General features: G+C 69.2%; 59 protein-coding genes, 1 tRNA gene and 1 riboswitch (2 of these 61 running past the window's edge). Of the genes, 18 read left to right on the top strand and 42 right to left on the bottom strand.

The genetic code is table 11. From position 1 onward, the window contains the following. Positions 1-197 carry the 5' portion of a hypothetical protein gene (locus tag CFI00_RS08465; RefSeq protein ID WP_207084751.1) on the bottom strand. 1,066 nt of this gene lie to the left of the window's left edge, so only the first 197 of its 1,263 coding nucleotides appear in the window; the start codon lies at positions 195-197; the stop codon falls past the left edge of the window. Between the two features lie 110 nt (positions 198-307). Here CFI00_RS08465 and CFI00_RS08460 point away from each other — a divergent pair, with 110 nt between their 5' ends. The 3 genes from CFI00_RS08460 to CFI00_RS08450 all read left to right on the top strand — a co-directional run bounded on the left by CFI00_RS08460 (position 308) and on the right by CFI00_RS08450 (position 2,792). After that, positions 308-1,624: a hypothetical protein gene (locus tag CFI00_RS08460; RefSeq protein WP_207084750.1), complete on the top strand. Its 1,317-nt coding sequence runs from the start codon at positions 308-310 to the stop codon at positions 1,622-1,624. A 94-nt stretch (positions 1,625-1,718) separates the two neighbouring features. Next, the gene (locus tag CFI00_RS08455; protein WP_207084749.1) at positions 1,719-2,105 is read left to right on the top strand and encodes a hypothetical protein; all 387 of its coding nucleotides are present in this window, start codon (positions 1,719-1,721) and stop codon (positions 2,103-2,105) included. 177 nt (positions 2,106-2,282) lie between these two features. Then, positions 2,283-2,792: a hypothetical protein gene (locus CFI00_RS08450; protein ID WP_207084748.1), complete on the top strand. Its 510-nt coding sequence runs from the start codon at positions 2,283-2,285 to the stop codon at positions 2,790-2,792. A gap of 45 nt (positions 2,793-2,837) precedes the next feature. On the opposite strand, the gene CFI00_RS08445 is transcribed toward CFI00_RS08450, so the two are convergent. After that, positions 2,838-3,518: a MarR family transcriptional regulator gene (locus tag CFI00_RS08445; protein WP_207084747.1), complete on the bottom strand. Its 681-nt coding sequence runs from the start codon at positions 3,516-3,518 to the stop codon at positions 2,838-2,840. A 287-nt stretch (positions 3,519-3,805) separates the two neighbouring features. On the opposite strand from CFI00_RS08445, the gene CFI00_RS08440 reads away from it, so the two are divergent. Beyond that, positions 3,806-3,878 (top strand) — tRNA-Ala (locus tag CFI00_RS08440). A gap of 587 nt (positions 3,879-4,465) precedes the next feature. Here CFI00_RS08440 and CFI00_RS08435 read toward each other — a convergent pair. Genes CFI00_RS08435 through istA (CFI00_RS08425) form a run of 3 tightly spaced genes read right to left on the bottom strand, consistent with a single transcriptional unit; the run spans position 4,466 to position 8,875 of the window. Continuing rightward, positions 4,466-6,484: a P-loop NTPase fold protein gene (locus CFI00_RS08435; RefSeq protein ID WP_277988361.1), complete on the bottom strand. Its 2,019-nt coding sequence runs from the start codon at positions 6,482-6,484 to the stop codon at positions 4,466-4,468. 37 nt (positions 6,485-6,521) lie between these two features. After that, entirely contained in the window at positions 6,522-7,301 is a 780-nt protein-coding gene (gene istB, locus CFI00_RS08430) for an IS21-like element helper ATPase IstB (protein WP_242532459.1), read from the bottom strand. Continuing rightward, positions 7,298-8,875, bottom strand: coding sequence for an IS21 family transposase (gene istA / locus CFI00_RS08425; RefSeq protein WP_242532858.1), 1,578 nt, complete (start codon positions 8,873-8,875; stop codon positions 7,298-7,300). Before istA (CFI00_RS08425) ends, istB (CFI00_RS08430) begins: the two co-directional genes overlap by 4 nt. 492 nt (positions 8,876-9,367) lie before the next feature. Here istA (CFI00_RS08425) and CFI00_RS08420 point away from each other — a divergent pair, with 492 nt between their 5' ends. Then, positions 9,368-10,519 (top strand): hypothetical protein, encoded by a 1,152-nt coding sequence (locus CFI00_RS08420; RefSeq protein ID WP_207084745.1) that lies wholly within the window; start codon positions 9,368-9,370, stop codon positions 10,517-10,519. A gap of 399 nt (positions 10,520-10,918) precedes the next feature. Here the strand turns inward: CFI00_RS08420 and CFI00_RS08415 are convergent, their stop codons facing one another. The 3 genes from CFI00_RS08415 to CFI00_RS08405 are packed head-to-tail and all read right to left on the bottom strand — an operon-like array spanning position 10,919 to position 12,852. Next, positions 10,919-11,299: a hypothetical protein gene (locus CFI00_RS08415; RefSeq protein ID WP_207084744.1), complete on the bottom strand. Its 381-nt coding sequence runs from the start codon at positions 11,297-11,299 to the stop codon at positions 10,919-10,921. After that, entirely contained in the window at positions 11,268-11,552 is a 285-nt protein-coding gene (locus CFI00_RS08410; RefSeq protein ID WP_207084743.1) for a hypothetical protein, read from the bottom strand. Before CFI00_RS08410 ends, CFI00_RS08415 begins: the two co-directional genes overlap by 32 nt. A 46-nt stretch (positions 11,553-11,598) precedes the next feature. Further along, entirely contained in the window at positions 11,599-12,852 is a 1,254-nt protein-coding gene (locus tag CFI00_RS08405; protein WP_207084742.1) for an IS256 family transposase, read from the bottom strand. A 437-nt stretch (positions 12,853-13,289) separates the two neighbouring features. On the opposite strand from CFI00_RS08405, the gene CFI00_RS08400 reads away from it, so the two are divergent. Further along, positions 13,290-13,781, top strand: coding sequence for an NAD(P)H-dependent oxidoreductase (locus tag CFI00_RS08400; RefSeq protein ID WP_207084741.1), 492 nt, complete (start codon positions 13,290-13,292; stop codon positions 13,779-13,781). A 35-nt stretch (positions 13,782-13,816) separates the two neighbouring features. On the opposite strand, the gene CFI00_RS08395 is transcribed toward CFI00_RS08400, so the two are convergent. The 5 genes from CFI00_RS08395 to CFI00_RS08375 all read right to left on the bottom strand — a co-directional run bounded on the left by CFI00_RS08395 (position 13,817) and on the right by CFI00_RS08375 (position 16,205). Further along, positions 13,817-14,137, bottom strand: coding sequence for a hypothetical protein (locus CFI00_RS08395; protein WP_207084740.1), 321 nt, complete (start codon positions 14,135-14,137; stop codon positions 13,817-13,819). A gap of 57 nt (positions 14,138-14,194) precedes the next feature. Then, on the bottom strand, positions 14,195-14,686 hold the full coding sequence (locus tag CFI00_RS08390; RefSeq protein ID WP_207084739.1) for a hypothetical protein: 492 nt from the start codon (positions 14,684-14,686) through the stop codon (positions 14,195-14,197). Next, positions 14,683-15,264 carry a tyrosine-type recombinase/integrase gene (locus CFI00_RS08385; RefSeq protein WP_207084738.1) on the bottom strand — a complete coding sequence of 194 codons (582 nt, stop codon included), beginning with the start codon at positions 15,262-15,264 and terminating at the stop codon, positions 14,683-14,685. The genes CFI00_RS08390 and CFI00_RS08385 overlap by 4 nt, the downstream gene beginning before the upstream one ends. After that, a complete protein-coding gene (locus tag CFI00_RS08380; protein ID WP_207084737.1) occupies positions 15,251-15,643 on the bottom strand; it encodes a hypothetical protein in 393 nt (130 codons plus the stop codon). Before CFI00_RS08380 ends, CFI00_RS08385 begins: the two co-directional genes overlap by 14 nt. 121 nt (positions 15,644-15,764) lie before the next feature. Continuing rightward, entirely contained in the window at positions 15,765-16,205 is a 441-nt protein-coding gene (locus tag CFI00_RS08375) for a hypothetical protein (RefSeq protein ID WP_207084736.1), read from the bottom strand. A 50-nt stretch (positions 16,206-16,255) separates the two neighbouring features. Further along, positions 16,256-16,370, bottom strand: a riboswitch (SAM riboswitch). A gap of 205 nt (positions 16,371-16,575) precedes the next feature. On the opposite strand from CFI00_RS08375, the gene CFI00_RS08370 reads away from it, so the two are divergent. After that, the gene (locus tag CFI00_RS08370) at positions 16,576-17,103 is read left to right on the top strand and encodes a hypothetical protein (RefSeq protein WP_207084735.1); all 528 of its coding nucleotides are present in this window, start codon (positions 16,576-16,578) and stop codon (positions 17,101-17,103) included. A gap of 992 nt (positions 17,104-18,095) precedes the next feature. Here CFI00_RS08370 and istB (CFI00_RS08365) read toward each other — a convergent pair. The 3 genes from istB (CFI00_RS08365) to CFI00_RS08355 all read right to left on the bottom strand — a co-directional run bounded on the left by istB (CFI00_RS08365) (position 18,096) and on the right by CFI00_RS08355 (position 22,071). Next, positions 18,096-18,902, bottom strand: a complete 807-nt coding sequence (istB, locus tag CFI00_RS08365) for an IS21-like element helper ATPase IstB (protein WP_207081535.1) — start codon at positions 18,900-18,902, stop codon at positions 18,096-18,098. After that, positions 18,902-20,179 (bottom strand): IS21 family transposase, encoded by a 1,278-nt coding sequence (gene istA / locus CFI00_RS08360; protein ID WP_207081534.1) that lies wholly within the window; start codon positions 20,177-20,179, stop codon positions 18,902-18,904. The genes istB (CFI00_RS08365) and istA (CFI00_RS08360) overlap by 1 nt, the downstream gene beginning before the upstream one ends. A 518-nt stretch (positions 20,180-20,697) precedes the next feature. After that, a complete protein-coding gene (locus CFI00_RS08355) occupies positions 20,698-22,071 on the bottom strand; it encodes a recombinase family protein (RefSeq protein WP_207084734.1) in 1,374 nt (457 codons plus the stop codon). Between CFI00_RS08355 and CFI00_RS08350 the strand changes: the two genes are divergently transcribed. Together CFI00_RS08350 and CFI00_RS08345 are read left to right on the top strand one after the other, a co-directional pair. Continuing rightward, positions 22,058-22,381 carry a hypothetical protein gene (locus CFI00_RS08350; RefSeq protein WP_207084733.1) on the top strand — a complete coding sequence of 108 codons (324 nt, stop codon included), beginning with the start codon at positions 22,058-22,060 and terminating at the stop codon, positions 22,379-22,381. The two genes, CFI00_RS08355 and CFI00_RS08350, sit on opposite strands and share 14 nt — an antisense overlap. After that, a complete protein-coding gene (locus tag CFI00_RS08345) occupies positions 22,378-23,202 on the top strand; it encodes a septum formation family protein (RefSeq protein ID WP_207084732.1) in 825 nt (274 codons plus the stop codon). Before CFI00_RS08350 ends, CFI00_RS08345 begins: the two co-directional genes overlap by 4 nt. On the opposite strand, the gene CFI00_RS08340 is transcribed toward CFI00_RS08345, so the two are convergent. The 11 genes from CFI00_RS08340 to CFI00_RS08290 all read right to left on the bottom strand — a co-directional run bounded on the left by CFI00_RS08340 (position 23,192) and on the right by CFI00_RS08290 (position 33,689). Continuing rightward, positions 23,192-24,088, bottom strand: coding sequence for a hypothetical protein (locus CFI00_RS08340; protein ID WP_207084731.1), 897 nt, complete (start codon positions 24,086-24,088; stop codon positions 23,192-23,194). The two genes, CFI00_RS08345 and CFI00_RS08340, sit on opposite strands and share 11 nt — an antisense overlap. A 92-nt stretch (positions 24,089-24,180) precedes the next feature. Then, positions 24,181-25,242 carry a GTPase Era gene (gene era / locus CFI00_RS08335; protein WP_207084730.1) on the bottom strand — a complete coding sequence of 354 codons (1,062 nt, stop codon included), beginning with the start codon at positions 25,240-25,242 and terminating at the stop codon, positions 24,181-24,183. Then, complete coding sequence (locus tag CFI00_RS08330; protein ID WP_207084729.1) at positions 25,235-26,026, bottom strand: siderophore-interacting protein; 792 nt, start codon at positions 26,024-26,026, stop codon at positions 25,235-25,237. The genes era and CFI00_RS08330 overlap by 8 nt, the downstream gene beginning before the upstream one ends. Positions 26,027-26,046: 20 nt before the next feature. Beyond that, the gene (locus tag CFI00_RS08325) at positions 26,047-27,354 is read right to left on the bottom strand and encodes a class I SAM-dependent methyltransferase (protein ID WP_207084728.1); all 1,308 of its coding nucleotides are present in this window, start codon (positions 27,352-27,354) and stop codon (positions 26,047-26,049) included. Next, entirely contained in the window at positions 27,351-28,718 is a 1,368-nt protein-coding gene (locus CFI00_RS08320; RefSeq protein WP_207084727.1) for an FAD-binding oxidoreductase, read from the bottom strand. Before CFI00_RS08320 ends, CFI00_RS08325 begins: the two co-directional genes overlap by 4 nt. A gap of 39 nt (positions 28,719-28,757) precedes the next feature. After that, positions 28,758-29,123: a cytidine deaminase gene (locus CFI00_RS08315; protein ID WP_207084726.1), complete on the bottom strand. Its 366-nt coding sequence runs from the start codon at positions 29,121-29,123 to the stop codon at positions 28,758-28,760. Positions 29,124-29,144: 21 nt separating this feature from the next. Then, a complete protein-coding gene (locus tag CFI00_RS08310; RefSeq protein WP_207084725.1) occupies positions 29,145-30,464 on the bottom strand; it encodes a hemolysin family protein in 1,320 nt (439 codons plus the stop codon). A 1-nt stretch (position 30,465) separates the two neighbouring features. Continuing rightward, positions 30,466-30,927, bottom strand: coding sequence for an rRNA maturation RNase YbeY (gene ybeY / locus CFI00_RS08305; RefSeq protein ID WP_207084724.1), 462 nt, complete (start codon positions 30,925-30,927; stop codon positions 30,466-30,468). Beyond that, entirely contained in the window at positions 30,924-31,994 is a 1,071-nt protein-coding gene (locus CFI00_RS08300) for a PhoH family protein (protein WP_207084723.1), read from the bottom strand. Before CFI00_RS08300 ends, ybeY begins: the two co-directional genes overlap by 4 nt. Positions 31,995-32,101: 107 nt before the next feature. Further along, positions 32,102-33,328, bottom strand: coding sequence for a hypothetical protein (locus CFI00_RS08295; protein ID WP_207084722.1), 1,227 nt, complete (start codon positions 33,326-33,328; stop codon positions 32,102-32,104). A 7-nt stretch (positions 33,329-33,335) separates the two neighbouring features. Further along, positions 33,336-33,689, bottom strand: coding sequence for an HIT domain-containing protein (locus CFI00_RS08290; RefSeq protein ID WP_207084721.1), 354 nt, complete (start codon positions 33,687-33,689; stop codon positions 33,336-33,338). A gap of 216 nt (positions 33,690-33,905) precedes the next feature. Here CFI00_RS08290 and CFI00_RS08285 point away from each other — a divergent pair, with 216 nt between their 5' ends. From CFI00_RS08285 to CFI00_RS08275, 3 genes are all read left to right on the top strand, one after another. Then, the gene (locus CFI00_RS08285) at positions 33,906-34,853 is read left to right on the top strand and encodes a Gmad2 immunoglobulin-like domain-containing protein (protein ID WP_207084720.1); all 948 of its coding nucleotides are present in this window, start codon (positions 33,906-33,908) and stop codon (positions 34,851-34,853) included. Positions 34,854-34,954: 101 nt separating this feature from the next. After that, positions 34,955-35,485: a SigE family RNA polymerase sigma factor gene (locus tag CFI00_RS08280; protein WP_207084719.1), complete on the top strand. Its 531-nt coding sequence runs from the start codon at positions 34,955-34,957 to the stop codon at positions 35,483-35,485. Then, a complete protein-coding gene (locus CFI00_RS08275) occupies positions 35,482-36,531 on the top strand; it encodes a Gmad2 immunoglobulin-like domain-containing protein (RefSeq protein WP_207084718.1) in 1,050 nt (349 codons plus the stop codon). Before CFI00_RS08280 ends, CFI00_RS08275 begins: the two co-directional genes overlap by 4 nt. A 284-nt stretch (positions 36,532-36,815) precedes the next feature. Here CFI00_RS08275 and CFI00_RS08270 read toward each other — a convergent pair whose 3' ends face one another. The 4 genes from CFI00_RS08270 to hrcA all read right to left on the bottom strand — a co-directional run bounded on the left by CFI00_RS08270 (position 36,816) and on the right by hrcA (position 41,051). Next, positions 36,816-37,862 carry an IS110 family transposase gene (locus CFI00_RS08270; RefSeq protein ID WP_207085375.1) on the bottom strand — a complete coding sequence of 349 codons (1,047 nt, stop codon included), beginning with the start codon at positions 37,860-37,862 and terminating at the stop codon, positions 36,816-36,818. A gap of 264 nt (positions 37,863-38,126) precedes the next feature. Further along, positions 38,127-38,867, bottom strand: a complete 741-nt coding sequence (locus tag CFI00_RS08265; protein ID WP_207084717.1) for a 16S rRNA (uracil(1498)-N(3))-methyltransferase — start codon at positions 38,865-38,867, stop codon at positions 38,127-38,129. Between the two features lie 4 nt (positions 38,868-38,871). Continuing rightward, complete coding sequence (dnaJ, locus tag CFI00_RS08260) at positions 38,872-40,032, bottom strand: molecular chaperone DnaJ (RefSeq protein WP_207084716.1); 1,161 nt, start codon at positions 40,030-40,032, stop codon at positions 38,872-38,874. Continuing rightward, a complete protein-coding gene (hrcA, locus tag CFI00_RS08255; protein ID WP_207084715.1) occupies positions 40,029-41,051 on the bottom strand; it encodes a heat-inducible transcriptional repressor HrcA in 1,023 nt (340 codons plus the stop codon). The genes dnaJ and hrcA overlap by 4 nt, the downstream gene beginning before the upstream one ends. A gap of 70 nt (positions 41,052-41,121) precedes the next feature. On the opposite strand from hrcA, the gene CFI00_RS08250 reads away from it, so the two are divergent. After that, the gene (locus CFI00_RS08250) at positions 41,122-41,985 is read left to right on the top strand and encodes an MBL fold metallo-hydrolase (protein ID WP_207084714.1); all 864 of its coding nucleotides are present in this window, start codon (positions 41,122-41,124) and stop codon (positions 41,983-41,985) included. Between the two features lie 54 nt (positions 41,986-42,039). Beyond that, positions 42,040-42,348, top strand: coding sequence for a hypothetical protein (locus CFI00_RS08245; RefSeq protein WP_207084713.1), 309 nt, complete (start codon positions 42,040-42,042; stop codon positions 42,346-42,348). 11 nt (positions 42,349-42,359) lie between these two features. On the opposite strand, the gene CFI00_RS08240 is transcribed toward CFI00_RS08245, so the two are convergent. Together CFI00_RS08240 and CFI00_RS08235 are read right to left on the bottom strand one after the other, a co-directional pair. Next, a complete protein-coding gene (locus tag CFI00_RS08240) occupies positions 42,360-42,668 on the bottom strand; it encodes a hypothetical protein (RefSeq protein ID WP_207084712.1) in 309 nt (102 codons plus the stop codon). Positions 42,669-42,681: 13 nt separating this feature from the next. Continuing rightward, positions 42,682-42,891: a hypothetical protein gene (locus tag CFI00_RS08235; RefSeq protein WP_207084711.1), complete on the bottom strand. Its 210-nt coding sequence runs from the start codon at positions 42,889-42,891 to the stop codon at positions 42,682-42,684. Positions 42,892-42,938: 47 nt separating this feature from the next. Here CFI00_RS08235 and CFI00_RS08230 point away from each other — a divergent pair, with 47 nt between their 5' ends. Next, positions 42,939-43,787, top strand: coding sequence for a DUF3097 domain-containing protein (locus CFI00_RS08230; RefSeq protein WP_207084710.1), 849 nt, complete (start codon positions 42,939-42,941; stop codon positions 43,785-43,787). 131 nt (positions 43,788-43,918) lie between these two features. Here CFI00_RS08230 and hemW read toward each other — a convergent pair whose 3' ends face one another. The 5 genes from hemW to CFI00_RS08205 form a co-directional block, all read right to left on the bottom strand. After that, positions 43,919-45,136 (bottom strand): radical SAM family heme chaperone HemW, encoded by a 1,218-nt coding sequence (gene hemW, locus CFI00_RS08225; protein WP_207084709.1) that lies wholly within the window; start codon positions 45,134-45,136, stop codon positions 43,919-43,921. 76 nt (positions 45,137-45,212) lie between these two features. Next, positions 45,213-47,033, bottom strand: coding sequence for a long-chain fatty acid--CoA ligase (locus CFI00_RS08220; RefSeq protein WP_207084708.1), 1,821 nt, complete (start codon positions 47,031-47,033; stop codon positions 45,213-45,215). Between the two features lie 175 nt (positions 47,034-47,208). Then, positions 47,209-48,141, bottom strand: a complete 933-nt coding sequence (locus CFI00_RS08215; RefSeq protein WP_207084707.1) for an aminoglycoside phosphotransferase family protein — start codon at positions 48,139-48,141, stop codon at positions 47,209-47,211. Between the two features lie 25 nt (positions 48,142-48,166). Further along, entirely contained in the window at positions 48,167-49,594 is a 1,428-nt protein-coding gene (locus CFI00_RS08210; protein WP_207085426.1) for an alanine/glycine:cation symporter family protein, read from the bottom strand. Continuing rightward, positions 49,594-50,028 (bottom strand): universal stress protein, encoded by a 435-nt coding sequence (locus CFI00_RS08205; RefSeq protein WP_207084706.1) that lies wholly within the window; start codon positions 50,026-50,028, stop codon positions 49,594-49,596. The genes CFI00_RS08210 and CFI00_RS08205 overlap by 1 nt, the downstream gene beginning before the upstream one ends. Before the next feature lie 107 nt (positions 50,029-50,135). On the opposite strand from CFI00_RS08205, the gene CFI00_RS08200 reads away from it, so the two are divergent. After that, entirely contained in the window at positions 50,136-50,588 is a 453-nt protein-coding gene (locus CFI00_RS08200) for an XdhC family protein (RefSeq protein WP_207084705.1), read from the top strand. 2 nt (positions 50,589-50,590) lie between these two features. Continuing rightward, positions 50,591-51,694, top strand: a complete 1,104-nt coding sequence (locus CFI00_RS08195) for a crosslink repair DNA glycosylase YcaQ family protein (RefSeq protein WP_207084704.1) — start codon at positions 50,591-50,593, stop codon at positions 51,692-51,694. Here CFI00_RS08195 and CFI00_RS08190 read toward each other — a convergent pair. Beyond that, positions 51,675-52,526: an AraC family transcriptional regulator gene (locus tag CFI00_RS08190; RefSeq protein WP_207084703.1), complete on the bottom strand. Its 852-nt coding sequence runs from the start codon at positions 52,524-52,526 to the stop codon at positions 51,675-51,677. The genes CFI00_RS08195 and CFI00_RS08190 overlap by 20 nt on opposite strands. Before the next feature lie 51 nt (positions 52,527-52,577). Here CFI00_RS08190 and CFI00_RS08185 point away from each other — a divergent pair, with 51 nt between their 5' ends. After that, complete coding sequence (locus CFI00_RS08185; RefSeq protein ID WP_207084702.1) at positions 52,578-53,132, top strand: TIGR03086 family metal-binding protein; 555 nt, start codon at positions 52,578-52,580, stop codon at positions 53,130-53,132. Here the strand turns inward: CFI00_RS08185 and CFI00_RS08180 are convergent. The 3 genes in view from CFI00_RS08180 to lepA are tightly spaced (at most 52 nt apart) and all read right to left on the bottom strand, a layout consistent with a single transcriptional unit that may run on beyond the window. Beyond that, complete coding sequence (locus CFI00_RS08180; RefSeq protein ID WP_207084701.1) at positions 53,129-53,977, bottom strand: alpha/beta hydrolase; 849 nt, start codon at positions 53,975-53,977, stop codon at positions 53,129-53,131. The genes CFI00_RS08185 and CFI00_RS08180 overlap by 4 nt on opposite strands. A 52-nt stretch (positions 53,978-54,029) precedes the next feature. Then, entirely contained in the window at positions 54,030-54,491 is a 462-nt protein-coding gene (locus CFI00_RS08175) for a HutD family protein (RefSeq protein WP_207084700.1), read from the bottom strand. A gap of 5 nt (positions 54,492-54,496) precedes the next feature. Further along, positions 54,497-54,909, bottom strand: the end of a protein-coding gene (gene lepA, locus CFI00_RS08170) for a translation elongation factor 4 (RefSeq protein ID WP_207084699.1). It continues 1,462 nt past the right edge of the window; only the last 413 of its 1,875 coding nucleotides appear in the window; its start codon lies beyond the right edge, outside the window; the stop codon is at positions 54,497-54,499.

The following is a 54,909-nucleotide window of genomic DNA, read 5'->3' as shown; positions in this document are numbered from 1 at the left end:
ACGAGCGTGAGCGAGTCCTTGTTTTGGTAACGAACGAAACGGGGCAATTTGGCGCGATTGACGGGCACCCGAGCGGAGATGTCGACCCCTGCTTGTGCAGCAAGAAGGTCAGCCAGTGTGTCTGCGAAGATCCGACGTTGAGCAGCAGCTGTAGTCCCTTGTTGAGCCGTCTCTCGTGTGGTCACAAGGTCGAACATAGATCGACTCGACGGCTTGTGGCGGAGGTTCGACCGGAGTCGTCGCACCGGTTGCCATGCCCGCGGCGCTCGGAATGCACTGTCGGTGCCGTGGTCTAGCTTCGGGACTGATGAGGACTGACGAGTACACCAAGGACCAACGAGACCTGTCTGTTGCATGGAAGCTCCGCACGCCAACGTTGTGGCCAGCGGCTCGACAGCCTGCGCCGTGGGTGAACCACCGGGGTGACCCGGTCGGCATGTACGACCACTGCTTGCCGGAGGAGTACGCAGCAGCGAACCTGCTACCTGAAGGCCAGAATGCGGTCGACTTGTTCGAGACGCTGGGCATCCCGTGGCACTGCGGCGTAGACGGCGGACCAGGCAATAACCTGCTTTCAAGTCAGGTGCAGTGTGTCAACGCGCTGATGCCGATGGTGGGTGGCCCGGACCGGATTGTGCGAGCGTTCGGCAACGTGCTGGACATTGCGGAAGTCCTCCAGATCGAACCCGATCGGTACTTGACCTTCGAGTACATCGGTCCGACCGACTACTTCAACGAAGGACGAGGTGCACCGCGGGTGCGCGGCGCAAAGTGCACGAGCCTCGATGCCGCGTTCCTGTACCGCACCAGCACTGGTACCACGGAGTTGGCGCTGATCGAGTGGAAGTACACCGAGAGCTACCTCAGCATCCGCAAGCCGAATCCGTCGTATGACAAGTCCCGCGAAGCCCGCTACGGCGCGGACTTTCACTCTCCTGACGCCCCCCTGCGGTCCGCATTGATGAGCCTCGGTCACATGCTCGACGAGCCGTTCTACCAGCTCATGCGACAGCAACTTCTGGCCCACCGTCTCGAACGCGAGCATGCTGAAGGTGCTGACGTCGTTCGGGTTCTGCACGTCCGGCCTCGCGAGAACCAGGCATACCAGCAGTCGCTCTCGCGTCCCGAGCACCGCCGTCTCGGCGACAGCGTGGACGCCGTGTGGGCGCGTCTACTGAAACGACCAGATCGGTTCATCCACGTCGACCCCGCAGTGTTCTGCGATGAGACCGTGACGAGCGAGGAGTACGTCGACCGCTACTCCCCAAACGGGACCGGAAGGCTCCCCTGGGGAGTGAGTGTCTGGCGCGAAAACGATCGCATCGCAGCGGCAGCCTATGCGTATGCTGATGGCTTCGAGTGGTGCCACTGCGGGCCGACACAGGACGTGCCGGTCGACATGGGAACCCTGTCCAGACGGCATGGCCGCGAGAATCTGGCCGTCGCTGACGACGAAAAAACCATGCTTGTCGGGCCGCTCGCCTACGCACGCGCGTTTCTTCGAGCCATTGTTTCCGCTGACCTCTCCGAGCCCACGGAGCTGACTTGCTACTCCTGGCCAGACGGAGCTACCGACGTCGTCGCTATGTGGCCACCCGTGGACCTGCATGGACGCCTCCGCTAGCCAGGAGAACATGCCCCGTGCCCGTACCCGGACCAGGCACCGCAAGACGCCTACGCTGCGGGGAACAACCAACCGGACAAGGAGTGCACATGGCATGGGGCAAGCGTTGTCGATGTTGACGAAAGCGGGACCGCAGGTCGGGAAGCAATTGCCCAAACTGTGGCCCCTACTGCTTGAGTCCAAGAACCGGGAGCGGCTTGGCGAGTTCTTTCTTGATCTCGCAAACGCATCGCCCGCGAAGCGTCTTCGAGCGCGACTGGAACTGACAGCTGCGCTCGCCGAGGAGATCGCGCAGTCCGCCACAGGTGACGCCGAGAAGAAGCAAGCGGAGGGGTGGAGCCATCGGGCGCGCAACCTGGTTCGGCGCCTGAACATGCCGGTCGCCGGGACCGGCACGAAGCGTGCCCATCGCCGCTCGATCAGGGAGCAGCTTGACGCTCTTCAACCAGAGATGAATACCCATCTCGCCGAGACTGCCTAAATCCTCGTGCGCTACCACCGACCCGCTACCGGCCAAGTACTTCCGCTGGCACCCGCCCTGGAGAGTTGGGACAGGGCAGGGAGCCGTTCCCAGGCGCGACTCAACGCGTTCTTGACGAGTGTCCAAGGCCGGTTGCGGGATCTCGACCCCTCGGCTCCGTTGGCATTGAGCCTCGCCGTGGGACTGCCATCCACGACCTCGCTGACCACGGGCGGCCGTGACCTCGACAACTACTTGTTGCCGGTTGTGCGGCGTTTGGGTCAGGAACGCTTCTTCGCGGTCTTTGGGCAGAAGGTGCACGGAAACAGCTCAACTCTTGCCATCGAACGGATCAGAGAGCTCACCGATGACTCGTGGGTTCCGCAGATTAAAGTGAGGACGACCTCATCAGCGCAATCGCCGGCCTGGAAGCACGAGGTCGCGGCTGCGTGCGTTGCAGCTGCCCCTCAAGAGCATTTGGCAGGCGCGCTCACGCTGGAGATTCACTACCGCGTGAGCTCCGGGCGCAATTGGGCTCAGCTATGGAAGCCGACCATCGACGCCCTCGGCGCGGTGCTGGGCGTGCCAAACCCGATGCGGCCATTCGCTCCCAAAGACGACCGCGTTGTGTCGCTCGCCCTGTCTCGCAGCGTCGATGAAATGCTCGGCTGGGACATCGAAGTTCTTGTCCACTGGTCACACGGGTAAGAGGGAATGTGGCAGGCGGCACTGCTGCGTCTAGTTGCCACGTGATCATCCGTCCGCCGGCGCCCGCTCGACCATGACGCTCAAACCTCCAGCGGTACGGTCGACCCAGAACACAGCAAGTTGGAGCCGTCGCTTGGCCAGAGCAGGGAGTCGGTCTACCAGGCCGCGGTACTGGCGATTGTCGGGAAGTGCGAGCGCATATGTGGCTTCCGGCTCCGTCATTCTCTGCACTAGTTCGCCAAGCGCGCCGACGAAGTAGTTGTGCTGCTGCGCCCCGGCGGTCCCCACCTCCGCCTTGGCCTCGATGAGGATCAGCCGACCATCACGGTGCCTGGCGTGAATGTCGACGCCGGGGTTGCGCCCCCACGCGACTTGCACTTCGAACCCATCGGCGACCAGGTACGCCCGGGCGGCCTCCTTAACTTCGTCCTCAGTGATCCGATCGCCGAGGAACCGATCCCGCTGGCCGGCCCTCGCGTCATTCTGCGACCTCCGCTGCGCCATCGCGACAGTAGGTCCACCGTTCGATGAAGTCGCCTCGGCCAACGCGTTGACGATCTTCCCGTCGGGACCGGGTATCCGGCGCAACAGTCCTTGCGCTTCCAGTCGGCGAGCAGCCTGGTTTACAGACTGCCGTTGCAGGACGCCAAGACGTTTCGCGAGCACGTCATCGTCGAGTGGCGCATACCGGATCGCGTCGAGAATCCGGTCGCTCAGGCTCGCCACCTCATCATGGTGGCACTCTCGCCAGCTTCCCGCGACGCTTGGCGTTGCATCGGAGCAATCCGACGCAAGTATTGTCCGAGCGCCGAATCAGCGACCGGAGATCGCCCTCCCCGGTCTGCCCCGTCCGCAGCCGGTGCCGCATAGCGATTCGACGCGGTCGTTCACCCACGCGTGGGCCAGCTCAACAGCGGTCAGAACGTGCGTCGGTAGCTCCGGTCCATGCTCGACCACCCCGTACGCGCATTACTGGAAGCGAGGGCTGGTACCAGCCGGCGCTGGTTGCTTCAGGGGCCTTGGCGCGATTGATAGCGCACTGCCTTTGCCACGCAGGGATCGCGGGTCCGAGCCCCGCAGGCTTCACGTGGTTTCGCCGGACCTACCTAGGAACATCAGCCTGCAGGCCGCTGCACAGGTGCTGTCGGTCTCGGAGAAGACAGCCCGCCGGTTCATCGCCAGTGGCGAGCTGCCGGGTTACGGGCTCGGCAAGCGTGGCGCGGGAAGCGGGCGTCCGATCAGGTTGCGGCTGGAGGATGCTGAGGCACAGCTCCGGCGTATCCCGACTGCGGGCGACGACCCTCCGGCGAAGCATCGCTGAGCGCCCATCCCGCTCGCCGAGTTGCTTCGCTCTTCGACGCGCCTCGTCGCCGTCGCGCAGCAAGCCGGCGGTAGCAGGTGCGGACGTAATGAACGGGGAGAAACGACCCGCCACCCCCATAACCCGCACTATGAGGTAGGGCCTTGCGGCCTTCGGCGTCCAGTCACCGTCATCGCACCCATCGCGTACTGCCTCCGCAGGTCCTGGTCGTAGGACACGGCCTTACCAAGCTTCACGCACTGTGGACCGACACATCAACACCCACTTCGCCCACAAAGACGAAGCACCTCGCCACTCATATGACGGCTCGTCATCGGCCCGCCAGGTCGACCAATTCGACAGTGACAGTGCCTCAGGGCAGCCTGCGCGCTCGGCCCTGAGCGAAGGCTTTCCTGTTCTCCCACGAAACGTCGTGCTGATCCACGTCATCGATCATTTCGAGGTCGAAGAAGACGTCATGAAAGTCCGTCAGCAGTCGAAAGGACTCGGTGGCGAAGCTGTCGAGAGCCGCGATGGGTCTATTTCCAATGGTGTAGCTGAGCCATACGAATCGCGAGGCATAGTCTGCGGCACTGAACTCGCGCCCCACCCCGGCCTTGAGACGAGGAGCAGCGATACCGGCCGCAAAGTGGGCCAAATAGCGTGACAGCGTCGGACCTGAGTGGTCGAGAGGAGCAGCGTCTCCCTTGATGAGGTGAGCAACGAGTGCTTCCAACACGTCAGCGCCAAGTTCGGTTCGGGACTCTTTGACACCCTCGGGCAGTTTCTCTTCATCACCGCTTGCTAGCCACAATATGTCCGCAACCAGTGGTAGTTCAGGGCACGCACGGAGCGCAGTGCTAACGCTGGTGGCTGAAACCTCGCTAGGGAGTCGTTCCAAGAGATCGGCCGCCCATCTAGACACCCGCTGTCGTCGGTCCGAGAGCCCGGTAGTGCGACCCTCTAGGTCCGCGATCTGCGACATCACTCCTGCGAGAAGGCGAACATCCGCGGATGAGGCCGGGTCGCCCTGTATCGAGAAGGACCACAGCTTGCTTATTGCTGTGTCCACTTTGTCGCTTACTTCAGTCGTGAGTAGATGCGAGAGCGGACCGGCGTCGCCAGCTGAGGCTGCCTCCAGGGCTCGCCACACCTCGTAGTCAGGTACATCGTCGTCTGGGATGTTGTGAATGAAGTAGCGGTCGAAGTATTGATGATGCGATACCTTCGGCCGCTCCGCTCTCGACCCGCCTGTGAACATCGTGTTGGGGAACAGCGCACCCACGATCTCTCTGGCGGCTGGGTGGTCAGCCTCGGAGAGTGTGGACTCATCGACGAGGCCCTTCCAGTCGAATGTTGCTGCGTCACCACCGGTGAGACGTGACTTGCGCGCGGGCAGGGCCTCGTAAACGCGCGGGAACCGGAGCCTGAGCAAGGTCAGCAGCACCAAATCAGTAACGTCAACTTCGTCCGGCGTATGTAGGGGAAGGAGCAGTTTTACCTGAGCGCCAAAACGTTTGATTGCCCGTGGAGTGTCTAAGTAGTTGCTCCAGACGTGGTCCATGACCGCAAGGCGACCATCTTGCGCGCTTATTGTGTGCGCCGTACCCCTTAGCGCCTCCTCCAGCGAATCGTCGATCAGGCGCAACACTTGCCCAGGAAGTAGGGCCGGGAGGTAGATGGGGTACTGCACAAATTTCTCGAGGAAGGCATGGGAACCATCCCTGTCCTCGACCCCCGTCGCGGTCTGGAGCAGGGTCCGATTGAGGCTGCGTTCGTCGTAGGCTAGAAGGTATGAGATCCCCGGGAAGCGACCGAGTAACCGAATGACCTTCAGAAAGCCCAGTAGTTCCTCGCCCTGAAGTCGGTCGATGTCGTCGGCAACCACGAGCAGCGGCGTCTGTTGTTGCAGCAGTTCGTAGCTGGCTTCCTTGAATGCCTTCTCCCACGGCTTCTGACGTCGGAGCCACTTGCTGAACCACGTCGCGCCCCCCTTAATGCTGGACCCTCCGTATGGAACGAGGGTCGCGGAGGGTGCGGAGACCTCTACGAGATCCGCCAACCCAGATCTGAACTTCTCGAACTTCTTCTCCGGCAGCGCACTAGCAATCGCTGCGTAGAACTCTGACAGAACCCCTCCGGTATCAGCGGCCGCCCACGGCGTGAAGCGGACGACTTTCCAGTTCCGCCCGCGCTGACCTAGCTCGTTGATTGTCATCTGCAGTGCCGACGACTTTCCCCCGCCCCAGGAGCCGATTAGGGCGAGAACCACGCTCGACTCCCAGGAGTGCGTTTCCATCACAAGTTCGGCGGTGCGACTGGCCAGGTGCCTTCGCCCGAGCGTGTCTTGGTCGGCCGACTCGATTGTCAATGGCCAAGTCGTGGTCCCCACTGGTGGCCAACTGAAAGTCCCCACCCCTCGTGGGTTCTCAGTTGCTCTTGAGGCGGGTTCCTCCGTTCGCTCGGGCCTGTTTCATTCGGTAGGAGTCGCCGTCGGTGACGACGGTGTGGCAGTGGTGCAGGAGCCGGTCGAGCATGCTGACCGCGGTGGTGTGCTCGGGCAGGAACCGTCCCCAGGACTCGAAGGGCCAGTGGGACGCGATCCCGAGCGAGCGGCGTTCGTAGGCAGCCGCGACGAACCGGAACAGCAGCTGCGCGCCGGTGTCGTCCAGCGGCGCGAACCCGAGCTCGTCGACCAGGAGCAGGTCGTGGCGCAGCAGGTTCTCGATGACCTTCCCGACGGAGTTGTCGGCCAGCCCGCGGTAGAGGGTCTCGACGAGTTCGGCGGCGGTGAAGTAACGGACCCGGTGACCTGTTTCGACTGCCGCGATCCCGAGTGCGATCAGGGTGTGTGACTTCCCCGTCCCGGCGGGCCCGATCAGGCACACGTTCTCGGCGGCGCGGATCCACTCCAGGCTGGCGAGGTAGTCGAACGTGGCCGGTGGGATCGAGGATGCGGCGACGTCGAACTCCTCGAGTCGTTTGGTGACCGGGAAGCCGGCTTGTCGCATCCGGGTACGCCGGTTGGACTCATCACGTGAGGCGATCTCGGCCTCGATGAGGGTGCGGAGGAACTCCTCGGGGTTCCAGCGTTGGGTCTTCGCGGTGAGGAGCAGCTCGGGTGCCAGGCGGCGCATCGCGGCCATCTTGAGCCGCTTCAGTCCGTCGTTCAGGTCGGTGGCCAGCGGCGGCGGGGTCGTGGCGGTCACGACACGTCACCGCCGTCCACGGCTTCGTCCAGGAGCGGTCCTGCGGCTGGTCGGGCGTCGGGATTGATCCGGTAGGCGTCCAGCGTTCGGGTCGGGACGGTGGGCAGGGTCATCACCAGCGCCTGCCCGGCCGGGGTGGGTCGGGGTGCGTGTCCGTTGGTGGCCAGGATCGACCGGACGTCGTCGGAACGCCACCTCCCGAACGCCACCGCACGTTCCAGCGCCGCTTGCAGTGCGTCGGTGCCGTGGGCGGCGCCCAGGTCCAGCACCGTGGCTATCTCGGTGTTGAGCTTGGTGACCCCGGCCGCGGCGGCACCGACCAGGAACTGCTCGGCCACTGGACCCAGGGCCAAGAACTGCTTCTCGGCCACGGTCCGGCCCCGCGCCCGACGCTCGGGTGTGGCCGGTCGGGGCCGGTCGTAGTGGGCGTCGTCGATGCTGGTCTCACCCGGCGCCACCAGCCCGTGCTCGGCGTGGACTTCGCCGGTGATCGGCTCGATCACGCGCAGGATCCGGTCGCGTTCGTCGACCAGCACCGTCACGATCCGCCCGATCAGCCGGTTCGGGACCGAGTAGCGCGCGGACCCGAATCGGATGCAGGAGAGCTTGTCCACCTTCCTGGTGATCGGGGCGGGACCCACCTCGAGCCGTAGCGACGGCAGCTCGCCGAGCAGGTCACGCTCGGTGACCAGCCGGTCGTCCGGGATCGCGTGGATCTCGCTGTGCCGGCGGCCGTTGACCTCCGTGCACCAGGCTCGCGCGCGGGTGTTCAGTCCGGCATAGCCGCCTGCCCACACGGTCGCGTCGTCCTCAAGCCTCAAGGGGACGAGGAGGTCGTCCTTGGCGTAGCCGACGAGGTTCTCCACGATGCCCTTGGATTCCGGATCGCTCGCGTGGCAGAAGTCGGGCCGGAACCGGTAGTGGGCGGCGAACCGGACGTAGTCCGGTGCCGGGACGACCACGTTCGCGACCACGTTGCCCTTCAGACAGGCCATCCGGTCGGCCAGCACCAGCTTCGGCACCCCGCCGAGCTCCTCGAAGCACTCGGCCAGCAGCGCCAGGGTGGTGGTTTGCTGCTCATCGGGGCCGAACCGGACGAACCGGTAGCGCGACCAGGCCAGCACCGCACAGAACACGTGCACCCGTCGGCCGGCCACGATCTCGGTGCCCCAGTCGATGGCGAGTACCTCACCCGGGGTCCACACCGCCGGTCGGCGTCCGCCAGCACGGGCCTGCCCGATGCGCCACTCGCGCTTCGCGTCCGCGACCAGCCGCCGGAAGTTCCGGTCCGACCCCTCATACCCAGCCGCACGCGCGGCCGGCAGCAGCCGCTTCGCGCTGATCTTGCCGACGGTGTCGTTGACCTTCTCCGCGACCAGGTGGGCGACCGAGTCGTAGTTGCGACCCCGCTCCACCCGCGGCGCCGGCGGCTCGCCGCGACTGCTGGCCTGGTGGGCGTCGATGACCCGACGCACCGTCTTGTGGGTCGTGCCGCACAACTCGGCCGCTCCCCGGTAAGTGCCCACCTCGCGGTAGGCCGAAATGATGTCCATTCGTTCTCTCTCGTTCTTCAATGAAGACCCCTGCGTGGTGACGACGGCTGACCAGACATCGCCAACCGTCACCACGCAGGGCCCTCACGAGCCGTTACAACACGCGAAGAACGAGGAGCGGGGACTTCGACCTGGCCATCACCGGGGACCCGACATGGCCACCAGTGGGGACCGCTACCTGGCCACCAGTGGGGACTTTTTCATGGCCACGGACACTCGATGGGATCGTCTCGCCAGACTTCCTGTGACTGTCCGCTGCTCATCTGTGGTGCCTCCACAATCGTTCGACAAAGCGCAACTTGACTTGCGCCAGTCCAATTGAGTGTCTTGGTTGTGAGTGTTGATACCACGTCGCTGGGAGTCGGGCGGCCGCGGCGCGTCTATGCGCCGCCTCGGCGGCAGCATCGTCGACGTCGCTTTCCGGAGCCGCTGGGAGTCGACGTAGTTGTGGCTTTCTACTCATCGCTGACGCGCGCCGCGCTCCCACTCGCGGCATGGCCGTGCGTCGACACCTTGACCGACGATCTCCAGCCGCGCATGCGGTTCGACGGACAGGAGATACTGAACCGCCATACGCTCGAGTTGCGTCCGTCGGTGGGCGCCAGGAGACCAGGAGATCGCGACGTGACCAAGCTGGGCCCCTTCCTCGTACGCATGCTGAGCCTGGTGCTGGTCATGGCGGGTGGGCTGCTCGCCGCGGTCTCGACGTCGGCCGGAGCCGTGGGCCCTCCCATTTTCGTGTCGCCAGCGCCCGGCTCGATGGTCCTTGGGCCATTGTCATCGGCGACCATCGACATGGGCGAGGCGCCGGCGGGCGAGTACAACCTCTACTACGGATACTGCGACTGCTACGGATTCTTCCTCACTGAGATCGACTACAAACCGACCGCGGGCACGACCGTCACCGTCCCCGTCTCCGACACCCTGCTGGCCGACCAGACCGCTTTCCTGGCGCTCCGTGGCTACGGCTTCGACGTGCGTGTGGACTTCTCCGTAACCATGCCACCGTGGGTGAGCGACCTGGACGGCGGCCCCTCGAAGTTCTACCCGATTAAGGACGACGGCTATAAGGACAAAGTCTTCTTTTCCTGGAAGTCCGGGATGATGGACAGCAGCCTGGTGCCTCGTGACCTGGTCGAAGTGCTCGACTCGTCGGGCCGCGTGCTGCTCAACCGGACAAGCAGCAACTACTCATTCGGGTGGGACGGCCGCGACGCCAACAGAAAGTTGGTGCCCCCAGGCCTCTATACGGTGCGGGTATCGGCACGAAACCGGCTGGGCCACGCCGCGACTGCGTCACGCCCGGTCCACATCGCCACCGGTCGAGTGACGGAAGACGAGACCCTCAAGCGCGCCGCCACGCGAACTACAAGGCGTCTGACGACGCTGGGATGCAACGCGATGAACCGGGGCGGCGACCTCAACATGTGGTGCGACAGCGGGAGGTACGCCGAAGTCCATTACGAGTTCTCGATTCCCCGCCGGGCCCGAAACCTCAGGTGGAAGATCGACCGCAAGCCCAGCGTCGACAACCCCGGCACCATCACCTTCAGCGGAGAGCGCCTCACGCCGACGCGCTTCCGGATCCGAGCACGCGTCACGGGTGGTGAATACCTTCGGATGAGTAAAGTGCAGCTCCGCTACCGCACCCGCGTCCTGCGGTAGCCGCCAAATGGATTTGCGGATGCCAGAAACCGCGTGCTGCCGTCTGGTCCGCCCATTTTGACAGTCCCGTCCTCAGATAGGTTTCCGTGCTGGGCGACAAGCGGTCTTTACCCCCTAGGCCTGCTCGTAAAGCAGAACTGAGGTGGGTCGCGAGTATCAAGCGACGGCAAGTGCTGAGGAGCACGGAGTTGTCAGGCGCATTTCTGGCGACCGACATGTCATGGCCTACGGGTGACGACTGAATCCAACTTCCCCTCGCGTCATTCTGCCGCTTGTCGTCTGGGCGCTCCCCCGCGATTGACGCCATGAGCGCATCCGGGTAGCGACGTGGGTCATCTGGGTAGGCGCCGTTCGCCGCACGGCCGATTCGTCAACTTCGAACGGGGGGCGATTGATCGTCTAGGACCCTGCTTCTGGCGCGGCCTTCACGGTAAGGATGGCGGACTCCGCCGCTACGAGGGTCACCACCACTTGGCCGTCAATCAGCAACCCACTTTCCGCCTTGCGAATCCGCTTCAGAAGGTGACGAGCAGGTTGACGCGAGGCTCTTCTCTCGATGGCTGCAAGCAGCCGAACCATCGGTCGCCAGGACTTCGGACTCACGGCGGCAGTGCGGTCAGCTAGGTCAATCCAATCAGCGGATCCTTGTTCACGTACGGCCCGGACAGCGAGCAGCACGGGGATTGGGATCCCGGTGGTGGGCTTGGCGACTCTGCAGCGGTGCTCGCTTGCGTCAGGTTCGAACTGGTCAAGTGTCACCTGGGTGAAGTAGTCGTTCATGGGACATCCGCTTGATCGACTTGCCCGTCCAGTGCCGGGTACCGAGGGTGGTGTCAACGCCGTGGATCCGCCTGGCGTCCTCTGCATCTGCCGCCGACAGTTCCGGAAGACCGTTGAGTAGGGGCAGATACTCGGCCTTGGGCTCCTCGGCTTGGAGTAAGAGAGCGAAGCTTTGCTCGTGCGCGGTGAGGCGTTTGAGCAGTTCTTCCTTCGAGAGATCTCTGAGCCACCAGGCCGCCACGGTCGAGTCCACGGTCGTGGTGGATGAAGGGGCCACCGCGTGACCCGGTGGCAGCACTCTAGGCAGTGAGTGCGGCGGGTGTCAGGTCCTCCTTTTGGTCGGTGGTGTCGTCGGTGTTGATCAGGGCGATGCGGGAGCGGGCCAGGACGTCGAGTCCGAGGTAGCGGCGTCCTTCGGCCCAGTCGTCGTGCTGCTCGGCCAGCACGGCGCCGATGAGCCGGATGGCGGAGTTGCGGTCGGGGAAGATCCCGACGACGTCGGTACGGCGGCGGATCTCGCGGTTGAGCCGTTCGTTCGGGTTGTTGGACCAGATCTGGCGCCAGATCTCCTTCGGGAACGCGGTGAAGGCCAGGATGTCGGCGCGAGCTTCCTCGAGGTGCTCAGCCACCGCGGGGAGCTTCTCGTACAGGGTCTCGATGACGCGGTCGAACTGGGCGTGCACGGCCTTGGCGTCGGGCTGGTCGTAGATCGAGTGCAGCATCGCTTTGACCCAGCCCCACGACGACTTGGGCGTCGCGGACATCAGGTTCGCGGCGTAGTGGGTCCGGCAGCGTTGCCAGGCGGCACCGTCCAGGGTCGAGGTCATCGCGGCGACCAGACCGCTGTGGGCGTCCGAGGTGACGAGCTTGACCCCGGTCAGGCCGCGGGCGTTCAGGCCACGGAACAGGGTCAGCCAGCCGGCCTCGGACTCGGCTGAGCAGATGTCCACGCCGAGGATCTCGCGGTGGCCGTCGGCGTTGATGCCGGTGGCGACCAGCACGTGGGTGTTGACCACCCGGCCGCCTTCGCGGACCTTCATCGTCAACGCGTCCGCGGCCACGAACGTGTACGGCCCGGCATCGAGTGGCCGGGTCCGGAAGTCCTCGACGTGCGCGTCGAGCTCCTTGGCCATCACGCTGACCTGCGACTTGGACAGCCAGGTGATGCCGAGCGTTTCGACGAGCTTCTCCAACCGCCGGGTAGAGACCCCGAGGAGGTAGCAGGTCGCCACCACGGTGGTCAGTGCTCGCTCCGCACGACGGCGTCGCTCGAGGAGCCAGTCGGGGAAGTAGGACCCCTCGCGCAGCTTGGGGATCGCGACCTGCATCGTCCCGGTGCGGGTGTCGAAGTCCCGGGTCCGGTAGCCGTTGCGGGAGTTGGTCCGATCCGGGCTGCGTTCGCCATACGGGGCGCCGCAGATCGCGTCGGCCTCGGCCGACATCAACGCCTGAACGAACGTGGACAGCATCGATCGGAGCAGGTCGGGTTCGGCGCGCTGGAGGTGCTCGGCCATGAACGCGGGCAGGTCAATAGAGTTGGGGTCGACGGTCATCGTTTGGTTCTCCATCAGTTGTGCTTTCGCAGGTCTTCTGAAGGATCACGCGGTGGCCGTCGCTATGTCAGGACGCCACGCTCACGACGGGCCCGTCGTACACCACACCCGTGGACTCAACTTCGGCCCTTCTACCTTGGATGAGCGCTGCCCTTTTTCCACGGGGGCTTTCTCTATGGATCAGATCCCGTGTAGACGCGTCGGCGGCGCACGGAGGCTGGGGCGATCGGGATCGATGCGACGGGTCCGCCACTGTCTCGAAGACCCGTGCTCCAGGTAGTTCCGAAACCCGGGCCCTCCCGTCTCTGTCTCGAGTGGCTTAAGGGTGGGGGTGTCGACACCCGACTGCGCCGGTCCAGTGACCGGCTCACCTTCGATCGCGGCGTCCGGCGGCCTTGAGAGGTGCTACGAGGCTGAGCAGCTGCCATCGTGGAGAGGTGCCGAGTCTGCTGATCGTCCACCACTCCCCCACTGGGTCCGTTCAATCCCTCACCGATGCCGTGATCGCCGGTGCCCACGACGATGCCATCGAAGGCGTGAGCATCACAGCGAGACCTGCACTGGAGGCGACTGCCGACGACGTGCTTGATGCAGACGGCTATCTCCTCACGACTCCCGCGAACTTCGGATACATGAGTGGAGCTCTGAAACATTTCTTCGACACCACGTTCCTGCAGATCGGCGGCGCGTTGTCCGGCGATGGGTCGCCTGGTGCGAGCGAGGGCCGGACGGCTCGACGCCCCTACGGTCTGCTGGTGCATGGCCGCTACGACACCACAGGCGCGGTTCGATCCGTGCAATCGATCGTCACGGCCGTCGGCTGGCGTCAGGCCGCCCCGGTGCAAGAGATTCTGGGCGACGTATCCCAAGACCACCTGGATCACGCGTACGACCTCGGTGCAACCCTGGCTGCAATCCTGTCTGCGTAGGGGACAGCCCCGGAGACAAGAGCGCCGAGGTCGGGCTAGTGCTTCAGATCCCTCGTCCAGGCCTCGTTGGTGAGGACTTCCGGCTCCAACGCTGCCCCCCGCATGACATCCGACCAGCACATCCAGCAGTCGGTGAGGACATGGTGTTGGCCGCGCCTGGGGCACGGGGTCAGCGCCTTCGGGGGTGGGGTCTGGGCCGAGGTGGGCTCAGACGCTTGCGCCGTGGGCTGGCTGGGGATGAAGACATGCTCGTCTTCAAGGTAGGAGTCGTCGTGGTTGAGCGTTTCCATGACAGCGCTGAGGGCTGCCAGCAGGGAGGCACGGTTGTGGAGGCCTTCGATGATGATGCGGGTCATGTGAGGTCCTTGTTGCAGGTTGTCGGAACGGCGGAGCTGAGGCCCTTGGGCCTTGTCCTACAAGGCACCGGTCGCGGTGCAGGTTGACGCGTGGGCAGAGCGGACGTCTACGGCGTCCTGCAGAGAAATCCTTGCGCTGCGGCAATCGCAGGCTTGACAGCCGACTTGATAGCTCGGCAGCCGCCAACCGGAGTGCGTCCGCGCCCTGCCGACTGCGGTTGACGAGGCATCGGGTAGGGCGTGGACGATCAGCAGTCGAGTCAACCTCCAGGTCTCAGGATCTCGGTGACCGGTGACGTTCAGCACGAGCGGTGGCGGCAGCCGGTGCACGAGGCCGCAGGTGCAGACCGCGGCGCTGTCGGTCTGTAGATACCACCAGTGCAGATGGTGTTGCTGGGAGTGGGCGAGGCGCGACCAGTGCTGGATACGCAGCCAGGCCGGGAACTCCACATCGCGTTGTGACTGGCCCGGAACGTGCTGCGCGCTTGCTTCGGCTTGCGCGAGGTGCGTGTCGACGTGTTCGACCCGACCGTCGTAAGCGGGGCTCACGTCACGCCACGGTCGCCGGTGTCCCTGTTTCTGGCGTCGCCGTCTCTACCGCCGATCACATTTCCGGGAGATCCATGATCCAGGGCTTGCAGGATGCGGTGCGCCGGGTGCGCGGCGTGGGTCAGCAGGGTCCGGTCGTAGGACCGGGTGGTGGCCGGGTCCGCGTGTCCAGCAGCCTGCTGCACATCCTCCAGCGGGCAACCTGTGGCGCGAGCGAGAGTGACGAACGTATGCCGCAGCACATGCGGGCTGAGCCGGTCGCGGATGCCAGCCTGGACCGCGATCCGTACCAGCGTCCGTGAGGCTGCCCGCCGGTCGAGCACGGCCCCGGTCCGGGTGGCGAAAATCGGTCCTGAGCCTCGCTGCGTCAGCGGCTCGAGACGCCGCCACGTCTCCTCATGCAACGGGACACTGCGCATCAGTCCGCCCTTACAGACGACGTCAAGCCACGGCTCGGTGTCGCGCTGGCCGACGTCATTGACCCTGGAACCACAGGCTTCGCTGATGCGAAGACCCGTCGTGGCCAGCAGCCAGGCAAGGCCAGACGTGCGCGGACTGTCCGCGTCAGCGGCCCGCAAGAGTGACTGCGGAGCCGCGTCTGCGACGGGCGACATCAGCCGAGTCCCGGTAGATGGCCTCCCGGTGGGACAGCGCCTCGTCGCAGACCTCCCGGGGGTCGAGGCCGACGTAGGCGGCTGCCTGCAGGATCGCCGAGATCGGATCAGAGTAGGCCAACGACCCGTCATCTCCGTAGTCGATTGAATCGAGATCCGGGTCAGGAGCAGGCACGGTGAGGTCGGGCACCGACTCGTATTCCTGCGCGAACGCGACGAGGGCGCGGCCCCAGTTGATGTCGTTGGCCAGGTAGCCCTCTTCCTCTGTCGTGGCGTCGCGAGCCGCTTCCTTGTCGGCGGGGTCGAGTTCCCAGTAGAACCGGACGATCTCGGTGGCGCTCATCCGAACACTCCCCGCGTCGCTGAGGGGGACCCGGTACCGGCACATGGCCGTGGCGGGACCCCATAGTCCGCCTTATGGGGTGCCAAGCAGCAGTGTCGAGGTGCTCCTGCATGGGCGACGGTCATCGCTGCACTCCGTCGCGTGCGGCCCACTCCGCAACATCTACCGGGCACGCCGGATCACACTGCTCAGCCTCGATGCGTTCAAAGGCGGACCAGATGGGCGCGAACGACGCGTCAAACTTGGCCACATGCACTGGCATCGGGTCGGCGCGGCCCACGATCGTCAGGCAGGCCAGGAGAATGCTCTCCTCAGGGCGCAACGCGTACATCGCCGCTTTGAAGTTCCACATGCGCGCGGCCACCTCGTACGGCCCCGGCTGGATCCATGCGCTGTCCCACGGCGAGTAGTCAGGAACCGTCAAAGACGCCAGGTGCTGCGCCGGCCCTTCACCGCCATGGCAGTCGAAGAGATGAATGGTGATCTGGTTCGGCCCACCGAAGGCCAGACGCGGGTCAAAGGACTCCGCTACGTCGTCGAGACGCGAGATATCGATCGTCACAGAAACTCCTCAGGGGACTGGAGTCCCCCTCGGCGTTATCCGTGGAGAGGTCTCCGCAGTTTGACGGCCACGGTCGTGGTCGCCCGTCTCTTATCCCTGGAGCACCTTGCTGCGGAAGCAGGTTGCCGGAGACCTAGCCAGGGCTTGTCGGTCTCACTCTTGAGCTGCCTCAATTGTACGACACCGATCGATTTCACTCCACTAATCCAGAGGCCGGCATCTCCGTTGCAGCGCGTCGATGGGCGCGCTGTCAGAAGAGACTGTGCTGTGCTGTCACGCCTGTGTGAGTGCCGACCCGTCGCAGGTGGTCGGCGGTGCGGGTTGCAGGAGAATGTGTACGGGTATCCAAAAGCGGGTCTACAGTCGTTCGATGACTCGCGCAGCCATCCTCATAGCGTCTCTGGTGGCGAGCTGCGCTCTGGTGTCCCTCCCGGGGCCGATCGCACACGCCGCGACCGCGTCTTTCGGTGACCCAGCAGATGACGTGGCGCACGGCATGGACGTCCGCCGGGTGCACGTGCGCAACGAAGACCGCTTCGTGGTCACTGTCCGGCACGATGCGCTGCAAGAAGACGGTTCCGTGGGCGTCTACATCGATGTGACGCCACAACGGCGCCGTGCGCCGGACTATCTAGTGAGCATGAACATGTTCGATGGCCGCTGGTTCGAATGGATGAGCAGCTGGGGGGAACCCGGCGGCAGCATCCGGTGTCCGTATACGACGCGAACGAACTGGAGCCGGAACACAACTCGCTTCTCAATCTCGCGACGGTGCCTCAACGGTGCTTCCTTCGAGGCGACCACGGTGCGCGTATCTGCAGTAGCGGGGGTTGCCGACGGACCCGTCGACTGGGCGCCGGGGGCCTTCGCGTGGTCCCAGTGGGTCGCCCGAGGCTAGCCGACCGAGCACACCCTTGAGGGATGAGAGTCGCGCGAAGAGCGCCTGCACAGGGGTACTTGGCAAGGACGACTCTCGGATCGTGCCCCTCGTAGGAGCCTGCCTGGTCAGGGGGGCGCGACCAATTGGGTGCCGGAAGTTGAACACGCGGGCGGTTGGCCTCGCGGTACGCCCTTCCTCGGGTCGCGGAGGAGGCTTACGCAACTTCGGTGGGCATCGACAACGAGCCGCTCCAGATGACGCATTGGTCGAAGACGGAGTTTTGGTTCACTTCAGAAGTTCAGCGCCGTGTCTGCGGCTGCCAAAAATCGATCCGGGTTACGTCGGTCTCCCGTGCAGGGGACTGTGACGCAGCGTTCTAATCCACGGAGCCCCATGGAGCGCGCCTGGACCGGTTTGCCCTCGCCGAGGCCGGCCATTGTCAGTGCGAGCCCTTCACGGAGGCGTGTCCCTGTCGAGGTACCCACCGTTTCCGGCGCAACTCGGGGAAACCCGGGCCATCTGGGATACAACGGATCCGGCCGTCTTTAAGGATCAGGCCTGCAAACCCGGCGAATGGCGGAGTGTCGGGCATCTCCGGCAGACCTCGCCAACGGCTGGGCGACCAGAACACGACACCAGACTCCTGGGCGACGGCGCGGTATGCCCTCACTTCCCTCGGATTCCCGCGCCCTTCGGCCGCTCTCGATGCCGCGCTGCGCGCGCCACTTCGGAATCCGGGAAGACCGCATGAAGAATTCGCAGCGGTCCGTTAGGACGGTGCTCACCGAGGGTTCAGATTGGCCCGTAAAACGGGCCAATCTCACGTCGGGACGAGTTGGGGCTCTAGGCCTAGCGCGGCATGCGTCACAAAGCGGTGCTAGACCAGGGCAGGCGCTCCGTGTTGCCCTGGTGGCTCGGTGACTCGTGAGACAGCCGTCATTGTCTCTTCTTGTCAACGACGGTCGAAAACTGACCCCTTTCCGACGGTTGAAAGTTGACCCCCTCGGTCTCTAGTTCTCTTCGTTGGCGGCCGCGGGGACGCGGCCGAGTTCTCGGTTCTTCAGCCGGTAGGAGTCGCCCTTCAAGGCGATGACTTCGGCGTGGTGGACGAGCCGGTCGATCATCGCGGCGGCGACGGTGTCGTCGCCGAAGACCTCGCCCCAGCGGGCGAAGTTCTTGTTGCTGGTGACGATGAGGCTGGCGCGTTCGTAGCGCGATGAGACGAGCTGGAAGAACAGGTTGGCGGCCTCGGGCTCGAACGGGATGTAGCCGACCTCGTCGATGACCAGCACCGGATAGCGGACCAGCCGTCGCAGCTCGTCTTGCAGTCGGCCGGCGTGGTGGGCGTCAGCGAGCCGATCGACCCATTGGGACGCGGTGGCGAACTGGACCCGGTGCCCGGCCTGGCAGGCCCGGATCGCCAGCCCGGTGGCCAGGTGGGTCTTCCCGGTGCCGGGTGGGCCGAGGAGCACGACGTTCTCCTTACCGGCGACGAAGTCCAGGGTGCCCAGGTGCGCGATGGTCTCTCGCTTCAGGCCACGGGCGTGGTCGTAGTCGAAGTCCTCGAGGCTCTTGCGGGCCGGGAACCGGGCTGCGCGGATCCGGCCCTCGCCACCGTGGGACTCCCGCGCTGACACCTCGCGTTGCAGGCAGGCGGCCAGGAACTCCTCGTGGGTCCAGGACTCCTCGCGGGCACGTTCGGCCAGCCGGGCGACCGACTCGCGCAGGGTGGGTGCCTTCAACGCCCGGGTCAGGAACTCCAGCTCGCTGGTGACATCGCGGCCGGTCTTCGGTGCCGTCTTCGTCCGGGTGGCCATCAGGACACCTCCTCCACGACCAGTTCGTCGACCGGCTCGTCGACGAGGCCGAGTGCTAGGTCGTAGCACCCGAGTGAGCGGATCTCGACCTCCTCACCGGTCACGGCGTCGGCGACCGGCCGCAGCAGGTCTGCGCGACCGTGGCGCAGGTGTTTGGCGGCAACGGTGTGCTCGAACTCGGTGATGGTCTGGTGCCGTGCCCACACCCGGGCGTGGTCGGCCACGACCGCGCCCTCACAGGTCACCCACACCCGGTCGAGGTCGGCGTGGACCTCGATCCGGCGCCCGACCACAGCGGGGTGGACGGAGTAGTCGTTCGAGTCGACGCGGACGTAGTGGTCGCGGGGAAGCCGCAGCGTCTTGCGCCAGCCGACTTCTGGCGGGACCGGTGGCAGGGGCAGCATCGCGGCCCGGTCGGCGTCGACCCGGTCACCGGGCGTGCAGCCCAGGACCCGCATCTTCCGGGCGTTGGCCTTGGTGAAGAACCCGGCCAGCTGGACGTTGAAGTCCGCCGGCGATGTGAAACGCCGTCCGGGCAGGAAGGACCTCTCGAGGTAGTCGTGCAGCCGCTCGAGCATCCCCTTGGCTTCGGGGTCGGCGGGCTTGCAGATGTACACACTCGCACCCAGGACACCGCGGAACGCCTGGCAGTGGCCGGTGAGCTCGGGTCGTCGTGCGCGCCACCGGCCGACTGCTCCTTCGCCGTCCCACACCAGCGTCTTGGGGACACCCTGCAGTTGGGTCGACAGCAGGTGCCACCAGCCTGCGTACAGGTCCTCGGCTTCGCGTGTGGGGATCAAGATGCCGCCGGACCAGCGGGAGTAGCCGGTCACGCATGTCATCACCGGCAGCCGCTTCGCAGTCCGGGTCTGGCCGTAGCCGACCGGGAGCTCGATGTCGGGGAACCAGAAGTCGAACTGCGCCAGCTCACCTGCCTCATAAGTGGTGCGGGACGCGGGATCGGGCGGCAGATAGGCCGGGCGCAGCTCGGCCACCCGCTGCTTGAACACCGTCATCCCACGGTCCCAACCGATCCGCTCAGCGATCACCGTGGCCGGCATCGTCGGCACGGCCTGGAGTTGCTCACGGATCCGCGGCTCGAACGCATCGACCGCGGACCCCACCGGCTTCCGCACGTACTTCGGTGGCCCGTCGGCCGCCAGCGCTGCACGGACGGTGTTGCGCGAGACGCCCAACGTCCTGGCGATCATCTTGATCGGCAACCCCTCGGCCCGGTGCAACCTGCGGATCTCTGCCCAGTCCTCCACTGACAACACTCCCGTCCTCCTGCCTCACCGCTGGTGAGGTCAGGGTCTCGGAGGGGGTCAGTTTTCGACCGTCGATAGGGGGTCAGTTTTCAGGCGTCGCCGACACTTCTTTCTTGGCGGACAGTTGCGGCCTGTCACTCCCCGGGCAGTATGTGTCGGCGCTGCCCTCCCACCGTGTCCCCGCTGTGCGGTATCCGTTGTGCACGGCATCTGAAGTTGTGGTCCACCCACAGCTTCGCAGTGGCCCGTGAACGAGCGTAGCGCGGAATCCGACTGCCTTTGGCACGGCCACTGTCCCCACGCTTTCGGCGGTGTCCGCACCCACCCGCGGGTATGTAAGTACATGGCGCGAATGACAGTTACTACCCTGCCTGAGCCAAGCGTGAAATGGGCCCCGGGCACTAACGGGGGTAGTTACTACGCTGGACTCATCGGCTACCAAAGGCCGCCGGTTTCCGCGAAAGCGACTCCCGTCGGTGCTGTCGGGTAGTTACTCCCCTAGATGACGCAAGTGGATGGCTTCTGGGTCACAGAACCCATCGATAATCGAGGCGCGGGGTGTCGGTGAGCAGGTTCTCCGTCGAGTTGTTCCGCCACACCACGTTGATCCGCCCTCGGCTCTGATGGGGTTGACGGCCCTTGCCGGAGGGCTCGATGACGACGTACTTGACGTACCTGGCGACGATCTCCCGCTTAACCGAAACATCCGCTGTCTCGAACTCCTCGAGGCCCCGGAGCAACTGGTCGATGTCAGAGGTGTCTTCGGCCAACGAGGCAACCGTCACCTTGCGCTTCTGCCGTTCTTCCTTCAGCAAGATGACGAGATCCTCCAGGTCGAGATCTCCGGCTTGGTGTCGTTCATGCAGCACGCTGATGCGCCGATCGACCTCGTCCAACTCACCTTGGTAGTCCCGCGACTCGAAGGGGTCACTGACGCGGACCTGCTGGTGCAGGCTTGCCACGCGTTCCGAGAGGGGCCAATCGACCCAATCGGCCTTGATGCCTACCGTCCCGCATCCGCCGGTGGCAGGGTCGCAGCGATACCGCCCGTTGCTTCCGGACATCGTCGCCTTGCAGGCTCCGCAAACCAGAAACCCACTGAGCAAGTACTTGCGCGCACGGCCCCGTGTTTGGCCCGGAGTTGGTCTCTGCACCGCCTCGAAGTCCACCTCTGACACCAATGGCGTCACCTGGGAGTTGCCGACCACCTTGCCGTTGTGGACCGACCGCCCCGCATACCGCTGGGTGCGCAGGAGCCGAGCAGTCTGCAGAGGCACCCACCGGCCCCCCGTGACAGTGCGCACCTCGCGCTCTCTTAGATCCCGGGAGATGGACCCGTGCGATTCTCCGGACCGCGCCCGTGAGAAGACCTCGCGGACGATGGCGGCTTCACCGTCGTTGACTGACCAATCGCGGTTGAACCCAAACAGCCTGTACCGGCCGCCGAGCGGTCTGCCGTCTGCCAGCGCCTGCGCCTTTTGGCGGGCCGTCCTCTCCGCGATTCGATCGGCTTCTTGCCGCGCCACGGCACCTTTGATGCGCGCCACCATCTTCCCGTTCGCCGTCGTCAGGTCGACGTCACCCGAGACGTTCGCCAGCTCGACGGCGTACCTCTCAGCAAGGAGGATGAAGGACTCCAGCTCCATCGGCTTACGAGTGAGTCGGTCGAGGTCGTACACCACAATGGCGCTCACGTCCCCCGTCTCGATGCCTTGCAGCATCTTCTCGTACTGGGGTCGGACTTTGTTCTTGGACGCGGACACGTCGTTGTCGACGTAGCGGTCGACCACGGTCCAGCCCAGGGCTTCCGCCTTGTGCGTACAGTCCTGTATCTGGCGCGTCACTCCGAGCGCCTCACCAGCACTGTCGCGGGAGATCCTTGCGTAGATGACGGCATCCATTCAGCACCTCCAGATAGCCCTTGCAAAATCATACAAGCACTTCTTCGACACGATCTTCCTCCAGGCCGGTGGGGCGCTGGCCGACGACGGCGGTGCCGCCGGGTCCGAGGGCGGGCGCCGGCCCTACGGCCTCTACGTCCACGGCCGCTACGACACGACGGGCGCCGTGCGCTCGGTGCAGTCGATCGTCGGGGCGCTCCCCTGGCGCCAGGCGGCGCCGGTGCTGGAGGTGCTGGGTGAGGTCGGCGAGACGGACCGGGAGTCGGCGTACGAGCTGGGCGGGACGCTCGCGGCCCTGGTGATGTCGTGAGGCGCCTCCTCGTTGCGGCCGCCGCCGTGCTGGCGCTGTCCGGGTGCACGTCCCCGGCGCCCGCGGACGATGCCGGCTCCACGTCGAGCCCTGCGCCGGCCGCGTCCGCTCCCTCGGAGCCTCCGCCCGATCCGGGCCCGACACCCGAGGTCGGCGAGTGCCATGCGCTGACCTTCCGGCAGGCCGTGGCGGTGGTGGGGCGTACCGCCCCCGTGGCGTGCGGGCGCCGGCACACCGCCCAGACCTACTCCGTCGGCCGGCTGCGACTGACCACTCCTGCGGGTCGGACGCGGAGCGTGGACTCGGAAGCCGCCCAGCGCCAGGCGCGTACGACGTGCACGGCGCGGCTGCCGCGGCACCTGGGGGTGGCACCGCGCGACGTGCGGCTCACGATGGTCAGGGCCGTGTGGTTCACCCCGAGCCCGGCCCGCGCCCAGGCCGGCGCCGACTGGTTCCGCTGCGACGTGGTGGCGGTCGCCGGGCCTCGGGAGCTGCTGCCGCTGCCGCGGCGGACGAAGGGCTGGGGGGACGCGCCGGTGCTCGAGATGTGCGCCACCGCAGCGCCCGGCACCCGGGCCTTCCGACGGGTGTCGTGCGGCGCGCGGCACACGTGGCGGGCGACGTCGACGGTCGACCTGCCCGGTCGCCGGCTGCCGCGACCGGCAGCGGTCGCGGCGCGCATGGACCCCACGTGCCGCGCGGACGCCCGCTCGGCCGCGACGGACCCGCTCGACTTCACCTGGTCGCAGGAAGTCCCCACCCGCGAGCAGTGGGACGCCGGCCAGCGCTACGGCATCTGCTGGGTGCCCGTCAGGGGTTGAGGCAGTCCGGGATCGAGTCCCCCGGCCCGGTCGGGTCGGCGGTGGCCCCGGAGGGATCCAGGACCTTGACCCAGTCCACCGTGTCGAACTGCCGCAGCGTCGGCATGATCTCGCCGGCGATCGTCACGGTCGAGCCGCCGCTGCTGCACCCGCCCCGCAGCCGCACGCGCGCGATGCCCCCGGCAATGGCGAGGTCCGCGAAACCGGTGGCACGCGAGCGCACGAGGCGCAGGCCGCGGGCGCGCTCCCGGTCGAGCGGGCCGGCGAAGAGCCGGTCCATCACGCCGGTGGCCGGTGAGCCGATCGGGACGGGCCGCAGGCGGGGGACCAAGAACGGCTCCCGGTTGGCGACGAAGCGGTCCTCGTCGAGGAAGAACACCCGGCGCTGCACCGTGCGGAAGCCGGCGCCCACGGTCACGACGATGCGGTCGCGAGCGGGTTGCCGGACGACGGCCACCGGGGCCCGCCGCGCCAGCCCGACGCCGTACGTCGTCCATCCCTCGAACATGCCCGAGCGCACGACGGTCATGACGTTGGGCGTGGCGAAGGCCCGCCGGGCCGGGGCATCCGTGACGCGGTCGGTCCGGGTGAGGTGCAGCCCGACCTGGAGGATCGCGCGGCCGGCGATGCGGATCGGCAGGCCCGACCCGTCGCCGAGGAGCCGGTCGACGTAGCGCACGTCGACGCCAGCAGGGATGCCGTCGTCGAACTGGAAGACCACGCGGTCGACACGTTCGCGGTGAACGGCGCGTACGTCGACCAACTGGGGAAGGGCGGCGGGCCGGGCGCCCGCAGCAGGCACCGCGGCGACTCCGGCCGAGGCGGGCGCGTGGACGAGCAGCGCCGCCAGCAGCGACGTCGCGGACAGCAGGTGCAGGATCCTCACGGCGGACCTCCAGTGTCGGGCGACCGGTGCACCGAACCTAGACCCGGTGCAGCGCGTCGCCCAGTGCCGAAGGTCCCGGCCCCGGCCGGCCGTCAGAAGCCGAGCTTGCGCAGCTGGCGCGGGTCTCGCTGCCAGTCCTTGGCGATCTTGACCTGGAGGTCGAGGTAGACCGGGGTGCCGAGCAGCGCCTCGATCTGCTTGCGCGCTGCCGTGCCGACCGAGCGCAGCCGCGAGCCCTTGTGGCCGATCATGATGCCCTTCTGGGAGTCGCGCTCGACGTAGAGGTTGGCCACGATGTCGAGCAGCGGCTTGTCGGCCGGGCGCCCCTCGCGCAGGCCCATCTCCTCGACCACCACCGCGATCGAGTGCGGGAGCTCGTCGCGCACGCCCTCCAGCGCGGCCTCGCGGATCAGGTCGGCTGCCAGCGCCTCCTCCGGCGCGTCGGTGAGGTCGCCGTCGGGGTAGAGCGGCGGGCCCTCGGGCAGGAGCCCGACCAGCAGGTCGGCGAGCAGCTGGACCTGGTCGCCGGAGACCGCGGACACCGGCACGATCTCGGCCCACTCCGTCGAGGTCTCGGCCCCGAGGGCGGCGATGTCGAGCAGGTGCTGGCCGAGCTGCTCGGGGGTCACCAGGTCGGTCTTGGTGGCCACCGCGATGCGGACGGTGCGACGCACCTTGGCCAGCTCGGTGACCAGGAAGCGGTCACCGGGACCGATCTTCTCGTTGGCCGGGAAGCAGACAGCGACGACGTCGACCTCGGCCCACGTCGTGCGGACCAGGTCGTTGAGCCGCTCCCCCAGCAGGGTGCGGGGGCGGTGGAGGCCAGGGGTGTCGACGAGGATCAGCTGGGCGTCCTCGCGGTGCACGATGCCGCGCACGACGTTGCGCGTGGTCTGCGGCTTGGAGGACGTGATGACGATCTTCTGCCCGACCAGCGCGTTGGTCAGGGTCGACTTGCCTGCGTTGGGCCGGCCGACGAAGGAGGCGAAGCCGCTGCGGTAGCCCTCGGGTGCGGAGTAGAACGCCCCGGCGGGCGCGACACCGGAGAGGTCGAAGTCGTCGTCGAGCTCGTCGTCCTCGTCGAGCTCGTCGTCCGTCCCGTCGACGGTCTCCTCCACCACGTCCTGGTCGGTGCGGTCCTGCTCGTCAGCCATCGCTCGCCTCTCGCGCTGCGTCGTACTCGGCCCAGATCTGCTCGTCACTCTTCCCTGCCGCCTTGCCCGCGCGCCAGAGGGGACCCGGATCGACCGTCCGCGGCTGCCGTCCGGCCGTCGCGCGCCAGTAGCCCATGACGTCGTAGTGGCTGGTCGGCAGTCCCACCACGCGCATCAGGTGCTTGCGGATCGCGCGCATCTGCGCCGACTCCCCCGCCATCCAGAAGTAGCCCTCCCCGGTCGGCCAGTCGATGCCCTCGACCACCTCGGCCAGCGCGCTCTGGCCGGGGGACGGCGGGCTGAGCCAGGTGACGTCAGGGCCCTCGGGGAGGTAGCCGGCCAGGTCGTCGGGCACCTCGGCGAGGACGTACGTCGCCAGGTCGGGGTGCTCGGTGGCCTCGACGATGCGGGCCATGGCCGGCATCGCGGTGAGGTCGCCGACCAGCATCAGCCAGGTCGCGCCGGGCGGAGGGGCGAAGGACGACTTCGGCTCGGTGATCGTCACGGTGTCGCCCACGCAGTCGCGCATCGCCCACTCGGTGACCAGACCGACGTCGTGGACCACCACGTCGAGGGTCAGCTCGCCGCCGGAGAAGTCGCGGACGGTGTAGTAGCGGCTCTGGAACTGCCCGGGCACCACGAGGCCGACCCACTCGTCGGGCACGCCCGTGCTGGCGAACCCGTCGCGACCGTCGAGGCCGTCGAGGACCAGCCGGACCAGGTGGTCCGACAGCGGTTCGCGGCGACGCACGGTCGCCTGGAACTGGGCTGCGCGGGTGCTCACCCGAGGAGGTTATCGGGGGCTCACCAGTGCGGGCGCATCGGGAAGTCGGAGCGTCCGTCGGCGTGGTTGCGGGTCGCCAGCACCTGGTGGAGCTCCACCTCGTCGCGCTCGAAGCCGATCCGGGAACCGGCGATGTAGAGGCCCCACACCCGCGCCGTGCCCTCCCCGACCTCGGCCACGCACTCGTCCCAGTGCTCGACGAGGTTGCGGTTCCAGTCGCGCAGCGTGGCGGCGTAGTGCGGGCGCAGGTTCTCGCTGTGCTGGACCTCCAGGCCCTGGTCCTGCGCGGCGGCGATGATCGTGCCCGACCCGATCAGCTCGCCGTCGGGGAAGACGTAGCGGTCGATGAAGGCGCCCGTCTCCTGGCGCGTGTTGCGCGGGCGGGTGATGCAGTGGTTGAGCAGCCGCCCGCCGGGACGGAGCCGGTCGCGCAGGTGGGCGAAGTAGGCGGGGTAGTTGCGCACCCCGACGTGCTCGGTCAGCCCGATCGAGCTCACCGCGTCGAAGCCGGTCTCCACGACGTCGCGGTAGTCGAGGTGGCGCACCTCGGCGAGGTCACCGAGGCCCTCGCGGTCGATCGCCTCCTTGGCCCACTGGGCCTGCTCCAGCGACAGCGTGACGCCGAGGGCGCGTACGCCGTGCTCGCGCGCCGCGTGACGCACCATCGTGCCCCAGCCGCAGCCCACGTCGAGCAGGCGCTGGCCGGGCTGCAGGTCGAGCTTGCGGCAGACCAGGTCGAACTTCGCCGCCTGCGCCTCCTCGAGGGTGGCGTCCGGGGTCTCGTAGAGCGCACAGGTGTAGGCCATCGAGGGCCCGAGCACGAGCTCGTAGAAGCGGTTGGAGACGTCGTAGTGGCGCGAGATCACCTCGGCGTCGCGCGTCATCGAGTGGCGCAGGCCCTCCACCGCGCGCCGCCACCGGGGCAGGTGCTCCTGCGGCGGCGGAGCCGGTGGACGCAGGGGGGACACCCCCAGGCTGCAGGCGATCAGCACGGCCTCGGACGGCGTCGGCACCCGGAACCTCGTGTGGTCCTTGAGCAGCACGAGTGCGTCGTACGGGTCGCCGGCGTGGACCCCTGACAGGTCCAGGTCGCCGCTGACGTAGGCCCGCGCCATGCCGAGGTCGCCGGGTGCGGTCATCAGGAAGGCCAGTCCCCGCTCGGTGCGCAGGTGCATCCCGAGCTCGGCGTCGGACGGCCCGGCGCTGCTGCCGTCGTACGCCGTGAAGCGCAGGGGCAGCCCGCCCCGCACGAGCCGGTCCATCGCCTCGCCGATGGAGACGCGGCGCTCGGGACCGGGACGGCTGTCGGTGTGGAAGAGGGAGCTCATCGTCGGTGCACCACCTTGTCGTAGAGGGACGTCAGCCGGTCGTCGGGATCGTGGAGCGCCTTGACCTGCGCGAGGTGCGCGCCGCCGTAGAGGCGGTCGAACTCGTCGCGGTCGTAGAAGGCCTCCGAGTAGAGGCTCTTGTGGCCGCCGAGCTCGGAGACCTTCGCCTCGATCGCACGGTTGCGCGGAGACCGGGGCGCGTCGGGGCCGACGTCGACCACACCCCAGAACCCGACGTTGACGTAGGTCTCGCCCGCGCTGAGGGGGTAGCCGGGCCACGGCCGCTCGCCGGCGTCGTCGCGTCGCAGCCGCAGCGGGCACAGCCAGACCGGGCGCATCCCGACCTCACCGTCGAACCAGTCGAGGAACTCCGCGAGCCGCGCCACGGGCACCTCGACGTCCTGCACGACGCGCTCGCCCTGCGGACGCCGCGCCAGGCGGTCGAGGCGGTCGCCGACGCCGAGGCGTCGGTCGAGCGCGACGAGCCGCCAGTAGACGTCGGAGCGACGGAGGCGGCGCGGCCACACCCGGCGTACGAGCGGGTGCTGGGCGCCGAACGCGCGTGAGCACCAGAACCAGTCGGTGTCCCAGCGCCACAGGTAGTCGTGCATCGTGAGCCGGTCGGTCGTGCGCTGCTGGAGCGAGCGGTAGAACACCCGCTGCCCGGTGTAGTCGGAGGTCTCCCCCGGCTCGTCGGTCCATCGCGCCACGGTGAGGTAGAGCTCCGTCGGGCTGAACGCGACCCCGTCGAGGCCGTCGACGCGCTCCCCGTCCCACGCCCGGTCCTCGACGATGCGGGTGACCGCCGCGGCGAGCGAGGCGGCGTCGTGGAAGCGGACGTGGCGCAGGGCGACGCGGGCCGGCACCGGTTCGAGCTCGATGCGCAGACGGGTGGCGTAGCCGAGCGAGCCGTAGGAGTTGGGGAAGGCGTCGAAGAGCGCGTCGCCCGGCTTGCTGGTGACGACCTCACCGGAGCCGGTCAGGACGTCCATCTCGAGCACCGACTCGTGCGGCAGGCCGCGGCGGAAGCTGGTCGACTCGATGCCCAGGCCGCTCACCGCGCCCCCGAGCGTGATCGTCCTCAGCTGCGGCACGACCAGCGGGATGCGGCCGTGGGCCAGGGTGACCTCGACCAGGTGCTCGTAGGTGCACATGCCCTGGACCTCGGCGACGTCGCCGTCGACCTCGATGACGCCCGCGAGCCCCGAGACGTCGAGGCCGGCAAAGGTGCCGTCACGGGCCCGGAACAGGTTGCTGGTGCGCTTGGCCAGCCGGACCGGCGCTTCCTGCGCCAGCGCAGCGTAGGAGGCCCGGAGCCTCGCGACCCCCCGCTGGTGCTGCTCACGTCCGACCGGCGTACGCATCCCTCCACGCTAGCGAGCGGCGAGCGGCCGAGCGAGGGTCTAAGTGCCCGTGGTCGTGCGGGTGTGGATGCGTCCGCCCGGCTCGCCGACGAGGACCGGGACGCCCGGACCGGCGAGGTCGGCCACCGCGCGCAGGTCCGGAACGGAGCCCGGGCCGGCGTCGGTGAGCACGACCGCGGCCTCGAGACCGGCGGCCGCGGAGGCGACTGCCATCGCCACGCAGGCCTCGAGCGCGGACAGGCCGAGGTGCTCCAGGCGCACGCTCGCGGCGGCGTACGTCCGGCCGTCGAGGTCGCGGACCGCGGCGCCCTCCTCGGCCCGGGCACGCACCCGGGTGGCCCGGGCCAGCGTCACCAGCTTGGCGTCCTCGGGGCTCAGGTCGGCGGGTTCCGGCGCGTCGGTCATGGTCGACAGCCTAGTGAGCGATCAGCGGCCCGAGCCTGCCGCATGCCCCGGTGCGTCGTCGTCCTCGGAGCCCTCGGCGGCGAGCACCGAGACGAGCACGGCCTCGATCTTGTTGCGGCGACCGGTGGCGCGCTCGGCCTCCAGGCGCAGGCCCTCGCACTCCACGACCGAGCCGGGGATCGGGACCTTGCCGAGGTGCTTGGCCATCAGGCCGCCGACGCTGTCGACGTCGTCGTCCTCGACCGTGAAGCCCACCAGCTCGTCGAGGTCGTCGACGGGGTAGCGCGAGGAGACCCGGATGGTGCCGTCCTCGAGGTGCTCCACCTCGACCTCCTCGACGTCGTACTCGTCGGTGATCTCACCGACGATCTCCTCGAGCACGTCCTCGATGGTCACCAGGCCGGCGGTGCCGCCGTACTCGTCGACGACGACGGCGATGTGCTGGCGGCGCGCCTGCAGCTCGGAGAGCAGCGAGTCGACGGGCTTGGAGTCCGGGACGTAGTGCACCGGTCGCATGACCTCGTCGACGCGCTGGGTGAACTCGACGTCGGGTGCCTCGAAGTCGCGCTGGACCAGGTCCTTGAGGTAGGCCATGCCCACGATGTCGTCGAGGTTCTCGTCGACCACAGGGATGCGGGAGTAGCCGCTGCGCAGGAAGAGCGACAGCGTCTGGCGGATGTTCTTGTGGCGCTCGATGTAGACGACGTCGGGTCGCGGCACCATCACCTCGCGGGTGATGGTGTCACCGAGCTCGAAGACCGAGTGGATCATCCGCCGCTCGCCGGACTCGATGACGGCCGACGCCTCGGCGAGGTCGACCAGCTCGCGCAGCTCGGTCTCGGTGGAGAACGGTCCCTCGCTGAAGCCGCGGCCGGGGGTGATCGCGTTGCCCAGCATGATCAGCAGGGCCGGGATCGGGCCGAGGATCGTGGTGACCGCCGAGAGCGGCCCCGACGACAGGAGCGCGACCTTCGCGTCGTGCTGGCGACCGATCGTCCGCGGCGCCACGCCGATGACGACGAAGGACACGACCAGCATCGTGCCGATCGTGGTGAGGACGCTGGGCAGCAGCGAGTCCTGGAAGGCGTCGCGCGCCCACGCGGAGACCAGCACGATGGCGCTGATCTCGCACAGCAGCCGCAGCAGGAGTGCGGTGTTGAGGTAGCGAGCGGGGTCGTCGAGGATCATCACCAGGCGGGTGGCGCCGGGGCGCCCGTCGGCCTTGAGCTCCTCGGCGCGGGCACGGGAGAAGCCGCTGAGCGCCGCGTCGGCGGCGGAGAAGAGGCCGGCGAGCAGGACCAGCACGGCAGCCGAGCCGAGCTGCCAGATGTCGGCGGTCATCTCAGGCGGGCTCGGGGGTGGAGCGCCACTGCTCCAGGAGCTCGCCCTGGAGGCCGAACATCACGGCGTGCTCCTCGGGCTCGGCGTGGTCGTAGCCCAGCAGGTGGAGGATGCCGTGGACGGTGAGCAGGTCGATCTCGGCCTCGCGGCCGTGCCCGGCCTCCTCGCCCTGGCGCGCGGCGACGGACGGGGCCAGCACCAGGTCGCCGAGCACGCCCTCCTCGGGCGCCTCGTTGACCTTGCCGGGGCGCAGCTCGTCCATCGGGAAGGCCAGCACGTCGGTCGGGCCGTCCTTCTCCATCCACTGGCCGTTGAGCTCGGCGATGGTGTCCTCGTCGACGGCCTTGATGCACAGCTCGGCCTGCGGGTGGACGCGCATCTGCTCCATGACGAAGCGTGCCAGGCGGGAGAGGCGGCGTACGTCGAGCTCGAGGCCCGACTCGTTGAGGACCTCGATGCTCATCGCGGGCCCCGCTCGGCCGGGGCCGGGGCGGTGCGCGGGCGGCGGGGCTGCTCGGGTGCCTGGTCCTGGGCGTCGAAGACCTCGTAGGCCTCGACGATGCGACCCACCAGGCGGTGGCGTACGACGTCGGTGCCGGTGAGGCGGCAGAAGGAGATGTCGTCGACGCCGTCGAGGATGCCCTCCACGACGCGCAGGCCCGACTTGGTCCCCGAGGGCAGGTCGACCTGGCTGGTGTCGCCGGTGACCACGATCCGCGAGCCGAAGCCGAGACGGGTGAGGAACATCTTCATCTGCTCGGGCGTGGTGTTCTGCGCCTCGTCGAGGATGATGAAGGAGTCGTTGAGCGAGCGGCCGCGCAGGAACGCCAGCGGCGCGACCTCGATGGTCCCGGCGGCCAGCAGCTTGGGGATCGTCTCGGGGTCGACCATGTCGTGCAGCGCGTCGTAGAGCGGACGCAGGTAGGGGTCGATCTTCTCGCTCAGGGTGCCGGGCAGGAAGCCGAGCCGCTCCCCCGCCTCGACGGCCGGACGGCTCAGGATGATCCGGTTGACCTCCTTGGCCTGCAGGGCCTGCACGGCCTTGGCCATCGCGAGGTAGGTCTTGCCGGTGCCGGCCGGGCCGATGCCGAAGGTGATCGTCGAGGTGTCGATCGACTCGACGTAACGCTTCTGGTTGAGCGTCTTGGGACGGATCGTGCGGCCGCGGTTGGACAGGATGTTGAGGCTCAGCACGTCGGCCGGCCGCTCCTGGGTCTCCGTGCGCAGCATCTGGATGATCCGTTCGACCGTCTCGCCGGTCACGCCCTGACCGGTGCGCACGAGCGTGACGACCTCGTCGAGCAGCCGCTCGGCGGTCGCGACCTCGGCGGAGTCGCCGCTCAGGGTGATGCGGTTGCCGCGGACGTGGACGGTGGCGTCGAAGGCCCGCTCGATCAGCCGGAGGTGCTCGTCGCCCGGTCCCAGCACGGAGACCATGTCGATGCTGTTCGGGACGACGACCGTGTGGGTCGGTCGGTCCTGCTGGGAGTCGGTGTCGGGGCGGGTCGAGCGGCGCGTGTTGTCAGTCATGGATGCCCGGGTCGGGCGGCCTTCCGAGTCGGTGGCGGGGCCTTCCCATGCTAGCGAGGGTGCCGCGGAGGGCCCACTCCATTCGGGGTGGGGTGGGTGGCACCCGCTCAGGGCCGGGTGACCTGCAGCATCCCGAGGCACATCTCGTCGGTGGTGCCCTCCCCCCACACGACGTAGCGGTCGGGCTGGCCCTCGAAGGCGGGGAGCTTGTCGCGCAGCCACTGGACGTGGGTGCACGTGACCTTGACGCTGTCGCCCGGCTCGAGGCGGATCGGCGACACCGGCCGCCCACCCTGGTCGTCGAAGTCCCACACGTCGATGTCGAGGATGGTCTGCGCGCGGGTGGTACCGGGGTTCACCTCGACGGAGATCTCGCGGCCCAGGAGATGCATGTGACCGGCAACACCGTGGATCGTCATGGGCTCCTGCACCGTGCGCACGCAGGACTGCACCTCACCCGGCGTCGGGACCGTGTTGCAGAGGATGTGCAGCGCGTTGGCGGTGTTGCCCTCGGCCCCGAAGCGCTCCTGGACGTCGGCCACCGCAGCGGTGCGCCCGCACAGCTCGCCCAGGGCGTACTCCTCGCGGCACGGCAGCTCCACCGGCGCGGGGAGCAGCATCGTGCTGAGCGCCTCGTAGGGCCGCGTGCCGGGCGTGAGCCGCAGCTGGGCGGCGCTGGTGTCGGGCTCCTGCCCGGCCAGGAGGTTGTAGTGCACCTGCATGACGATGCGGCTGCCCCGGGCGAGGCGGGTGCCGAAGCCGGGCTTGACGACCGACTCCTCGCTGCCGGGCGCCCACGCGCCGATCCACGCAGCGTCGTCGACGCTCTGGAACCGGTCGAGGCCGGTGCCGCCGAAGCAGGTCCACCCCTCGTCCTCGTCGGCGGCGTCCTTCGCCTCGGCCGCCGCGACCTGCTCCGGCGCGACCTTGAAGAGGATGACGTGGTGCACGACGTCGGGGTTGCCGGGCAGCACCTGGGTGCCGGTGAGCCAGGCGTCGCGCTCGAGCTCGGGGTCGAGCAGGAAGCACCGGTAGTCGTCGGTGCCGGTGCCGTAGGGCGCCGACGGGGTGTAGCTGCCCGGCATCGCGATCGTCGTACGCGTCTCGCCGGCGCGCAACGGCTTCGACCTCGCCGGCTCCGCGTCGTGGCCGCCGCCGTGGCCACCGGCTGCCTGCTCGGCCTCGTCCGCGGCGGCCGGGGTGGCCTCCTCGGCGGGCTGGGTGGCGCTGCGCTCCGCGCTGGCGTCCATCGCCGGGTCCGCGCCGCCGCACGCAGACAGGGCGAGCAGCGTCGAGGCGAGGAGCGCCCCGAGGGCGGTGCGGGTGCGGGTCATCGGGGTCTCAGATCAGGGACTCGGACATGCCCGGCGCCTGGCCGAGCACGTGGAAGTGGGTGTGGAACACGGTCTGCCCGGCGCCCGCGCCGGTGTTGGCGACGAGGCGGTAGTCGTCCACGCCGGCGGCTCGGGCGACCGCGTCGGCCAGCGCCACGGCGTGGCCCACGCTCGCGGGGTCCGCGGCGGCCGACGCGGCGGCGTACTCGTGGTGGTCCAGCGGCAGTACGAGGACGTGGAAGGGCGCCTGGGGGTTGAGGTCCTTGATCGCGATCGCGTGCTCGGTGCGAGCGAGCACGTCTGCGGGGATGTCGCCCGCGACGATCTTGCAGAAGACGCAGTCGGGCGCAGCGGTGCTCATCGTCCCACCCTAGGGCGAAGCCGGCCCTCGTGGTGCACAGTTCGCCCCTCTCCCAGGGCGGTGGGCCTCGAGCGACGTCGAGGCAGGCATCTCGTGGGGAACGGTCGAGCCGTCGCACCCGCCCGTGCCGGAGCCGACGGTTCCCCAGCGGCGTTGCCGGGCGAGCCCGGCGTGTAGCTGAATGATCGAACCGCTCCTCCAACTACCGTGAGCGACATGACCTTCCCCACCACCCCGGCCCCGCGCGTACGCCGCTGGGCCTGCGCCAGCGTCGTGCCGCTGGCCGCGGCGCTCGTGCTGACCGGCTGCACCGGTGACGGGCAGCGGCCGGTCTCCGACGAGACCAGCGAGCCGACCGGCACCGCCACCCCCGATCCCACGGAGGAGCCGACCGCGGAGCCGACGGACGAACCGACGACGGATCCCACGTCATCCCCCGACGGCACGGTCGTGCCGCTCTACTTCGCCGGTGAGGGGCCTGGCGGCACGGCGCTGTTCCGTGAGTTCCGGCGCGTGGAGGGCGACCCGCTGACCGAGGCCGCGCGGATCATCGCCGGCGGTGGTGAGCCCGGCGACCCCGACTACCGCACCCTCTGGCCGCAGGTCGAGATCGCCTCGGTGCAGGCGACCGACGGCGTGCTGCTCGTGGAGGTCCCGTCGGACGGCTTCACCGAGCGCCCCGACGGCATGTCGAAGCGGGATGCGAGGCTCGCCCTCCAGCAGCTGGTCTACACGCTCCAGGGCGTCCAGCAGGAGCGGGTGCCGGTGCAGATCCAGCGCGCGGGCGGTGCTCGGCTCTTCGGGCTCCCCACGACGGTGCCGTACGAAGCCGGCAACGCGCTGCGCACGCTCAACCTCGTCAACATCACCTCCCCCGCCGAGGGCGACACGGTCACCGGCGACACGCTGACGGTGACCGGTGTGGCCAACTCCTTCGAGGCCAGCGGACCGTGCCGCCTGCTGCAGGAGGGGCAGGAGATCGCGCTCGAGGGCTACCAGTCGGAGGGCTGGATGGAGCAGCGGCTCTTCCCCTTCGAGGTCGACCTGCCGCTCGACGGCGTCACCGGCGAGGTCGTCGTGCAGTGCGAGACCGACGACCCGAGCGGCGGCACGGAGGGCAACGGCCCGGCCATCGACACCAAGACGATCCGCATCGCTGGTTGAGGAGATCGCGCAGCGACCGACTCGAACCCACGTCAACCGGATCGCGCCCCGGCGCGTCCCACAGCGTGACGATCCAGACCACACGCCGAGGAAGGGTGCTCGTGGCCGCTCCCCCTCGGCTCGAGACGGCCGACGCCGACACGGCCGTCGAGCAGCTCTACGCCGCCCACTGGCGCCAGCTCGTGCGCCTCTCGGTGCTCCTGGTCCACGACCAGGGCGCTGCCGAGGACGTCGTGCAGGACGCGTTCGTCGCGATGCACGGCAAGTGGTCGCGACTGCGCGACCCCGACAAGGCGCTGGCCTACCTGCGCCAGGCGGTGGTCAACCGCTCCCGCTCGGCCCTGCGCCACCGCGTCGTGGTGGACCGGCACGCCCGCAGGACCACCCTCGGTGACGTCACCGTCGACGGCCCCTCGGTCGCAGGCGCGCGCCGCGACGCCGTACGCGCGGCGCTGCTGCAGCTCTCGGACCGGCAGCGCGAGGTGCTGGTGCTGAGGCACTACCTCGACTGGTCCGAGGCCCAGATCGCCGACGCCCTCGCGATCGCCCCGGGCTCGGTCAAGGCACACGCACACCGAGGCAGCGCCGCCCTGCGCGACCTGCTCGGCGACTGGTGGGAGGACGGCTCATGAGCGACCGCATCACGGACCTGCTGCACGAGGTGGCCGACGACGTCGCGCCAGGCGACCGGCTCGACGCGATCCGCGCGGAGACCGGCGTACGCCGTCCCCGTCGTGGCTGGTGGGCCGCCGGCGGCGCCGGGCTGGTCGCGGCGTCGGTGGCGACGGCCATGGCGCTGAGCACCGGTGGTACGCCGCAGGTCAGCGCGCCGGACCCGGCGACGTCGACCGGTCCGAGCCAGCCGATCACCGAGCCGACGACACCGGACCCGCCGACGGCGACCGAGCCGGCGACCTCGACGATGGCGATCTACTACGTGGGTGACACCCCGGACGGGCCGCGGCTCTTCCGCGAGTTCCGACGGCTGGGCGGCGATCCCCTGGCGACCGCCGTCTCGGCCGCCGTGGGGCGCACAGGGGCGGCCGGACCACCCTTGGCACCTCTCGACCCCGACTACCGGGTGCCGTGGCCGCCGATGACGGATGCGACGGCGCGCGTGGTGCCCTTCGAGGACCGGATCGAGGTAGATCTCGGAGGGGACGTCGAGGGAAGTCTGCGCGATCGTGGCGCGCTGACGTCCGCCGAGGCGGGACTGGCAGTCGAGCAGCTCGTCCGGACGGCGCAGGGAGCTGTCGGCGAACGACTTCCCGTGAGGTTCCTGCTGTACGGAGAGATCACTGATCAGGTCCTCGGTGTCCCGACCTCGGAGGAGCTGGCGGTGGGGTCTGACCTGGCGACCCTGGCCCACGTCTCCCTGAGCGATCCGTCCGAGGGGCAGCAGGTCGACAACGACGAGCCGTTCACGGTGAAGGGCGTCGGCAACTCCTTCGAGGGCACCATCGTCACCCGCATCCAGCGCCTGTCAGGCGTCGTGGAGGTCGTCGCCGAACAGCCGGCGATCGCGGGGACCTACCAGGACCGCCTCTTCCCGTTCGGGGTGACGTTCGACCTCACGACCGTGCCGCCGGGTGACTACCTGGTGGTCTCGCGGACCGATGATCCGTCAAGCGAGGGACGCTTCCACGTCGACGACCGGCGGATCACCATCGTCGACTGATATGTAGGTCGCGCCTGTCAAGGGCAGGGTGAGGCGCCGTCGGGCCTGGGTGGCCTGACGGCGCCTCGCTTGGTCTGGATCTGGTCGTCTGCGCAGCGTGTCTTCGCGACGCGCGGTCGAGACTGATATGCGCGGGTTGGGTACCGCAGGACGGCGTTCGGCAGGAGCGCTCCGCTTCTCTGAGGTCGAGCGTCACGAGTCGGGCTCGTGGCTCACAGTCGAATCGCGGGTCGGCTCCTCGCGCTGCACGCAGGGACCGGTTCCAGATCAAGTCAGGGGTGTGGCTACTCGAGGGTGGCCAGTGACCAGCACCAGCCGGCGAGTTCGCGGGCGATCGCGGTGTTGGCCACGGTGTGCTTCTTCTTCCGGGCCGTGTACTTGGCCCATTGGTGGTGCAGCCGCTGGTTGCCGGCGTGTCCGCGGACTCTGGCGGCGGGGGTGGCCTGTTCCCACCGGGCCTGCATGGTGGGCCCGACGGTGTAGCGGGGCTGGTGGTGCCATGCGGCCTCGATCAGCAGACGGCGGGCGTGGGTGTTGCCGGTCTTGGTGATTCCACCCTGCCTGCGCGAGTCGCCGCTGGAGTGCTCGGAGGGCACCAGACCGAGGTAGGCGCCGATGCTGGAGCCGGTGAACCTGGTCCAGTCGCCCAGTTCGACCGCGAGTGCGAACCCGGTCAGGGTGGAGATCCCCCGTAGGCAGCACAGGCGTCGGGTCAGGTCGGTGAACTCGCTGTCGGCAGCCATCGCGGTGATCGCAGCGTCGAGCCGGTTGCGGCGGGCCAGGGTGAACTCGACCGCTTCGAGGTCGGCCTCGTAGGCGGCGCGAGTGCCGGGCTGGTCGAACCGGATGCCGTGCAGCCACGCCTGGTGCTTGCCGGTCCAGGCGTTCCCGCCGTAGTAGACGTGGCCGTGGCGCAGCAGCAACTTCGAGACTCGGTGCCGGGCCCGCATCAGGTCGCCGCGGACATCTTCACGAGCCCGGACCAGGTCGCGGGCGGCTTCCTCGGTGATGGTGGGAACCCTGACCGGAACGATCTGTCCGACTTGGAGCAGTTGCGCGAGGAGCAGGGCGTCCTTGGCGTCGGTCTTGACGCGATCCCCGGGCGGCCGGTTCAGCTTCGATGGCGCAGCCACTTCGCAGCGGATCCCGGCTGCGGTGATCGCCCGGTAGAGGCCGAATCCGGTCGGTCCGGCCTCATAGGTCACCGCCACCGGGCCCGGCAGCCCCCGCAACCAGTCCACGACCACCTCGCTGGCCGGGACGAGCTTCTGCTTGAACACCTCACCGGTCATTGCGTCAAGACCGGCTGCCATCACCGATCGTGCGTGCACATCGAGCCCAACGCTCGTACGCTCAGAAATCACCGGGGCCTCCTATGCCTGTGGATAGGTCGAGCAGGCCACTCCTGCCCGACAACCCACGTACATGCATGTGAGAGGCCCCGGCCCGCAACCCCCTCACGCCGAGGCGGTCACGTCATACCGTCTGAGCCCCCGGCGCGCCGGACGACCAGAAGTCGAAGCCTCGACGCTGTCCACGCGGGGCGACCCGAGCCATACGTGAGTTGTGGTCGCCCGACGCGCCGGAGGGCCGGATCAGCCCCAGCGGCTGGTGCGGCTCAGCAGCGCCGCGACCGCGACGACACCGGCGGTCGAGGTGCGCAGCACCTCCGCGCCCAGTCGTACGGACACCGCTCCTGCGGCGACCAGGGCGTCGAGCTCCTCGGGCGCGATGCCGCCCTCGGGGCCGACGACGACGACGATCCGACCGGAGGCGGGTACGTCGACGGCGCTGAGCGGCGCGGTCGCGTCCTCGTGCAGCACGACCGCGAGGTCTGCCTCCGCGACCAGCGCGGCGAGGTCGGCCGTCGAGGCCAGCGGCGTGACCGTGGGCAGCCACGAGCGCCGGGACTGCTTGGCAGCCTCGCGGGCGGTCGCCTGCCACTTCGCGTGGGACTTCGCGGCCCGCTCGCCCTTCCAGACGGCGACCGAACGCGATGCCGCCCACGGCACGACCCGGTCGACACCGACCTCGGTGAGCACCGCGACCGCGAGCTCGCCGCGCTCCCCCTTGGGCAGCGCCTGCACCACGGTGACGGCCGGCTCGGGTCGCGCGACGACGTCGACGGACCCGACGGAGACCGCGAAGACCCGCTTGCCGGTGGAGGTGACGGCTCCGGTGGCCGAGGTCCCGAGGCCGTCGGTCAGCACGACGTGCTCGCCCTCGCGCAGGCGGCGTACGGCGACGGCGTGGTGAGCCTCGTCACCGCTCACCTCGACGACGGAGCCGACCGACACGTCGGCCAGCGACTCGACGAGGTGGACCGGCAGCGACACCGGCTCAGCCCTGGAAGGCTTCGCGCAGCCGGCCGAACATCGACTTGTGGGGCGCCTCGACCTGGCCGTCCGGGGTCTCCTCGCCACGGATCGCCGCGAGCTCGCGCAGCAGCTCCTCCTGGCGGGGGTCGAGGCGGGTCGGGGTGTCGACGGAGATGCTGACGACGAGGTCGCCGCGACCACCCCGCAGGCTCGGCACGCCGAAACCGCGGATGACCTGCTCGCTGCCCGACTGCGTGCCGGGACGGATCTCGAGGTCGTAGGTCGTCACGGTCTCCGACTCCTCCGACGTCTCGAGGTCGGCCTCGAGCAGCGGCAACGTGAGCTGCGTGCCGAGCGCCGCGGCCGTCATCGGCAGCGAGATCGTGGTGTGGAGGTCGTGGCCGTGGCGGGTGAAGGTCTTGTGGGGCTCGACGTGGATCTCGACGTAGAGGTCGCCGGCGGGACCACCGCCGGGGCCGACCTCGCCCTGGCTGGTGAGCTGGACGCGGGTGCCGTGGTCGACGCCGGCGGGAATCTTCACCGTCAGCGTGCGGCGCGAGCGGACCCGGCCGTCGCCGGAGCACTCGCGGCACGGGTCGGGGATGACCGAGCCGAAGCCGCGGCACGCCGCGCAGGGACGCAGGGTTCGGATCTCGCCGAGGAAGGAGCGCTGCACGACCGCGACCTCACCCTGGCCGTGGCAGGTCTCGCAGGCCACGGGCTTCGTGCCGGGTGCGGTGCCCTCGCCCTCGCAGGCCTCGCACCGCAGGGCGGTGTCGACCTTGAGGTCGCGGGTGACGCCGAAGGCGGCCTCGGCGAGCGTGACGTCGAGGCGGATGAGGGCGTCCTGGCCGCGGCGGGCACGTGAGCGCGGGCCGCGGGTCTGGCCGCCGCCCGGAGCGCCGCCACCGAAGAACGCGTCCATGATGTCGGTGAAGCTGAAGCCCTGGCCGGCACCGAAGCCCTGGCTGAAGGCGTCGCCACCACGGTCGTAGGCCTGCCGCTTGCCGGGGTCGCTCAGCACCTCGTAGGCGCGCGAGACGTCCTTGAACCGCTCCTGCGTCTCCGGGTCGGGGTTGACGTCGGGGTGCAGCTGGCGGGCCAGCCTGCGGTAGGCCTTCTTGATCTCGTCGGCGCTGGCGTCACGCGAGACGCCGAGGATCTCGTAGGGGTCCTGGGTCACTGGTTTCCTTCATCGAGGATCCGCGAGACGTAGCGCGCGACCGCGCGCACGGCTGCCATGGATCCGGGGTAGTCCATCCGGGTGGGTCCGACCACGCCGAGGGAGCCGAGGTGGAACTCCTGCGGTCCGTAGCCGGTGGCCACGACGCTGGTCGCGGCGAGCTCTGAGTAGGGGCCTTCGTGCCCGATGCGAACGGTGAGGGCGTCGACGCCCGACTCCCCCAGCAGCTTCAGCAGCACGACGTGCTCCTCCAGCGCCTCGAGCAGGGGACGCACGGCGGTGTCGAAGTCGCCGTAGCGGGCGAGGTTGGCGGTGCCGCTGACCGCGACCCGCTCGTCGCTGCGGTGGTCGGACATCGCCTCGACCAGCACGCCGACGACCGCACGTGCGGAGTCGACCTGCGCGGGGCGCACGGCGTCGGGCAGCTCGCCCAGCGCGGCGGCCGCAGCCGCGATCTGGACGCCCGCGGACACCTGGTTGACCGCGACGCGCAGCTCGGCGAGGTCGGTGTCGACGACGGGGGTGTCGAGCTCGACGAGGCGCTGCTCGACCCGACCGGTGCTGAGGATGAGGATCACCATCAACCGGGTCGGGGTCAGCGCGACGAGCTCGACGTGGCGCACGGTCGAGCGCGAGAGCGTGGGGTACTGCACGATGGCGACCTGGCGGGTCAGCTGGCTCAGCAGCCGCACCGACTTCTGCACCACGTCGTCGAGGTCGACCGCGCCGTCGAGCAGCGTGGAGATCGCGCGGCGCTCGGCCACGCTCATCGGCTTGAGGGTGGCGAGCTTGTCGACGAAGAGCCGGTAGCCCTTGTCGGTGGGCACCCGGCCCGCGCTGGTGTGGGGCTGGTGGATGTAGCCCTCGTCCTCCAGCGCTGCCATGTCGTTGCGCACCGTGGCCGGGGAGACGCCCAGGCCATGGCGCTCCACGAGGGCCTTGGAGCCCACCGGCTCCTCGGTGGCGACGTAGTCCTCCACGATGGCGCGCAGCACGTCGAGCTTGCGATCGTCGACCACGTACGCCCTCCTCGCTGGCACTCGTCAAACCGGAGTGCCAACTCTACTAGCAGCCCGTAGTGTCGCCGACATGCCCGACGACACCCCGCGGTTCGAGGAAGTGGCGCCCCGCGTGTGGGTGGCGCACTACGACTGGATGCACGTCAACATCACGCTGGTCGGGGGCTCGGACGGGCTGGTGATGGTCGACACCCACGGCTCCGCCGCACAGGCGCGGGTCGTCGCCGACGACGTACGCCGACTCGGCGCCGGCCCGCTCACCGCGCTGGTCAACACCCACGAGCACTGGGACCACCACTTGGGCAACGCGACCCTGGTCGAGGAGTTCGGCGAGATGCCGATCCACGCCACCGAGTGGGCCCGCGACCACGTCGAGGAGTCCGCGCGGCGCACGTTCGAGGACCTCGAGCAGCGCGTCGACGACCCGCGGCGCGAGGAGGTCCTCGCCACCACGCTCCGCCTGCCCGATCGCACCTTCTCGTCCGCCGTCCACCTCGATCTCGGCGACCGGGCCGTCGAGCTCATTCACCCCGGCCGCGGTCACACCGCCGGGGACCTCGTGGTCCGCGTGCCGGACGCCGACGTCATCGTCGGCGGCGACCTGGTCGAGGAGTCCGACCCGCCCTTCATCGGCGACGACTCGTGGCCGCTCGAGTGGCCCGGGACCCTCGACCTCGTCGTCGGGCTGATGACCGACGCGACCGTCGTGGTGCCGGGCCACGGCAAGGTGGTGGACAAGGACTTCGTGCAGGACCAACGCATCGAGCTCGGGATCATCGCCGAGACGATCCGCGACCTCGCGTCGCGAGGGGTGCCCGAGTCGCAGGCCCTCGACGTGGGCGAGTGGCCGTGGGAGCGCGAGCGGCTCGTGAGCGCGGTACGCCTGGGCTACGCCCACCTGCCCCGCGGACAGAAGCGGCTCCCCCTGGCGTGAGCCCCACCCCGACGGGGCTGGTCACGCGGCTCCGCGGCCAGTAGGACTGGTGGCATGAGCGACCAGAGCCAGACCCCGACCGACCCCGCCGCCTCCACCGAGAGCCCGAACGCCAGCAGCGGCACCAGCCCCGCCGACTCCGACCACGAGGGCGGGACCGCCTCCCCCGACGACGCGACGCTGGGCGGGATCTCCGACGACCAGCTGCCCGAGGACCTCCAGCCGGGCGAGGACAACCCGCTCGCCGAGCCGCTGGACCCGGACGCGGAGGGGACCAAGAGCCGCGAGGAGCTGGAGATGGACGCCACCCAGGACACGGACAGCGGCGACGGAGCAGACGGCGCCGGGATCGCCGGGGGCTGACCGGGACGGGATCAGCGGGTGAGCGCCAGCAGCGCGATGAACCCTGCGAAGCCCCCGACGAAGAACGCCACGATGCCGACGGCGACCAGGAGCTCGGCCGACGGGAGCAGCCTGTTGACGCCGACCCGGTCGTCGTCGGCGTACTCCTCGTAGTGGTTGGAGGAGTCGCTCCACAGCAGCCACGCGGCCGAGCGCTCGAGGCGGCTCATCTGCTCGGGCTCGGCTCCGCCGCGGTCGAGCTCCTCGGACACGAACCCGCTCCTTCCGCCGAACGAGCGCGCGATGTCGCTCTGCTGCGTCAGCCGCGAGCGCCGACCCATGCGCGCACCTCGCTCACTGCGTGCTCGCCAGCCATGCGATGAAGCCCGCGAAGCTGCCCACCACCAGGACGACGATGCCCACCGAGATGCCCAGGTCGACGGCCAGCGAGAGCCGCACCGGGCGGAAGACGCCGTCCTCCTCGTAGTCGAGGCCGATCCACCGCCGGAGCCGCTGCCCGGTCCTCGACCGTGCCGTCGCGTTCGTCGTCGCGCGTGCTGCCACGGCGTGCCACCCCCGTTTTCCGCCCATGAGGCGCCTAACGTATCCCGGTGACCCAGGATCGATACGGAAGCGACGTCCTCTCCGGCGACTGGCGTGTCCCGGCCAAGGGCCGGGCGGTCGAGACCCCGACCGAGCTCGGCATGGTCGTCGAGGAGGTCACCACCGACTGGTGCGGGGAGGTGGTCGCGGTCGACCGCGACATCGACACGCTGACGCTGGAGGACCGGCGCGGCAAGCGGCGTACGTTCCCGCTCGGCCCCGGCTTCCTGCTCGAGGGCAGGCCGGTGATCCTCACGCGTCCCGTCCGCGGCGGCGCTCCCGCCGCCCCGACACGGACTGCGTCCGGATCCGTCGCGGTCCACGGCGCCAAGGCCCGGGTCGCGCGCGCCAGCCGTATCTTCGTCGAGGGGCGCCACGACGCCGAGCTCGTCGAGAAGGTGTGGGGCGACGACCTCCGCATCGAGGGCGTCGTGGTGGAGTACCTCGGCGGCGTCGACGACCTGGCCGACCACCTGCGTGACTTCAGGCCGGGCCCGCAGCGACGGGTGGGCGTGCTCGTGGACCACCTCGTCCCGGGCTCGAAGGAGGCCCGGATCGCGCAGGGCATCGCGAAGTCGCCCGTCGGCAAGCACGTCCTCGTCGTCGGCCACCCGTTCATCGACGTCTGGCAGGCGGTCAAGCCCGAGCGTCTCGGCATCCCGCGCTGGCCCGACGTGCCCCGGGGCATCGACTGGAAGACCGGCACGTGCCAGCAGCTCGGCTGGCCGCACCGCAACCAGGCCGACATCGCGCGGGCGTGGAAGCACATCCTGGGCCGCGTGACGTCGTACGCCGACCTCGAGCCCGCGCTGCTCGGGCGGGTCGAGGAGCTCATCGACTTCACGACCCAGCCCTGAGCGGAGCGAGGTTCCATATCGAAGCTGGAGCCTCACCCCCGACGCTTCGGGGTGGAAGCTCCAGGTTCCCCGGGTACCCGGGGAACGCAACCGATGGCGAGACTTCCGAGGGAGGGACCGGCGAGAGGGGTTCAGTCGACGAGGTCGCGGACCACGGCGTCGGCGAGGAGCCGACCGCGCGGGGTGAGCACGAGCCGCTCGGTGGCGAGCTCGACGAGGCCGTCGGCGACGAGGCGGGCGACCTGGGCGCGCCCGGCGGCCTCGAGGGCCGTCACCGGCAGGCCGTCCACCAGGCGGATCTCGAGCAGCACCCGCTCGACGCGCTGGTCGCGGTAGCCGAGCACCTCGCGCGCGAGTGCCGGTGAGACACCGCGCGCCAGCCGGTCGGCGTACGCCGTGGGGTGCTTGACGTTCCACCAGCGGGTGCCGCCGACGTGGGAGTGCGCACCGGGGCCGACGCCCCACCAGTGCCCGCCGGTCCAGTAGAGCATGTTGTGCCGGCAGCGGTGCTGGGGCGACGTGGCCCAGTTGGACACCTCGTACCATCCGAGCCCGGCGGCGCCGAAGCGCTCGTCGGCGAGCTGGTACTTGTCGGCGAGGTCGTCCTCGTCAGGCATCGGCAGCTCTCCGCGCTTGACCTGCCTGGCCAGCGCGGTGCCGTCCTCGACGATGAGCGAGTAGGCCGAGACGTGGTCCGGCTCGCACGCCAGGGCCGCCTCGACGGACGTCTCCCAGTCCCCGAGCGACTCCCCCGGCGTGCCGTAGATCAGGTCGAGGCTGATGTCGTCGAAGCCCGCCCGCCGCGCCCACTCGACGGCCGCCGGCACCCGCATCGGGTCGTGCGTGCGGTCGAGGGTCCGCAGGACGTGGTCGACGGCGGACTGCATGCCGAAGCTGACGCGGTTGAAGCCCGCCGTCCGCAGCTCCTCGAGGTCCCAGGCGGCGACGCTGTCGGGGTTGGCCTCGGTGGTGATCTCCACACCGTCGGCCAGCCCGAACTCCGCGGCCGCGCTCGCCACGATCGCGCCGAGGTCGGCGGGCTTCAGCAGCGTCGGCGTACCACCGCCGAAGAAGATCGTCTCGATCTTGACGTCGCGGTGACCCAGCACCTGGCGGGCGAACCTGATCTCGCGGATCGCCGCCTCGGCGTACGACGAGCGGCTGGCGCCGACCTCGTCGCCGAGCTCGTGGGCGGTGTAGGTGTTGAAGTCGCAGTAGCCGCAGCGCACGCTGCAGAACGGGACGTGGACGTAGAGGCCGAAGGGCTTGCTGCCGAACTCGGCCCACGCCTCGTCGGGCAGCAGGCCGTCCTCGGGGGCGACGTCGCCGTCGGGCTGCGCGGGGGGCACGCCGGTATCCAACCACGCCGCAGACGCCGAACGGGTGCCAGTGGTCTCCCACCGGCACCCGTTCGCGGACGACGTGTCAGGCGTACATCTCGTCGATCAGCGCCTGGTGGTTGCCCTGGACGACGTTGCGCTTGACCTTCATCGAGGGGGTGAGCTCGCCCGACTCGACCGTGAGGTCGTGGTCGAGGAGCTTCCACTTCTTGATGGTCTCCCAGCGGTTGAGGTGGCTGTTGAGCTCGTCGACGTAGCCGGCGACCATCGCGTGGACGGCCTCCGACTGGACGATCTCGGTGTAGGACGCACCGCTCATGCCGTTGGCCTCGGCCCAGCCCGCCATCGCGTCGGGGTCGAGGGTCACGAGCGCGACGCAGTAGTTGCGGTCCTCGCCGAACACCATGAACTGGCTGGCGTAGGGGCACACGGCCTTGAACTTCGACTCGATCGCCGGCGGGGCGATGTACTTGCCGCCGGAGGTCTTGAACAGCTCCTTGATCCGGCCGGTGATGACCAGGTGGCCGTCCGCGTCGAGGGCGCCCTTGTCACCGGTGTGCAGCCAGCCGTCGCTGGTGAGCGTGCGGGCGGTCTCCTCGGGGAGGTTGTGGTAGCCGTCCATGACGCCGGGGCCCTTGATCATGACCTCGTCGTTGTCGCCGAGCTTCACCTCGCTGCCGGGGAACACCGGGCCGACGGTGCCGAACTTGTTGCGGTCGGGGTGGTTCACGAACGACCCGGCCGAGGTCTCGGTGAGGCCGTAGCCCTCGAGGATGGTGATGCCGGCCGCGCCGAACCACTCGGCGATGTCGCGGTTGAGCGCCGCTGCGCCGGAGATGAAGAAGCGGACGCGTCCACCGAAGCGGTCGCGGACCTTGCTGAAGACGAGCTTGTCGAACAGGCCGTGCTTGACCTTGAGCCCGATCGGGACCGACTTGCCCTCGCGCTTGAGGCGCTCGACCTCGAGGCCGGTGGCGAAGGCGGCCTTGAAGAGCTTCTCCTTCGCCCCGCCCTCGGCGGCCTGCATGGTGACGATGCGGCCATGGGCCTTCTCGAAGATGCGCGGCGCGGCACCCATGAACGTCGGCTTCACGACGCCCAGGTTGTCGACGATCTTGTCGACGCGGCCGTCGATCGCGGCGGCGAAGCCGCACGCCATCTGCGTCGACATCAGCACCTTGCCGAAGGAGTGCGCCATCGGCAGCCAGCGGAACTCGAGGTCCGTCTCGGAGAGGATGCCCTGCGCGCGGATGGCCTCGCCCTCGTAGACCCACGACGAGTGGCGCAGGCGCACGCCCTTGGGCCGACCGGTCGTGCCGGAGGTGTAGATCAGGGTCGCGAGCTGGTCGGGAGCGATCGCCGCGGACGTCGTACGCACGATGTCGGGCTGCTCGGCCAGCTTCTGGGCGCCCATCGCGGCGAGGTCGTCGAGCGAGATCACCCAGTCCCCGTCGGCCTTGCCCTCGAAGGTGACGACCTTGCTGACGTGGGGCAGCTCGGCACGGTGCGCGACCAGCTTGGCGAGCTGCTCGTCGTCCTCGGCGAAGACGACACGGCTCTCGGAGTCGCCGAGGATGTAGACGGTGTCCTCGGCGTTGGTGGTCGGGTAGACCGTGGTGGTCGCACCGGCGGCGCACATGATGGCCAGGTCGGCGAGGATCCACTCGTAGCGGGTGCCGGAGGCGATGCCGACGCGCTGCTCGGGCTGGACACCCAGCGCGATCAGGCCCGCGGCGAGAGCCTCGACCTTGTCTCCTGCCTGCTTCCAGGTGACCGACTCCCACGCCTCGCCGCGCGGGAAACGGAAGGCCTCCGCGTCGGGGGTCGCGGTGACGCGGTCGAAGAACTGGACGGCCACGTTGGGCGGCATCGTGTCGAGGAAGGTCGTGTCGATCGTGGTCGGCATCTGTTACCTACTCATTCGTCTTTGCGTGACGCGGCAGCGTCACGCAGCGGGGCGTGCTGGGCTGACTTGGCTGTAACCTAGATCACTGGGTTTACCGAGCGGTAGCAAACACCCGCATTTGTCCGGACCTTGGCCACCGATGGCGACTTCCGCCCCCGCCGGCAGGTCCGGAGGGTCAGTCCTGGACAGCCTTGGTGACCGCGATGCACCGGGTGATCCACTCCTGCTCCTCGCCACTGAGCCGGCGCTCGGCACGTCGGGCGTCCTGCACCGTCCAGCCCGCGTTGAGCACCATCCGCACCACCACCCAGTCCCGGGCGCGGTCCTCGTCGAGGCCGCCGGCGTCGACCACCGCGTGGAAGCGCCGTCGCAGGCCGTCGCGCACCGAGCCGACAGCGCCGGGTCCGCTCAGCTCCTCCATCCGGTTCCAGAGCAGGGGCGCCGGCTCGTAGTGCGGGTCACCTGCCATCGGCTTGGGGTCGATGGCCGCCCACTCCCCCGTCGCGTCGGCGATCACGTTGGAGTAGTGGAGGTCGCCGTGCACGACGACCGGAGCCGGAGCGTCCGCCAGCAGCGCCGGCCCGAGGGCCAGCGCCTGCTCGACGTAGCGCCGCGGGACCGGCGCGTCGCGCCCGAGCCCGTCGAGGTCGCGCAGCCACCGCTCGACGTACGACTCCAGGCGCGCCAGCTGCGGCATCGCAGGGATGTGGAGCCGGCCGTAGAGGTCGCCGACCACCTCGCACGCCTCGACGTCCCAGGTGTCCGCGAGGTCGGGGCCGGGCAGCCACGCCAGCAGCAGGGCGCGCCGCCGCGGGTCGGCGCGCAGGAGGCGTACGGCGCCTCGTCCACCCCAGTGCTGCAGCGCCAGCGCCTCGTGGCGCGACTCGTCGTCGCCGTCGAAGGTGATCTTGAGGGCGGCCGCGGTGCCGTCGGCGTCGGTGACCGGGAGGACCAGCGAGCAGTAGCCGTGCAGCGGAGCGGCGCTCGGGGTGAGCCGCCACTCCGCCACGAGCTCCTCGGCCGAGCGTGGCAGGCGGTCCAGCCAGCGCGCCCAGTCCTCCCCCAGCTCCCGCTGGGACAGCAGTCCTGCGGGAACGGGGAGAGGCATGCGGCGAGCCTAGGCAGGTGCCCTGCTACTTCACCCGCTGGATCTCGCCGGTGGTGAGCTTGGCGCGGTACTGGGCGAGCTCCTTCCTGAGGACCCGGGCCAGGATGTAGAGGCCGATGACGTTGGGCACCGACATCAAGAAGATGGCGGCGTCGGAGAAGCCCAGCACCGCGTCCAGCGCGGTGACGGAGCCCAGGACGGTGAAGATGCAGAAGACCACCTTGTAGACGTTCTCGGCGGTCTGGTTGTCCCCGAAGAGGTAGCCGGTGGCCTTCATGCCGTAGTAGGACCACGAGATCATCGTCGAGAACGCGAAGAGGATGACCGCGACGGCGAGCACGTTGGGGAACCACGGCACGACGGTCTCGAAGGCCGAGGACGTCAGGGCGACACCCTCCGCCCCTTCGCCGTCCTCCCACACCCCGCTGATGACGATCATCAGCGCGGTCATCGTGCAGATCACGATGGTGTCGATGAACGGCTCGAGCAGCGCCACGTGGCCCTCGGTCGAGGGCTCGTTGGTCTTGACCGCCGAGTGGGCGATCGAGGCGGAGCCGATGCCGGCCTCGTTGGAGAAGGCCGCGCGCTGGAATCCGACGATGAGCACGCCGACGACACCGCCGGTGATGCCCTCGGGGCTGAAGGCGCCCGAGACGATGTCGCCGAAGGCACCGGGGACCTTCTCGAGGTTCGCGAGGATCACGACCAGGCACGCCAGCAGGTAGAGGGCAGCCATGAAGGGCACGATCTTCTCCGTCACCCGGGCGATCGACTTGATGCCGCCGAGGATGACCATGCCCACCGCGAGGGCGAACGCGATGCCGATCGCCCACGTGAGGCCGGTGTTGCCCTCGTTGCCGGTGACGGCGAGGATCTGGGCCGTCGCCTGGTTGGCCTGGAACATGTTGCCGCCGCCGAGCGAGCCGAGGATGCAGAAGACGGCGAAGGCGGCGGCCAGCACCCTGCCGAGACCCTTGAGCCCGAGCTCGGCGAGACCGTCGCGCAGGTAGTACATCGGACCGCCCGAGACGGTGCCGTCCGCGTGCTCCTTGCGGTACTTCACGCCCAGGGTGCACTCGGCGAGCTTGGTGCTCATGCCGAGGAAGCCCGCGAGGATCATCCAGAAGGTCGCGCCGGGGCCGCCGAGGGTGATGGCCACGGCCACACCGGCGATGTTGCCCAGCCCGACCGTGCCGGAGACGGCCGTGGCGAGCGCCTGGAAGTGCGAGACCTCGCCGGCGTCCTCCGGTCTGGAGTAGCGGCCGCGCACCAGGTTGATCGCATGGGCGAACCCGCGGACGTTGAGGAAGCCGAGGTAGACGGTGAAGAAGACCGCCGCCACGATCAGCCACACGACGATCGGCAGGATGTCGACCCCGCCGATGTTGACGGGGTAGAAGACGATCTCGGTGATCTTGTTGAGGATCCGGTCGAAGAAGGGTTCGTCCTCCATCACGGCACCACCGTCACGGGGATGGTGCTCTCGTGCACGAGGTGGCCGGGGATCGAGCCGAACAGGGCGCGCTTCACGCGGCTGTCGCCGGTGCGGCCGACCACGATCGCCGTCGCGGAGAAATCACCGGCGAGCTCGACAAGGGTGTCGACGGGGTCACCGTGGCGCACCACCGGCGTCACCTCGCACGCGCGACCCGACGCGACCTCGACGGCCGGTTCGATGATCTGGGTGGTGGCGGCGCGCAGCTCCTGCTGCTTGCGCTCGCCGCGCTCCTCGTTCTCGGTGGGGGTGTTGAAGGAGTAGGGGGACCAGGGGATGACGTGGGCCACGACGAGGCCCACCCCCTGCGACTCGGCGAGGCTCAGGGCGAAATCGACGGCGCGCCTGCTCGGCTCGCTCCCGTCGATTCCCACGATCACGGATGCGCTCATGCGGTCACTCTTTCTGCCGGCGGGGGTCAGGGGCGGCGTGCGGTGATCGGGGCAGGCTAGTACGTCGGGCGTGATCCGGGCCACAGTCGATGTGCGATCGTGGGCGGGTGAGCGAGCGACAGCAGCCCTGGTCCGACGACACCGCCGCGCACGGCCGGATCCTGGTCCTGAGCGACAACCCCATCTCCCGCGCGATCGTCTCGATCGCGACCGCCGTGGGGCGCGAGGTGCATGTCGAGCCTGCCGACGACGGCGGTCCCGGACTGCACCCGCAGCCAGGTGACGCCGTGGTCCTCTGCGACCACGACGCCCCCGACGCACCTGGCGTGCTGCGAGCCGCGCTGGCCTCGCCGGCGGCGTACGTCGCGATGATGGCGAGCCGGCACCGCGCCGTGTCCCTCCTCGACGAGCTGGTGGAGGAGGGCGTCGACGTGGGCGCGCTGCACGTCCCGGCGGGGCACGACCTCGGCGGCAGGGCCCCGGGCGAGATCGCGCTGTCGGTGGTGGCGGAGATCGTGGCCGACGGCTACGGCCGTCCCGGCGGACCGATGCGCGACTGAGCGTGGCCGGCACGTGGGAGGAGCTGGCCTCCGCGACCCTCGCGCGCCAGTTCCCCGGACCCGGCGCGGCTCCCGGCGTCGCGGAGCAGCTGGCCCGGATCGGCCCCGTCCAGTCGCAGACCGCCCGCTCCCCCTTCCTCGCGCTCGCCGCCCGGTTCCCGGGCACCAGCCGCACCGAGGTCACCGAGGCCTACGAGTCCGGTGCCGTCGTGCGCGGGAGCACCATCCGCGGCACCGTGCACACGACCACCCCGGAGGCGTACGCCGTCCTCGGGGCGGCCACCCGCGTCGGCCAGCGCACCTCGTGGCAACGGATGCTGGGGCTGGGGCACGCCACGGTCGAGGACCTGTGGCGGTCCACCGAGGACTTCGCGTCCACGTGGCGCAGCCCCGATGAGCTGCGCGACCACCTGCACCGGTGGCTCCTGGAGCACGAGGGGCGCGACGAGGTCACCGGCCGTCAGGGCGGCCGCTACCTCGCCTTCGGCCACGGCGGTCTCGTGCGCCGTCCGCTGAACGGCGACTGGTCCGGCCAGGGCGCGCCGGAGTACCGCACCCTCCCCGGCGGCACGGACGCGTCGGTCGGCGACGTGGTCGAGCTCCACCTGTGCAGCCACGGCCCCGCCTCGCGCCACGACCTCGCGTGGTGGTCGGGGATGGGGCTGCGGGTGGTCGACGAGCTCGTCGCCGACCTCGACGCCCGGGTGGGCCTGGGCCGGGTCGAGGGTCCGGACGGTCGCACCTACCTCGACCTCCCCGCCCCGCCCCTGCCGCGCGCGCTGGACGGCGTACGGCTGCTGCCGGAGTTCGACGCGCTGATGTGCGCCTACGAGCCGGCGGGACGAGAGCGGTTCGCCGAGCCCGCACACCTCAGGCGCTTGTGGAGCGGCGCCAACGGTCTGGTGCTGCCGCCCCTGCTCGTCGACGGCCGGATCACCGGCTGGTGGCGAGCGACCGGATCGGCGAGGCGGCGCCCGCTGGAGGTGGTGTGGTTCGCCGGGACCCGGCGGCCCCGGAAGGGCGAGCTCGACGAGCCGGTGGCCGCGCTCGAGACGGCGCTCGGCATCACGGTCACGGACGTCTCGCTCACCCGCGAGGCGGTGTGACGGCACCGGGCTGGTCGCGCAGGAACTCCCCGGGCGTCATCCCGGTCACCGTCCGGAAGTCGTGGGTGAAGTGAGCCTGGTCGGTGTAGCCGAGGGTGGCAGCCATGTCGGCCAGGCCGGTCGTGCCCGCCTTCAGCGCCTCGACCGCGTCGTGCAGCCGTCGGCGCTGGGCCAGCCACTTGGGGCTCAGCCCGAGTCGCTGCTCGACCAGCCGCTGGAGGCTCCGCTCGGTCAGCCCGACCTCGCGTGCCATGTCCGACACCCGCGTCGCGTCCGGGTGGTCGCGCAACCAGGTGACCAGCTCGTTGACCAGCAGGCCCTGCTCATCGACCGGCAGGTGCGTCGCCAACCACTGCTCGGTCACCTCTATCGCGTCGGCGTGTGCGTCGGCATCGTCCGGGTCGGGCGCCATCGCAGCCCTGACCCGGCCGACGAGGTCGGCGTGGTCCGACGACAGCACGGTGTCGAGGTCGACCCAGCGGTCGGTCACGGTGGCGACCGATCGACCCAGCAGGAGGCGCCCCGCTCCAGGGGTGAGCATGGTGCCGACCGCCCAGCCGTCACCCTCGAGCGTGACGCTGGAGCGTCCTCGTGCGACGCCGTAGAAGCGGGCATAGGTGTTGCTGACGACGACGAGGCACACGGGGTGCTGGAGGGTGCTCTGGGTGGACGGCTCGGCCAGCGACCAGACCGGGATCCAGAAACGGTCCACCAGGTCCGTGAGGTGGCTGCTCGGGGCGTAGCGATGGATGGGCGGCGAGGGGCGGCTCAGTCCCGTGAGGTGGGCGCGGTCGACGGGATCGACCCTCCGAGCCCCACGCGTGTTCGGCATGTGTCGGATTATCACAAGAGGCACCGACACCACCGCTGCGAACGTGGGCCCATGACCGACACCGCACTGCACTTCATCCAGCGAGCCGACGCCTTCGCCACCATCGTCGACCGGGCCCGGCCCGCGTGGGACGCACCCACCCCGTGCGAGGGGTGGACCGTGCGCGACGTCGTCGACCACGTCATCGACACCGAGCGTGACTTCCTCGAGCGACAGGACCTCGGGCCCGGCCCTTCTCCCGACCGGAGCGACCCGGCCACCGCGTGGCGCGGGCACGCCGCGGCCGTCGCCGACGTCCTCGGCCGTGACGGCGTCGCCGAGCTGGAGTACGACGGCTACTTCGGCCGCACGACGATCGCCGCGACCATGGCGGACTTCTACGGCTGGGACCTGGTCGTCCATGGCTCCGACATCGCCCGGGCCACCGGCCAGGAGTGGTCGGTCAGCGACGAGGAAGCGGCACGGCTACACGCCACCGCAGACGGCTGGGGTGACGCTCTCCACTCCCAGGGCATCTGCGCCGAGGCCGTCGAGGTGACCGACGACGCCTCTGCGTCCGACCGCCTGCTGGCCCGGCTGGGCCGGGACCCGGGCTGGCGTCCCTAGCCCAGGAGCGCGTCGCGGATCTCGGCCGCCACCATCGCCATCGTCGTGCGCGCGCGGACCGGGTCCTCGGTGAGGAAGTAGTGGTCGACACGGGGCGTGATGTCGTGGACCACGCGCACCCCCGAGGCGCGGAGCCGGTGGGCGTAGGCGTCGCCCTCCTCGCGGAGGACGTCGTGCTCAGCGGTGAGCACGACAGCCGGCGACAGCCCGGTCAGGTCCCGGGCCAGCAGCGGCGAGGCGTACGGCTCGCGCCGCGTCGCGGGGTCGGGGAGGTAGACGCGGCGCACCAGCCGGCGCAGCTCCGGCGAGATCATCCCGGGTTCGCCGTCGCGCGGCTCCGCGGACAGGTCGAGGGCGGGGATGCCCAGCACCTGGAGCGTCGGGGTGAAGGAGCCTGCGTCACGTGCCTGCAGGGCCACCGAGGCGGCCAGGCCGCCACCGGAGCTGAAGCCGCCGACGGAGACCGGCGTGCCGTCGGCGGCCAGTGCTGCGGCGACGTCGTGGGCCTGGTGCTGGGCGACGGGGTAGGCCACCCGGGGCGCGACCTCGAAGTCGACGTTGGCCACCACGACCCCAGCGACCGCGGCGACGTAGCGGCACCACCAGTCGTCCATCGCCTGGTAGCGCATGAGGAAGGCCCCGCCGTGCAGGTGCACGTGGACCGGGAGCGGACCGGGTGCCGGGCGATAGAGGTGCACCGGCACCTTGCCGTGCCGGGTCTGGATGCGGACCCGCTGCGGTGCGGGCAGGTCGCGGCCGGCGAACCTCAGGTCTTCGCCGTACGACACCGTCCACCGCGCCGTGGCGCGCATCATCTCGACCCTGAGCCGATCACCGAGTCTCATCACGGCACCTTCGGAGCCGCGGACGCTGCCGGATGGGTCGGAGCCGGAGGGGTCAGGGGCGCTGGAGCGTGACGACCGCGACCGTGCATCGGCCCCGGACCTCGCCGGGTCCGACGACGACGTCCGGGGACTCCGTCCCCTTGATCACGTGGGCCACTTGGTCTCCCGCCAGCGGCAGGACCGAGGACCGGCCCAGCTCCAGCACGGTGACGAACGAGTCGACCGAGTCGTCGACGACCACGTCGAGCACGCGCACCGGTCCCTCGGGGACCGACGCCACGACCACCGCACCGCCGACCGCCGCACCGCCGACCACCGCAGGCCCGGGCACCGCGAAGGGGCGCTGCGGCTCGAGCACGTGCGTCGCGCCCTCGACCTCGATGCCGAGGACGGGACCGTCCACCACCGTCAGCAGGCGACGTACGCCCGGGCGCGACGGCAGCGGCCCGTCGGCACCCACGTCGACGAGGCAGATCAGCCACGACCCGTCGTCGGCGCGGGCCAGCTCACGCACGGCCACTACTTCTTGCCGGTCTTCTCCGTCGGCTGCGTGGTGGACAGCGCGGCGATGAAAGCCTCCGGCGGGACCTCGACGGTGCCGATGTTCTTCATCCGCTTCTTGCCGGCCTTCTGCTTCTCGAGCAGCTTGCGCTTGCGGCTGATGTCACCGCCGTAGCACTTGGCGAGCACGTCCTTGCGGATCGCGCGGATGTTCTCGCGGGCGATCACGCGCGCGCCGATGGCGGCCTGGATCGGCACCTCGAACTGCTGGCGCGGGATGAGGTCCTTGAGCTTGCCGGCCATCATCACGCCGTAGCTGTAGGCCGCGTCCTTGTGGATGATCGCGGAGAAGGCGTCGACCGGCTCGCCCTGGAGCAGGATGTCGACCTTGACCAGGTCGGCGGCCTGCTCGCCGGAGCGCTCGTAGTCGA

Origin of the sequence: Nocardioides sp. S5 (assembly GCF_017310035.1) — a bacterium.
Taxonomy (GTDB): Bacteria; Actinomycetota; Actinomycetes; order Propionibacteriales; family Nocardioidaceae; genus Nocardioides.
Note: the sequence above shows the minus strand (reverse complement) of the source record. Positions and strands in the feature narration are given on the sequence as shown.

What these genes read in the sequence shown, in the direction of transcription:
- CFI00_RS08355 (WP_207084734.1), bottom strand. Translation starts at nt 22,071, where the DNA reads ATGGATGCCGTCATCTACGCAAGGATCTCCCGCGACAGTGCTGGTGAG.
- CFI00_RS08190 (WP_207084703.1), bottom strand. Translation starts at nt 52,526, where the DNA reads ATGCCGAACACGCGTGGGGCTCGGAGGGTCGATCCCGTCGACCGCGCC.
- CFI00_RS08455 (WP_207084749.1), top strand. Translation starts at nt 1,719, where the DNA reads ATGGGGCAAGCGTTGTCGATGTTGACGAAAGCGGGACCGCAGGTCGGG.
- CFI00_RS08320 (WP_207084727.1), bottom strand. Translation starts at nt 28,718, where the DNA reads ATGCGTACGCCGGTCGGACGTGAGCAGCACCAGCGGGGGGTCGCGAGG.
- CFI00_RS08295 (WP_207084722.1), bottom strand. Translation starts at nt 33,328, where the DNA reads ATGACCCGCACCCGCACCGCCCTCGGGGCGCTCCTCGCCTCGACGCTG.
- CFI00_RS08290 (WP_207084721.1), bottom strand. Translation starts at nt 33,689, where the DNA reads ATGAGCACCGCTGCGCCCGACTGCGTCTTCTGCAAGATCGTCGCGGGC.
- CFI00_RS08405 (WP_207084742.1), bottom strand. Translation starts at nt 12,852, where the DNA reads ATGACCGTCGACCCCAACTCTATTGACCTGCCCGCGTTCATGGCCGAG.
- CFI00_RS08245 (WP_207084713.1), top strand. Translation starts at nt 42,040, where the DNA reads ATGAGCGACCAGAGCCAGACCCCGACCGACCCCGCCGCCTCCACCGAG.
- CFI00_RS08300 (WP_207084723.1), bottom strand. Translation starts at nt 31,994, where the DNA reads ATGACTGACAACACGCGCCGCTCGACCCGCCCCGACACCGACTCCCAG.
- CFI00_RS08275 (WP_207084718.1), top strand. Translation starts at nt 35,482, where the DNA reads ATGAGCGACCGCATCACGGACCTGCTGCACGAGGTGGCCGACGACGTC.
- CFI00_RS08325 (WP_207084728.1), bottom strand. Translation starts at nt 27,354, where the DNA reads ATGAGCTCCCTCTTCCACACCGACAGCCGTCCCGGTCCCGAGCGCCGC.
- CFI00_RS08460 (WP_207084750.1), top strand. Translation starts at nt 308, where the DNA reads ATGAGGACTGACGAGTACACCAAGGACCAACGAGACCTGTCTGTTGCA.
- CFI00_RS08210 (WP_207085426.1), bottom strand. Translation starts at nt 49,594, where the DNA reads ATGGAGGACGAACCCTTCTTCGACCGGATCCTCAACAAGATCACCGAG.
- CFI00_RS08415 (WP_207084744.1), bottom strand. Translation starts at nt 11,299, where the DNA reads ATGAACGACTACTTCACCCAGGTGACACTTGACCAGTTCGAACCTGAC.
- CFI00_RS08250 (WP_207084714.1), top strand. Translation starts at nt 41,122, where the DNA reads ATGCCCGACGACACCCCGCGGTTCGAGGAAGTGGCGCCCCGCGTGTGG.
- CFI00_RS08370 (WP_207084735.1), top strand. Translation starts at nt 16,576, where the DNA reads ATGACTCGCGCAGCCATCCTCATAGCGTCTCTGGTGGCGAGCTGCGCT.
- era (WP_207084730.1), bottom strand. Translation starts at nt 25,242, where the DNA reads ATGGCTGACGAGCAGGACCGCACCGACCAGGACGTGGTGGAGGAGACC.
- istB (WP_207081535.1), bottom strand. Translation starts at nt 18,902, where the DNA reads ATGGCCACCCGGACGAAGACGGCACCGAAGACCGGCCGCGATGTCACC.
- CFI00_RS08215 (WP_207084707.1), bottom strand. Translation starts at nt 48,141, where the DNA reads ATGCCTCTCCCCGTTCCCGCAGGACTGCTGTCCCAGCGGGAGCTGGGG.
- CFI00_RS08285 (WP_207084720.1), top strand. Translation starts at nt 33,906, where the DNA reads ATGACCTTCCCCACCACCCCGGCCCCGCGCGTACGCCGCTGGGCCTGC.
- CFI00_RS08220 (WP_207084708.1), bottom strand. Translation starts at nt 47,033, where the DNA reads ATGCCGACCACGATCGACACGACCTTCCTCGACACGATGCCGCCCAAC.
- CFI00_RS08205 (WP_207084706.1), bottom strand. Translation starts at nt 50,028, where the DNA reads ATGAGCGCATCCGTGATCGTGGGAATCGACGGGAGCGAGCCGAGCAGG.
- CFI00_RS08185 (WP_207084702.1), top strand. Translation starts at nt 52,578, where the DNA reads ATGACCGACACCGCACTGCACTTCATCCAGCGAGCCGACGCCTTCGCC.
- CFI00_RS08180 (WP_207084701.1), bottom strand. Translation starts at nt 53,977, where the DNA reads ATGAGACTCGGTGATCGGCTCAGGGTCGAGATGATGCGCGCCACGGCG.
- CFI00_RS08240 (WP_207084712.1), bottom strand. Translation starts at nt 42,668, where the DNA reads ATGGGTCGGCGCTCGCGGCTGACGCAGCAGAGCGACATCGCGCGCTCG.
- ybeY (WP_207084724.1), bottom strand. Translation starts at nt 30,927, where the DNA reads ATGAGCATCGAGGTCCTCAACGAGTCGGGCCTCGAGCTCGACGTACGC.
- CFI00_RS08395 (WP_207084740.1), bottom strand. Translation starts at nt 14,137, where the DNA reads ATGACCCGCATCATCATCGAAGGCCTCCACAACCGTGCCTCCCTGCTG.
- CFI00_RS08315 (WP_207084726.1), bottom strand. Translation starts at nt 29,123, where the DNA reads ATGACCGACGCGCCGGAACCCGCCGACCTGAGCCCCGAGGACGCCAAG.
- CFI00_RS08310 (WP_207084725.1), bottom strand. Translation starts at nt 30,464, where the DNA reads ATGACCGCCGACATCTGGCAGCTCGGCTCGGCTGCCGTGCTGGTCCTG.
- CFI00_RS08380 (WP_207084737.1), bottom strand. Translation starts at nt 15,643, where the DNA reads ATGAGCGCCACCGAGATCGTCCGGTTCTACTGGGAACTCGACCCCGCC.
- CFI00_RS08350 (WP_207084733.1), top strand. Translation starts at nt 22,058, where the DNA reads ATGACGGCATCCATTCAGCACCTCCAGATAGCCCTTGCAAAATCATAC.